At 38.7% G+C, this 44,711-nt stretch carries 47 protein-coding genes, 1 tRNA gene and 1 other RNA gene (1 of these 49 only partly in view); 26 read left to right on the top strand and 23 right to left on the bottom strand.

Going from position 1 to position 44,711, the window contains the following annotated elements; all coding sequences use genetic code 11:
* Positions 1-258: 258 nt before the first annotated feature.
* The gene (gene hemL / locus DNJ75_RS04770; RefSeq protein WP_373282844.1) at positions 259-1,584 is read left to right on the top strand and encodes a glutamate-1-semialdehyde 2,1-aminomutase; all 1,326 of its coding nucleotides are present in this window, start codon (positions 259-261) and stop codon (positions 1,582-1,584) included.
* 88 nt (positions 1,585-1,672) lie between these two features.
* Here hemL and secB read toward each other — a convergent pair whose 3' ends face one another.
* The 4 genes from secB to DNJ75_RS04750 all read right to left on the bottom strand — a co-directional run bounded on the left by secB (position 1,673) and on the right by DNJ75_RS04750 (position 3,979).
* Positions 1,673-2,122 carry a protein-export chaperone SecB gene (gene secB, locus DNJ75_RS04765; RefSeq protein WP_117002041.1) on the bottom strand — a complete coding sequence of 150 codons (450 nt, stop codon included), beginning with the start codon at positions 2,120-2,122 and terminating at the stop codon, positions 1,673-1,675.
* 29 nt (positions 2,123-2,151) lie between these two features.
* The gene (gene grxC, locus DNJ75_RS04760; protein WP_117002040.1) at positions 2,152-2,400 is read right to left on the bottom strand and encodes a glutaredoxin 3; all 249 of its coding nucleotides are present in this window, start codon (positions 2,398-2,400) and stop codon (positions 2,152-2,154) included.
* A gap of 12 nt (positions 2,401-2,412) precedes the next feature.
* Positions 2,413-2,919 carry a rhodanese-like domain-containing protein gene (locus DNJ75_RS04755; protein WP_157968205.1) on the bottom strand — a complete coding sequence of 169 codons (507 nt, stop codon included), beginning with the start codon at positions 2,917-2,919 and terminating at the stop codon, positions 2,413-2,415.
* Positions 2,920-3,016: 97 nt separating this feature from the next.
* Positions 3,017-3,979, bottom strand: coding sequence for a LysR substrate-binding domain-containing protein (locus DNJ75_RS04750; protein WP_170137190.1), 963 nt, complete (start codon positions 3,977-3,979; stop codon positions 3,017-3,019).
* Between the two features lie 23 nt (positions 3,980-4,002).
* On the opposite strand from DNJ75_RS04750, the gene parE reads away from it, so the two are divergent.
* Entirely contained in the window at positions 4,003-5,892 is a 1,890-nt protein-coding gene (parE, locus tag DNJ75_RS04745; RefSeq protein ID WP_117002037.1) for a DNA topoisomerase IV subunit B, read from the top strand.
* A 15-nt stretch (positions 5,893-5,907) separates the two neighbouring features.
* On the opposite strand, the gene DNJ75_RS04740 is transcribed toward parE, so the two are convergent.
* Positions 5,908-6,693 carry a response regulator transcription factor gene (locus DNJ75_RS04740; protein ID WP_170137189.1) on the bottom strand — a complete coding sequence of 262 codons (786 nt, stop codon included), beginning with the start codon at positions 6,691-6,693 and terminating at the stop codon, positions 5,908-5,910.
* Between the two features lie 304 nt (positions 6,694-6,997).
* Between DNJ75_RS04740 and msrA the strand changes: the two genes are divergently transcribed.
* Complete coding sequence (gene msrA / locus DNJ75_RS04735) at positions 6,998-7,576, top strand: peptide-methionine (S)-S-oxide reductase MsrA (RefSeq protein ID WP_117002035.1); 579 nt, start codon at positions 6,998-7,000, stop codon at positions 7,574-7,576.
* 2 nt (positions 7,577-7,578) lie between these two features.
* Here msrA and sthA read toward each other — a convergent pair whose 3' ends face one another.
* A complete protein-coding gene (gene sthA, locus DNJ75_RS04730) occupies positions 7,579-8,970 on the bottom strand; it encodes a Si-specific NAD(P)(+) transhydrogenase (RefSeq protein ID WP_117002034.1) in 1,392 nt (463 codons plus the stop codon).
* 150 nt (positions 8,971-9,120) lie between these two features.
* On the opposite strand from sthA, the gene DNJ75_RS04725 reads away from it, so the two are divergent.
* Entirely contained in the window at positions 9,121-9,762 is a 642-nt protein-coding gene (locus DNJ75_RS04725) for a CvpA family protein (RefSeq protein WP_117002033.1), read from the top strand.
* An 11-nt stretch (positions 9,763-9,773) separates the two neighbouring features.
* Here the strand turns inward: DNJ75_RS04725 and DNJ75_RS04720 are convergent, their stop codons facing one another.
* From DNJ75_RS04720 to ssrS, 6 genes are all read right to left on the bottom strand, one after another.
* Positions 9,774-10,370 carry an HvfX family Cu-binding RiPP maturation protein gene (locus DNJ75_RS04720; protein WP_117002032.1) on the bottom strand — a complete coding sequence of 199 codons (597 nt, stop codon included), beginning with the start codon at positions 10,368-10,370 and terminating at the stop codon, positions 9,774-9,776.
* A 3-nt stretch (positions 10,371-10,373) separates the two neighbouring features.
* Positions 10,374-11,096, bottom strand: coding sequence for an HvfC/BufC family peptide modification chaperone (locus tag DNJ75_RS04715; protein WP_117002031.1), 723 nt, complete (start codon positions 11,094-11,096; stop codon positions 10,374-10,376).
* The gene (locus tag DNJ75_RS04710; protein ID WP_117002030.1) at positions 11,089-11,916 is read right to left on the bottom strand and encodes a DUF692 domain-containing protein; all 828 of its coding nucleotides are present in this window, start codon (positions 11,914-11,916) and stop codon (positions 11,089-11,091) included. Before DNJ75_RS04710 ends, DNJ75_RS04715 begins: the two co-directional genes overlap by 8 nt.
* A complete protein-coding gene (locus tag DNJ75_RS04705; RefSeq protein WP_117002029.1) occupies positions 11,904-12,215 on the bottom strand; it encodes a hypothetical protein in 312 nt (103 codons plus the stop codon). Before DNJ75_RS04705 ends, DNJ75_RS04710 begins: the two co-directional genes overlap by 13 nt.
* A 65-nt stretch (positions 12,216-12,280) precedes the next feature.
* Positions 12,281-13,303 carry an MBL fold metallo-hydrolase gene (locus DNJ75_RS04700; protein ID WP_117002028.1) on the bottom strand — a complete coding sequence of 341 codons (1,023 nt, stop codon included), beginning with the start codon at positions 13,301-13,303 and terminating at the stop codon, positions 12,281-12,283.
* 231 nt (positions 13,304-13,534) lie between these two features.
* Positions 13,535-13,715, bottom strand: a non-coding RNA gene (gene ssrS / locus DNJ75_RS04695) — 6S RNA.
* Between the two features lie 108 nt (positions 13,716-13,823).
* On the opposite strand from ssrS, the gene DNJ75_RS04690 reads away from it, so the two are divergent.
* From DNJ75_RS04690 to tmk, 4 genes are read left to right on the top strand one after another with little or no spacing between them, the layout of a single operon-like run.
* Positions 13,824-14,390, top strand: coding sequence for a UPF0149 family protein (locus DNJ75_RS04690; RefSeq protein ID WP_117002027.1), 567 nt, complete (start codon positions 13,824-13,826; stop codon positions 14,388-14,390).
* Between the two features lie 23 nt (positions 14,391-14,413).
* A complete protein-coding gene (locus DNJ75_RS04685) occupies positions 14,414-15,682 on the top strand; it encodes a phosphopentomutase (protein WP_117002026.1) in 1,269 nt (422 codons plus the stop codon).
* Positions 15,672-16,412 carry a deoxyribose-phosphate aldolase gene (gene deoC, locus DNJ75_RS04680; protein WP_117002025.1) on the top strand — a complete coding sequence of 247 codons (741 nt, stop codon included), beginning with the start codon at positions 15,672-15,674 and terminating at the stop codon, positions 16,410-16,412. The genes DNJ75_RS04685 and deoC overlap by 11 nt, the downstream gene beginning before the upstream one ends.
* A 2-nt stretch (positions 16,413-16,414) precedes the next feature.
* Positions 16,415-17,080, top strand: a complete 666-nt coding sequence (gene tmk, locus DNJ75_RS04675) for a dTMP kinase (RefSeq protein ID WP_117002024.1) — start codon at positions 16,415-16,417, stop codon at positions 17,078-17,080.
* A 17-nt stretch (positions 17,081-17,097) separates the two neighbouring features.
* Here tmk and DNJ75_RS04670 read toward each other — a convergent pair whose 3' ends face one another.
* The 3 genes from DNJ75_RS04670 to DNJ75_RS04660 all read right to left on the bottom strand — a co-directional run bounded on the left by DNJ75_RS04670 (position 17,098) and on the right by DNJ75_RS04660 (position 19,931).
* Positions 17,098-18,249 (bottom strand): mechanosensitive ion channel family protein, encoded by a 1,152-nt coding sequence (locus DNJ75_RS04670; protein ID WP_117002023.1) that lies wholly within the window; start codon positions 18,247-18,249, stop codon positions 17,098-17,100.
* Between the two features lie 85 nt (positions 18,250-18,334).
* Positions 18,335-19,291, bottom strand: coding sequence for a beta-N-acetylhexosaminidase (gene nagZ, locus DNJ75_RS04665; RefSeq protein ID WP_157968204.1), 957 nt, complete (start codon positions 19,289-19,291; stop codon positions 18,335-18,337).
* Positions 19,284-19,931, bottom strand: coding sequence for a helix-turn-helix domain-containing protein (locus tag DNJ75_RS04660; RefSeq protein WP_117002021.1), 648 nt, complete (start codon positions 19,929-19,931; stop codon positions 19,284-19,286). Before DNJ75_RS04660 ends, nagZ begins: the two co-directional genes overlap by 8 nt.
* Positions 19,932-20,164: 233 nt before the next feature.
* Here DNJ75_RS04660 and deoD point away from each other — a divergent pair, with 233 nt between their 5' ends.
* The 12 genes from deoD (at position 20,165) to hisIE (ending at position 29,434) form a co-directional block, all read left to right on the top strand.
* Positions 20,165-20,875, top strand: a complete 711-nt coding sequence (deoD, locus tag DNJ75_RS04655) for a purine-nucleoside phosphorylase (RefSeq protein ID WP_117002020.1) — start codon at positions 20,165-20,167, stop codon at positions 20,873-20,875.
* Positions 20,876-20,975: 100 nt separating this feature from the next.
* On the top strand, positions 20,976-21,215 hold the full coding sequence (locus DNJ75_RS04650) for a hypothetical protein (RefSeq protein WP_117002019.1): 240 nt from the start codon (positions 20,976-20,978) through the stop codon (positions 21,213-21,215).
* A gap of 185 nt (positions 21,216-21,400) precedes the next feature.
* A tRNA-Thr gene (locus DNJ75_RS04645) sits at positions 21,401-21,476 on the top strand.
* 93 nt (positions 21,477-21,569) lie between these two features.
* A complete protein-coding gene (locus tag DNJ75_RS04640; protein ID WP_117002048.1) occupies positions 21,570-21,881 on the top strand; it encodes a YerC/YecD family TrpR-related protein in 312 nt (103 codons plus the stop codon).
* A gap of 291 nt (positions 21,882-22,172) precedes the next feature.
* A complete protein-coding gene (gene hisG, locus DNJ75_RS04635; RefSeq protein ID WP_117002018.1) occupies positions 22,173-23,078 on the top strand; it encodes an ATP phosphoribosyltransferase in 906 nt (301 codons plus the stop codon).
* Between the two features lie 9 nt (positions 23,079-23,087).
* On the top strand, positions 23,088-24,419 hold the full coding sequence (gene hisD / locus DNJ75_RS04630) for a histidinol dehydrogenase (RefSeq protein WP_117002017.1): 1,332 nt from the start codon (positions 23,088-23,090) through the stop codon (positions 24,417-24,419).
* A complete protein-coding gene (gene hisC, locus DNJ75_RS04625; RefSeq protein ID WP_117002016.1) occupies positions 24,404-25,489 on the top strand; it encodes a histidinol-phosphate transaminase in 1,086 nt (361 codons plus the stop codon). Before hisD ends, hisC begins: the two co-directional genes overlap by 16 nt.
* On the top strand, positions 25,476-26,546 hold the full coding sequence (gene hisB, locus DNJ75_RS04620) for a bifunctional histidinol-phosphatase/imidazoleglycerol-phosphate dehydratase HisB (protein WP_117002015.1): 1,071 nt from the start codon (positions 25,476-25,478) through the stop codon (positions 26,544-26,546). Before hisC ends, hisB begins: the two co-directional genes overlap by 14 nt.
* The gene (gene hisH, locus DNJ75_RS04615; RefSeq protein WP_117002014.1) at positions 26,543-27,319 is read left to right on the top strand and encodes an imidazole glycerol phosphate synthase subunit HisH; all 777 of its coding nucleotides are present in this window, start codon (positions 26,543-26,545) and stop codon (positions 27,317-27,319) included. The genes hisB and hisH overlap by 4 nt, the downstream gene beginning before the upstream one ends.
* On the top strand, positions 27,316-28,041 hold the full coding sequence (gene hisA, locus DNJ75_RS04610) for a 1-(5-phosphoribosyl)-5-[(5-phosphoribosylamino)methylideneamino]imidazole-4-carboxamide isomerase (RefSeq protein WP_117002013.1): 726 nt from the start codon (positions 27,316-27,318) through the stop codon (positions 28,039-28,041). The genes hisH and hisA overlap by 4 nt, the downstream gene beginning before the upstream one ends.
* The gene (hisF, locus tag DNJ75_RS04605; protein ID WP_117002012.1) at positions 28,035-28,808 is read left to right on the top strand and encodes an imidazole glycerol phosphate synthase subunit HisF; all 774 of its coding nucleotides are present in this window, start codon (positions 28,035-28,037) and stop codon (positions 28,806-28,808) included. The genes hisA and hisF overlap by 7 nt, the downstream gene beginning before the upstream one ends.
* 8 nt (positions 28,809-28,816) lie before the next feature.
* Positions 28,817-29,434 carry a bifunctional phosphoribosyl-AMP cyclohydrolase/phosphoribosyl-ATP diphosphatase HisIE gene (gene hisIE / locus DNJ75_RS04600; RefSeq protein WP_117002011.1) on the top strand — a complete coding sequence of 206 codons (618 nt, stop codon included), beginning with the start codon at positions 28,817-28,819 and terminating at the stop codon, positions 29,432-29,434.
* 206 nt (positions 29,435-29,640) lie between these two features.
* Here hisIE and DNJ75_RS04595 read toward each other — a convergent pair whose 3' ends face one another.
* Together DNJ75_RS04595 and DNJ75_RS04590 are read right to left on the bottom strand one after the other, a co-directional pair.
* A complete protein-coding gene (locus tag DNJ75_RS04595) occupies positions 29,641-30,270 on the bottom strand; it encodes a phosphatase PAP2 family protein (RefSeq protein ID WP_117002010.1) in 630 nt (209 codons plus the stop codon).
* Between the two features lie 22 nt (positions 30,271-30,292).
* On the bottom strand, positions 30,293-31,138 hold the full coding sequence (locus tag DNJ75_RS04590) for a 2OG-Fe(II) oxygenase family protein (RefSeq protein WP_117002009.1): 846 nt from the start codon (positions 31,136-31,138) through the stop codon (positions 30,293-30,295).
* Positions 31,139-31,409: 271 nt separating this feature from the next.
* Here DNJ75_RS04590 and DNJ75_RS04585 point away from each other — a divergent pair, with 271 nt between their 5' ends.
* Both DNJ75_RS04585 and DNJ75_RS04580 read left to right on the top strand, forming a co-directional pair.
* Positions 31,410-32,363, top strand: a complete 954-nt coding sequence (locus DNJ75_RS04585) for a DNA-directed RNA polymerase subunit alpha (protein ID WP_117002008.1) — start codon at positions 31,410-31,412, stop codon at positions 32,361-32,363.
* Between the two features lie 108 nt (positions 32,364-32,471).
* Positions 32,472-33,761, top strand: a complete 1,290-nt coding sequence (locus DNJ75_RS04580) for an MFS transporter (protein WP_117002007.1) — start codon at positions 32,472-32,474, stop codon at positions 33,759-33,761.
* Here DNJ75_RS04580 and DNJ75_RS04575 read toward each other — a convergent pair.
* A complete protein-coding gene (locus tag DNJ75_RS04575) occupies positions 33,718-34,968 on the bottom strand; it encodes an MFS transporter (protein WP_117002006.1) in 1,251 nt (416 codons plus the stop codon). The genes DNJ75_RS04580 and DNJ75_RS04575 overlap by 44 nt on opposite strands.
* Positions 34,969-35,073: 105 nt before the next feature.
* Positions 35,074-36,189: a hypothetical protein gene (locus DNJ75_RS04570; RefSeq protein ID WP_117002005.1), complete on the bottom strand. Its 1,116-nt coding sequence runs from the start codon at positions 36,187-36,189 to the stop codon at positions 35,074-35,076.
* Between the two features lie 182 nt (positions 36,190-36,371).
* Here DNJ75_RS04570 and DNJ75_RS04565 point away from each other — a divergent pair, with 182 nt between their 5' ends.
* Positions 36,372-37,430, top strand: coding sequence for a hypothetical protein (locus DNJ75_RS04565; protein ID WP_117002004.1), 1,059 nt, complete (start codon positions 36,372-36,374; stop codon positions 37,428-37,430).
* Between the two features lie 26 nt (positions 37,431-37,456).
* Positions 37,457-38,164 carry a phosphoribosylaminoimidazolesuccinocarboxamide synthase gene (purC, locus tag DNJ75_RS04560; RefSeq protein WP_117002003.1) on the top strand — a complete coding sequence of 236 codons (708 nt, stop codon included), beginning with the start codon at positions 37,457-37,459 and terminating at the stop codon, positions 38,162-38,164.
* Positions 38,165-38,170: 6 nt separating this feature from the next.
* Here purC and DNJ75_RS04555 read toward each other — a convergent pair whose 3' ends face one another.
* Both DNJ75_RS04555 and DNJ75_RS04550 read right to left on the bottom strand, forming a co-directional pair.
* Entirely contained in the window at positions 38,171-38,512 is a 342-nt protein-coding gene (locus tag DNJ75_RS04555; RefSeq protein ID WP_117002002.1) for a DUF2845 domain-containing protein, read from the bottom strand.
* Between the two features lie 57 nt (positions 38,513-38,569).
* A complete protein-coding gene (locus tag DNJ75_RS04550; protein ID WP_117002001.1) occupies positions 38,570-39,712 on the bottom strand; it encodes a ribonuclease D in 1,143 nt (380 codons plus the stop codon).
* A gap of 246 nt (positions 39,713-39,958) precedes the next feature.
* Between DNJ75_RS04550 and uvrY the strand changes: the two genes are divergently transcribed.
* On the top strand, positions 39,959-40,609 hold the full coding sequence (uvrY, locus tag DNJ75_RS04545; RefSeq protein ID WP_117002000.1) for a UvrY/SirA/GacA family response regulator transcription factor: 651 nt from the start codon (positions 39,959-39,961) through the stop codon (positions 40,607-40,609).
* A gap of 41 nt (positions 40,610-40,650) precedes the next feature.
* On the top strand, positions 40,651-42,492 hold the full coding sequence (gene uvrC, locus DNJ75_RS04540; protein ID WP_117001999.1) for an excinuclease ABC subunit UvrC: 1,842 nt from the start codon (positions 40,651-40,653) through the stop codon (positions 42,490-42,492).
* Here uvrC and recG read toward each other — a convergent pair whose 3' ends face one another.
* Together recG and DNJ75_RS04530 are read right to left on the bottom strand one after the other, a co-directional pair.
* Positions 42,493-44,547 (bottom strand): ATP-dependent DNA helicase RecG, encoded by a 2,055-nt coding sequence (gene recG, locus DNJ75_RS04535; protein WP_117001998.1) that lies wholly within the window; start codon positions 44,545-44,547, stop codon positions 42,493-42,495.
* 4 nt (positions 44,548-44,551) lie between these two features.
* Positions 44,552-44,711 carry the 3' portion of a hypothetical protein gene (locus tag DNJ75_RS04530; RefSeq protein WP_150468990.1) on the bottom strand. Its footprint extends 1,133 nt past the window's final position, so only the last 160 of its 1,293 coding nucleotides appear in the window; its start codon lies off the right edge, out of view; it ends in the stop codon at positions 44,552-44,554.

The following is a 44,711-nucleotide window of genomic DNA, read 5'->3' as shown; positions in this document are numbered from 1 at the left end:
AACCCTGGTGTGAAAACAATTTGGCTTGGGTTTCAACGAATGCATGACTTTGCCCTAGCCTGGTCAAGCTTTCAGACTTTACAAGGAGAAGAATTAAATGAATAGAAAAGATCCCTATAAACCTATGCTTGCAAAGAGGGGAATGGGGCGACGGTGATTTTAATTCCCCTCTTTGCAAGAGGGGTGCCGAGCTTGCGAGGCGGGGTGTTGAAATAGCAAAAGTTCGTAACTCCAGTAAATAAGAAGAAATAGATAGGAATAAGTAAAATGACAAAATCAGAAAATTTGTTTAATGAAGCAAAACAATATATTCCAGGCGGTGTTAACTCGCCCGTGCGTGCATTTAAAGGAGTTGGTGGTACACCTAAATTTATTGCTAAAGCAAAAGGCGCTTATGTTTATGATGTTGATGCGAATAAATATGTTGATTATGTTGGCTCTTGGGGACCGATGATCTTGGGACATGCTGATGATGATGTAATCAAAGCAGTGCAGGATCAAGCAACACTTGGCTTAAGCTATGGTGCGCCATGCGAGCTTGAGGTAAAACTTGCCAAGAAGATTTGTGATTTGATTGATAGTATTGATATGGTGCGCTTTGTAAGCTCGGGTACTGAAGCAACAATGAGTGCTGTGCGCTTAGCACGGGGCTACACTAAGCGCGATAAGCTGATTAAATTTGCTGGATGTTATCATGGTCATGCTGATCAGTTTTTAGTAGCGGCAGGATCAGGCGCATTAACACTTGGCGTGCCAAACTCACCAGGTGTGCCAAAAGATACGGTTAAAGATACAGTAACAGCATCATTTAATGATCTAGAGAGTGTTGCTAATTTATTTAAAACATATCCTGAACAAATTGCTTGTATTATTTTAGAGCCAATTGCGGGCAATATGAACTTGATCGAACCCACCAAAGCATTTTTGCAAGGCTTGCGTCAACTATGTGATGAGCATGGGGCTTTATTGATTTTTGATGAAGTGATGACAGGGTTTCGTGTTGGTCTTAAGGGCGCGCAAGGCTTATATCAAATTACCCCGGATTTAACAACATTTGGTAAAGTCATTGGTGGCGGCATGCCCGTGGGTGCCTTTGGTGGCAAGAGGGAAATTATGGAGCTTATCGCACCTGTAGGTGGTGTCTATCAAGCAGGTACGTTATCAGGCAATCCCGTGGCAATGATCGCGGGATTAGTTACGTTAGATAAAATCTCACAACAGGGATTCTATGAGGCGCTAACAACCAAAACACAAAAACTTGTTGATGGGCTAAATCAAGCTGCTCAAGCACAAGGCTTTCCATTTTTAGCAAAATCTTTGGGTAGCATGTTTGGGGTGTTTTTCACTGAAGCGCAAGATATTCTAAGCTTTGATGATGTTAAGGCTTGTGATTTAGCGCGTTTTAATCGTTTTTTCCATTTTATGCTTGAGCGTGGTGTTTATTTCGCACCATCCGCATTTGAAGCAGGTTTTATGTCAATTGCGCACAGTGATCAAGATATTGATAAAACGATAGCTTTGTTTGCTGATTTTTTGCAAAAAGAAGAGGTAACTGAGCAAAAGTGTATAACTTCAACTAAGTAGGTATGAGTTGTTTTGAGGATTTTTGAGTCAATCCTGAGAGTAGGTAATGATCGCCATATTCGGGCTTGACCCCAATATGGGTGATTAGCTAGTTTGCTTTTTTCTCTTGCTGCTTTTGTTGATAAATCATATCAAAGTTAACAGGCGCTAAGCATAATTGTGGGAAGCCGCCTTTAGCAACCAAATCAGAGATTGCCTCGCGTGCATATGGATATAAAATGTTAGGGCAAAATGCATATTGCGCATGATCCAGTTGTCCTTCTTCCATATTAGAAATAAGGAAGATACCAGCTTGTTGCACTTCTGCCTTGAAAGCATCATTAGTGCCGCATTTAACATCAGCTTCAACCGTTAACACAACTTCATACATATTTTCTTCAGGTAGGCCTGTCACTTTAGTATTCAAAGCGACGTTTAATTCAGGCTTCCACTCTTGTTTAAACGCATCAGCACCCTTAGGAATTTCAAATGAAATATCTTTGGTGTAGAGTTTTTGGATTTGGAATTGAATATCAGGGGTATTTGTTTCAGTTGTCATTATCTTTCCTTATGTCGTTAAGTTAAGTGTTATTTTCCAAGTAATGGGTTAAGTTTATTGGCATCTTCAAGGGCGTACAAGTCATCACAGCCACCGATGTGCTGATTATCGATGAATATTTGTGGCACCGATGTGCGACCTGCACGCTTAATCATCTCTTCGCGCAACTGAGGCTTATCACTGATGTTATATTCAGTAAAGGTCACGCCTTTTTTATTAAGCAATGCTTTGGCATTGATGCAATAAGGGCAAGTTGGTTTAGTGTAGATTTCAATCATTTAGCTGTGCCTTTATTTTTTGTCATTTTTATCGTTTTTATCTTTTCTATTTTTCACATCTTTCTTGTCAGTATTCATTTCATTATGTGCTACGGCTTTATTGTCAGTAGGTAATTTGTCTTGTAACCATTGCTTGAAACCGCCTTTTAGCGTGTAAAGCTTATCAAAACCTGCTTTTTTTAACAAATCACAAACACTAGCACTTTGCGCACCTGTCGCACAATAAACAACAATTGGATTGTTTTTATATTTATTAAGTGTTTTCGTGTTTTCTTTAAGCTCAGCAGCACTACTATTGATCGCACCAACAATATGACTTTCATTAAAAAGCTTGCTATCGCGAATATCTAAGAATATGCCCTTATCACGGTTTGTGAGGTTAATGGCATCTTGTATTGATAGTTGGAAGCGACCTGATTTAGCTTGGCGAATTTCATAACCAAGATAGATCAAAATGGCAAGTACAAAGATAATACATAGTATTAAGTTTTGAGAGATAAAATGACTCAAATTTGACATGTTTTTCCTATTTTTATATTTGTTTTCTAGTGCGAGTCCCAAGATTAGCAAGGGTAGACTCATTTATTAATATGGTGGATTATAGCGGGTTTGAAATTTAATGAGAAGCCAAACTTGGCACGCTTTTTTTCACAAGTAATTCAATCGCTTTTAGCCATTTAGTAATTGCTGAACCGCGGCGATAAACCAGACCAATCTCACGAAAAGGAGCAGGTGCCTTAAAGTCAATATAATGAATACCATTGTGTGAGGTAAGTGTGGCAATCTCAGGGATAATGGTAATGCCAAGTTTAGCGATGACCATTTGCCTTAAAGTCTCTAGACCTGTGGCATTGCACTGAATACTTTGTGCGGGATTGATGTTTAAAGAGAGCACTTGTTCGCGTAGGCAGTGCCCTTTCTCTAAGAAAAGCATGGCTTCATCATCAAGTTTCGATATATCAATCTCGGGCAGTTGACTTAAGGGATGCCCGTCATACACAGCAAGTTTAAAGGTATCTTTAAATAGTGGCAAAAACTCAAGCCCTTGTGGTAATGAGTCATGTGCTAAAAGAGCGGCATCAATTTTACCTGATTGCAGCATTTGAATGAGAATAGGGCTTTTTTCCTCAATAGGGTATATCTTAATAGGACTCTTATCCGCTAGGGTTGTGTGAATGAGTTGTGGTAACAGATAGTGAGCAAGGGTTGGAAATAAACCAATTCTAAATAGCAAATCTTCTGTTTTATTATGCGTTGCTGCCAAATCTTTGATGTCTTGAACAATGGTTAATAAGGATTGTGCCTTGTCAATAATCTGCTGCCCAATAGCGGTCACAAGCACACTTTTTTGGAAGCGTTCAAAAATGGCAACACCCAACTCATCCTCAAGCTTTTTGATTTGCATGCTCAGTGCTGGTTGACTGACAAAGCACTCTTGTGCTGCTTTATTGAAGTTCTTATGTTTGGCAACAGCAATAATATATTCTAAGTCACGGATATTCATAATTTTCCATTCAAGGCAGCATTTAGATTTAAGATTACTCGATTTTGTGCCAGAATAAACGATAAAATTAGACATAAAATAATAAGCACCCATTTGTTATGAATCAATACACAGCTCAATCCATTGAAGTTCTATCGGGTCTTGACCCTGTTAAGCGGCGCCCGGGAATGTATACCGATACACAAACCCCTAATCATGTCGCGCAAGAGGTGATTGATAATGCAGTGGATGAGGCATTAGCAGGACATGCCAATAAGCTTAATATTAGAGTCTATGATGATGGTAGTTTTGAGGTTGAGGATAATGGTCGAGGTATGCCGGTTGATATCCATCCAGAGGAAGGGATATCTGGTGTTGAGCTGATTATGACGCGCTTGCATGCCGGGGGAAAATTCTCCAAAGAAAATTATCTTTATTCAGGCGGGCTTCATGGTGTTGGTGTGTCCGTAGTTAATGCATTAAGCCAACGTGTTGAGGTGTTTATCAAACGCGATGGTAAGCGCTATTTTATTGCTTTTGAGCATGGCGATAAGGTTGAAGAGCTAAAGGTGGTATCCGACGTTGGCAAAAAGAATACAGGGACTACGGTACGCTTTTGGCCGGATCCTAAATATTTTGATACCCCAAAATATGCAACGCGTAAATTAAAGAATCTATTAAAAGCTAAAGCAGTATTGTGTCCAGGGCTGATCGTTGAATATCAAAATGATGAGCAAAACGATCGCATGACTTGGCAGTACGATGGCGGGTTATTGGCTTATTTACAAGAGAAAATCGACGGTCTTGAAATATTGCCAGCAGTTCCATTTTCAGGCTCTTTTACCGATGGACAGTATATTGTTGATTGGGCATTATGCTGGCCGCAAGAAAGCGATAATTTAATCACAGAAAGTTATGTTAATTTGATTCCAACACCATTAGGGGGCACGCATGTTAATGGCTTAAGGTCGGGATTGTTAGATGCGATACGTGAATATTGTGAGCTTCATAATATTTTGCCGCGTGGTGTCAAAATTATGCCAGATGATATCTTTGCTGGTCTTTGTTATGTGTTGTCACTTAAAATGCCTGAGCCGCAATTTTCAGGGCAAACCAAAGAGCGATTATCATCACGTGATTGTGTGAACTTCATTGCAACACATGTCAAAGATGCCTTTAGTTTGTGGTTGAATCAAAATATTGAAACGGCAAATCAAATTGCTGAAGCGATTATTTCACGTGCGCAAAAGCGCCTTAAAGCTGAGAAAAAGGTAGTGCGCAAAAAGGTAACTCAAGGTCCGCAATTGCCCGGTAAATTGACCGATTGTGTGACACAAGATACCCAATATAGCGAGCTTTTTCTAGTTGAAGGAGACTCAGCCGGTGGCTCGGCAAAACAGGCGCGAGATCGTGAGTTTCAGGCAGTGATGCCATTAAGAGGTAAGATATTAAACTCATGGGAAGTTGATTCATCAGAAGTATTATCATCGCAAGAGATTCACGATATTGCCGTGGCAGTTGGTGTGGATCCAGGCAGTGATAATCTAGAAGGGTTACGTTATGGCAAAATTTGTATTCTCGCGGATGCTGATTCGGATGGGCTACATATTGCGACATTACTATGCGCTTTATTCTTGCGTCATTTTAAACCATTGGTTGAGAAGGGGCATATCTATGTGGCAATGCCGCCATTATTTAGAATTGATGTCGGCAAAGAAGTGTATTACGCATTAGATGAGGCAGAGAAGAATGTCATTTTGCATAAAATTGCCCAAAATAAAAAATCAGCTAAGGCTAATGTGTTGCGCTTTAAAGGGTTGGGTGAGATGAACCCGATGCAATTAAGAGAGTCTACAATGGCAATGGATACCAGACGTCTTGTGCAATTAACATTATCAAGTGATGAGCGTTTTGATCTAGAGGAAATGGATGAGATGCTTGCTAAGAAACGCTCACTGGATCGCAAACATTGGTTGGAGCAGAAAGGAAATTTAGCGGATCTAGAGTGATTCAGTTAAGAGAAATTATAAAAAAGATACTTCTTTGCCATCATAAACATAGTTTAAATAGGAATCCAAGGTATAGCCTTGTGAGCGTACAGCTTTGATTGGTGAGCTTGAGTTATGCCCTTGGGTAAGCTTATTACGTAAGCGATGTACATGAATGTTGACATCACGTATCATGCTTTCTTTAACATTTAAATTAAGATATTTGGCAATTTCTTCACGCATAAAGGTTTTGCTTGGATCTGATAGTAGCATTTTAAGTAAAGCGCCTTCTTTATCCGTTAAGTAAATATCGGAATGATCAGGGTGTGTCACTAATGATTTGCGCGGATGATATACCCATTTGCCAAATTGAATCTGACTGTAGTCACTAATGTTTATATCTTCAATATTGACTGATCCAGTAATGGCATACGGTGATTGCGAGGTATTGCGATCACGTAATTTTGCTTTAATGCGAGCCATTAATACGTGTTGATTATAAGGGATTTCGACATAGTCATCAGCACCTGCTTCAAAGCATAAGACGATTTCGGTTGCATCAGTACTTTTTGAGACAAAAATAATTGCCATGCTTGGATGGCGTTCACGAATATTTTTGCACAGTTCAATGCCGTACATGTCAGGCAGTAGTAAATCAAGGAGTACTACTTTGGTGTTTTTATTGGCATCCAGTAGATCCAAGGCTTCCTGTCCTGAGTGGGCAACGTTCGTCTGATGTAGATAACGTTGAAGTAATGTTTGTAAATCTTTGGTATTTTCTTTATTGGTACTAACCAATAATATACTACTGTCGTCTTTCATAGGGTCTCTCATCATCATTTGGTTAAAAATCTCCCAGACTATTGTGAATAATAGCTTAAACTAAATAACACATAGTCATATTGTGCGTAATTATATTTAAAATATTTCGGACTTTCCATGTTGTTTACAGCATAACTGCTTAAAAAGTGATGTAATATTCATAATTATTGTATCGGGCAGATAAAAAATAGTAAAAAACAGATCGTTTATGCTTTTAGTATTTTATGTAATTTCCCCTTAATTGAGTTTGTCCTCTTTGTGATCTATACCTTAAGCATCTGAAGGATTAATTCGGAGTGATAAAATGTTGAAAAATATAAAATTTTTAAGCGTGCTAGGGTGCGTGTTTTTAGTCCAGTTGGGTTATGCCAAGATGAGTACGGCGATTGTCGCAGGAGGCTGTTTTTGGTGTGTGCAAGCTGATTTTGATAAGCTTAAAGGTGTAGTGAAAACTGAAGTTGGCTATGATGGTGGTACGACTTTGTATCCAAACTATAAGCAGGTATCCCAAGGAAAAACAGACCATCTGGAAGTCGTTAAAGTCTGGTATGAGGATGATGTTTTGGGATATGCGCAGTTTTTAAATTATTTCTTTAAGCATATTGATCCCACCGTTAAAAATGGACAATTTTGTGATTTGGGAGAACAATATCAAAGCGCTATTTTATACGAAAATGATGGACAAAAGGCAGCGGCTCAAGCAGTGGTTGATAACATGAAAAATTATTTAAATAAACCGATATATACGCAGTTGCGTCCAAGTACTATGTTTACTCCTGCAGAAGAATATCACCAAAAATACTATTTAAAAAATCCCATTAGTTATGGATTTTATCGTTGGCAATGTGGTCGTGATGCGCGCTTAAAGGAAGTTTGGCAATAAGTTTACAACCTGTTTAATCCATTTAGAGCGGCGACACGATAAGCTTCCGCCATGGTCGGGTAGTTAAATGTTGTATTGATAAAATACATTAATGTATTGGCTTTGCCTTTTTGTGACATGATCGCCTGTCCGATGTGAATAATCTCAGAAGCTTGACTACCAAAGCAGTGAATCCCTAATAACTGTAGTGTCTCACGATGAAAAATCAGCTTAAGCATGCCCGCAGTTTTACCTGAGATTTGCGCGCGCGCAAGATCCTTAAAAAACGCGTGTCCCACCTCGTAAGGAATTTTTTCTTCGGTGAGTTCTTGCTCAGTTTTACCAACGGAGCTGATCTCAGGCAAGGTATAAATTCCCGTTGGAATATCCTTGATTAAATGATTGGTGCACTTGCCTTCGGCAATATGCGTTGCAGCAAAGCGCCCTTGGTCAAAGGCAGCAGAAGCAAGTGATGGGTAACCAACGACATCGCCAACGGCATAAATATGAGGATGCTTAAGGGTTTGATAGTTTTGATTAACCTCGATAGAACCGCGAATATTCGCCTCAATATCAATCGCATTTAGCTCTAGTTGATCGGTGTTTCCTGTGCGTCCTTGAGCAAATAATAGGTAATCTGATTTGATGATTTTATTTGACTTTAATTTTAGAATTACCTCGTTATCATTGGCATCAATGCTGTCATAATGCTCGTTGTGATGGGTGCGAATACCTTGCTCGCGAAAGTGGTAACTTAAGGCATCAATAATTTCATTATCAAGAAAAGATAATAGTCGTTCGCGGTTATTAATCAAATTGACACGGATTTTTAACGTGCGAAAAATAGAGGCATATTCGCAGCCAATAACACCTGCACCATAAATAGAGATAGTTTTGGGGTTGTCATTAAGGTGTAAAATGCTATCGCTGTCCAAAATACGCGGATGATTAAAATCAATATCTTTGGGGTGATAAGGTCTTGAACCAGTGGCAATGACAAAATATTTTGCTTTGAACTGCTCTTTGGTCTGTTCTTCTTCGTCTGTTGAGCAAATACAAATGGTATGCGGGTCTATAAATCGTGCAAAACCATGCAACATATCCACATTATTACGTTTGTAAAACCCTGTTTTTAGTTCAGTTTGGGCATTGATGACACGTGATGCATTTTCCAGCATCTGAGGGTAGCTATAGTCATGGTATTTTGCATGAAAAGAAAAGTGAGATACCGCATGTCGTAGTGCTTTGCTTGGGATTGTGCCTTGATGTGTACAGTTGCCGCCGATAAGTTCGGATTCAACAATCGCCACTTTAAGACCTGATTTTGCTGCTTTAATCGCTGCACCCTCACCACCAGGTCCACTGCCGATGACAATGACATCGTAGTCAAAAGAGTCAAAAGAATCAAATTGCATGGTATTTACGCCTTTCTGGAAATTTGCTGCAAATTGTAGCATATGGAATATCGCCGTGTGGAACTTTTTAAGCATTGTTTCAGCGCAATGATTGCCAAGTATCAAAAGCACGCTACAATAAAAGCTGTTTTAGGCTTATAAGGAAAAATAATGTCACTGCTAAATTGGCTTGATTGGATTTTTATTATTATCGTGTTTGGCTTTGCGATTATTGGTTTTTCGCAAGGTTTTGTGCGTGGGTTAATCTCATTGCTTACTTGGTTGATTGCTGCGGTGTCGGCGTATTTCTTTGCAGACTCTCTTGATATGAATTTTGCTGCAAAATGGTTTAACTCACCTGAAGTGGCATTTTGGATGTCGTTTTTTGCCATTGTCGTGATCGTTTGGATCTTAGGTGGTATTGTGCATATTATTTTTGGTGTTTTTCGCAAAGATAATCAGACGGTTACGGATCGCTTATTGGGCTTTTTATTTGGCATTGTTAAATCAACGCTTGTGGTTAGCTTAATTGTTGGTGTGCTTAGTTATAATAAGGCGCTCACTGAGCAGAAAGCTTGGCAGGACTCATTGCTGGTACCATGGCTGGTTAAAGGCGCGGTTTGGGTTGATCATAAATTACCAGAGGATGTCCATCAAAAAATACATAACAATAGCATCTACAAATATAATCCAAATGATAAAAATAGTGATGATAGAAAAGGAAAAAATAATAATTCTGATCAGAATAACTCAAATGATTATCAAGAGCAGGAGTTCCATAAATCAAAAGCTGAGTTAGATGCTATTGGTTAATATGATGAATGTTATTTTGTCTTTTTACGATTAAAAGCTTTACTTAACCAGTAGTCAGCACTCACATAGCGCCCTCCGCCATAGCAAAGGAGCACTAGAAGCATAATAAAGTAAGTAGCGGCAAACTCGATACCATTGTTAAGGATAACAGGGTCACCAAGCTCAGTAATGTAGTTATATCTACCAGGGAAATTTATAGATAACCAGCTTAGGAAATCACCAAGTCGCATTGCTGACTCCATATTGTTGCTAGCAATGGCTAACCAGCCCTGAGGTAAATGCACCATAAGGCTCGCAACGCACATGAGTATGGTTAAGGGAATGGTGATAAAACGTGTAAATAACCCAAGTGCTATACAAATTAAACCAAAGACTTCTGTTGAGGTTGCAAGAAATGCCAATAGATCTGGAAATGGTAAGTTTAAGCCGCCTTCAGCTGTAGGTGCGCCAAACCAAGCAACTGTTTTACTAAAGTTCGTGACTTTTGAGTGAGCACCCTCATAAATGACAGGTAGTAGGAAAAGCCTGATGGCAAGAAGTGCAATAAAGTCAAAAGATTTTGCTTTATATAGTGTCGAATTTATCCATGTTATTGTGTTGCGTATCATAATTTACTCCTCGTGTTTAATATGAACTAGATGAATTTCTATTAATGATGTTAGGGCGTTTGAGTTAATTGCCCCGTTGTTTATTTTAAATAAGTCTGTAAATGATGGATTGTTAATAGCATCAATGGTTTTGAGTAAATTTGCTTCATCATGAGATAAGTGTTTGGTAATGACATGACCATTGAGGTTGCGAAAAACACCATAAATAAATTGTCCTGAGTCAATTGGGCAATAATCGTGATAGTCCTTAAGCTCAAAGGGCATGCAAATATATTGAAGCGTGGGATTGATGCTTATTTTGCTATTTTTTTTAGTGACAGTAATTTGGCTTTGATTATGCAGAATGAGAGGATTGCTTTCGGTTGAAAACAGTAACCACTCATACTCAAGCAATGACAGTAGTATTTTGGGCAGATCGCGGTGTAATTGCGCAAAGCGTAAAAACTCAGTGGCAATATGATGGAATTGTGGCTCGGTTGCATGGTGATGCATTAGAAAATCGTCAACAAGCAAGCTAAGTTGCTCAGAACAAATAATTTTATGAAATAAAGGAAAAGAAACTGCGATGACAGAGTTGATATTCCCTAAAATAAAGCTGCGGTAAAGAGTGTGACTGTTGCTTGTTATGTCATTTTGCTTGACCCGAATCTTGGCGCATAGTTTATCAATAACCATCACAAAATTTGATGGTGCAGGTTTAAGTGGGTGCTGAATATAGTTAGGCATAGTGATGAACCTCTTGTTTTATCTTTAACAGCTCATCACAGAGTTGGTTTAATGGAGGTACATTATTATCACGCTCTAGTAGTATTGGCTTATTTCCATGGAGTTTAATTGTTTCTTGTGTGAGGGCTAATACTTCTGACGTAACTTCTGTACCATGTGTGTCAAGTAGAAAATCACCATGCTCTTGTAAATGACCAGCAAGGTGATAATAACTGATCGCTTTGCTTGGCATGTGTTTGATAAAATCAAGCGCATTGTAGTTATGATTAACGCTATTGACATAAACATTGTTGATATCAAGTAGTAGTTGGCAGCCACTTAATTTAATGAGCTCTTGAATAAATTCATGCTCAGGCATTTGATCAGGATAGCTATGATAGTATGAAACATTCTCAAGCACTAAAGGACGCTTAATAATTGTTTGAACTTGATCAATCCTGTTGGCTAAGTAGCTTAACGCTTCTTTGTAACGAGGGATTGGCAAGAGCTCATAAAGATAGCCCGTATTATCCTGTGAGAAACTCAAGTGTTCGCTATATACAGTAATATTATATTGATCTAAAAACGATTTAATTTCTTTAAGAAATGACGTATTAAGCTTTACTGCACTACCAATGGATAAACTAAGACCATGTGCTACAAGAGGATATTTATCGGCAATTTTTTCTAACAAATGGTGATATGATCCACCCATGTTAATCCAGTTCTCAGGGGCGAGCTCAAGAAAGTCAATCAGCTCATGCACAGGTTCATCAGCAAGCGTTTGTAGATGCTCATGGCGTAGACCAATGCCGTAATCGCTCTGTGCTATTGACCGCATCGTCCACCTACTGATCTAGTCTGTGCTTTCACTACTTCATCATCAGGGTTTAATCCATAGCCGGTGACTCCACATTTGCCATCACGTGCATAGACGAGCTTTTCTTGTGGGTTTTGTGTGATTTCAGCCTCTGCATATCGCTTTACAGTGCCGCATTTGCCTGCTGCGCATTTACCACCTGTATCAGCGGTAACAGCGCTTGTCTGAGTCGTTGTTGAAGTGCTTGCATTTACGGTATTACTTATGGATAAGCCAAGCAATGATGTTATTGCGATAGATAAAGTAATTGTGTTGTTCATGTTGTTTTTCCTTATAAATAGTTTCTTATGGTGAGTATCTTTTCTGTGTAGATTAACGCATGGTTCTAGTTTTTGAGTAGCGGTATAGAGCTTAGATCGCGTGCGATAACGGTTGGACCTGTATAGTATTTTTTAACGATCTCAATCGATTCATTTTTGTAGAGTAAACCTTTACCCATAAAATGATTAAGTACCAGCATTTTAGGGTTAACTTTGTTAGCAATTTGCCCGACAACAGATGGTTTGGCATGGACAAAACTTGAAATTTTATCTGCATTTTCATCTATTGCTAAAGGCATAACAAGAACATCGGCACCTTTGGCAAAATCGATAAATGCATCGTTACTACCATTTTGATCGGCTGAGATGACAATGTTGCCATAGTTTGATTCAACGCGATAAGCAAGTGCAGGAACATTGCCATGTGGGATGCCTAACGCCCATATGGTATATTCTGCATTAGAAAACACCTTGGTTTTTTGAGGACTTTGATAGTCGACATTTATTATTGGTGAGAGCGTTAAAACACCATCTTTGTTATTTGGTGTCAGCAGGTTAGAAAGATAAGCATAAGCACCATCTTTAGCATTAAATAAATTATTCAGATAATGCGTTAGACTTGGAAAGCGGGCGTTTCCTTTGGGTCCTGCAATTGCAATTGGGCGTTCACGCTTAAAAAACTCAGCGCCTTTTAAAATTGCTGGAAGATCAGCAACATGATCAGTGTGAAAATGCGTAATGCCAATAAAGTCTAGATCTTCGAGTTTGGCGCCAGATTGACCAAAACGTAAATAAGTTCCGCCACCTGCATCAATTAATATCCGAGATTTGCCATTGATCCAGATAATTTCACCGGATGAAGCGCGTTTGTCATCACTTATCGGACCGCCTGAGCCCAAAAGCTGTAGGCTCAATCGGTTGTTAGTACATGTTGCTGTAGAGTTTGTACCGTAGCTCAAAGAGCAAAAAGATAAGCTAAAGAGTACAGATAATCCGATTGATTTAGTGATGAGGCGATGTGCTTTTATCGAGTTTTGATTGTTTGACTGGCGAAATTTTTTAGAAAAGAACCAAGGTTTATAGCGCATATGAAAGTCTCCAACTTATATTTATTGGTTTTTACACTCATCATAAAGTTGTAGTGTGATGAGTGTGTGCCTTTGTTACAGAATGAAATCATATATCGGCTTTTCAATTACTAAAATTAATCTTTTGTGATTGAATGAATAAAAATAATTAATGTATTTGACAGTAAGTGAAGATCATTGCTAATGATTCAGCATTGGGGAAAAATGGAAAAAGAGAAAGGAAACTTTATAGTGCCGCCCATATCTGCCGCTGCTTACATGGCTCTTGAACCCTCAAGAACCAAGTGGGTGCGTTTGCTGTTCGTTGGGCTTCTCAGTCAGGCTGAGCATGCACGCTAAAACAAGTATCTACGCTCCCGATATAAATACATCGGCTCAAGAATGTAAGGACTGGCTAACAGCACAGGCAACACTAAACTTACACTTGAAATCATAGAAGCATATGTTACTAAGTGCAAGTGATTTGTTGTAAAAAAAATGATACGATAGAGGCATCTTGATTATAATGATATAAACACTTATGCAAATAACGGAAAAACAAGTTTTACCTGATTATCAGGAGGTGACTGCAGCACTTCGTAAAATCAATGCTTTATCTGAAGCTTCTGAGGCACATGCCTTGTTGTGTGCGCTTTTTACAGGGGGTGCTGAAGTGCGTATTGAAGCGTGGATGGACTCGCTGATGGCTGAACCCATCGAGGCAGGTGATGTCGTCGCACAAGGCGCATTAAAAGTATTAGCTGAAATGTATCAGGTCACAAAAGCCCAGTTTTTGGCGCAGGATATGCATTTTGATTTGTTGCTGCCTGATGATGAAGAGAAATTTTATATGCGGATTGACGCGCTAGCAATGTGGTGCCAAGGCTTTTTATCAGGATTGGGCTTGATGGAGATCGATTACACCAAAGGCTCTGTGGAGGTTCAAGAGGCGATCGCTGATTTAATCGATATGTCGCGCTTGCAATATGATGATGAAGTCACAGGTCAGGAAGATGAAGAAAGAGCCTATATGGAGTTAGTTGAATATACGAAGGTCGCGGTACTTCTGATCCATAGCGAGTTTGGGCTTAAACGCTTGTATTCATAAATATATCTTGAGGAAAAACACTCGTGTTAAATAATAAGAAAGTAATTATATTATTAATGGATTCTTTTGGTATTGGCGAAGCTAAAGATGCCAAACTATTTGGTGATCAAGGTGCTGATACCTTGGGGCATATTGTTGATTATCGTGCGCAGTATAAAAGATCGTTAGATTTACCAAATCTTGCCAAACGTGGTTTACAAAAAGCCGCAGAGTTAAGTCGTGCGCGTAAGCTTACGGTTGACTTATCTGAAGAAGAGCCTGTTGTTGAAGCCAAATATGGTTATTGTGTTGAAAATAGCAAAGGCAAAGATACACCCAGTGGGCACTGGGAGATTGCAGGCGTGCCCGTGATGTTTGATTGGCATTATTTTACACAAAGTCACCATGAGGGTGATGAAGATGCATCGGTATTTCCTAAAGCATTTATTGATGAATGGCTAAAGCGCAGTGAGTTAATTCAAGGTGTGATTGATGCCGGTCATGCGTCAGGTACTGAAGTGCTTAAGACTCATGGTGTTGAGCATTGTTTGACGGAAAAGCCAATTATTTATACCTCAGCAGATAGCGTGTTTCAGGTTGCAGCGCATGAGGAGTATTTTGGTTTAGAGCGCCTACTTAAGATATGTAAGATTGCACGTGAGCTTCTGGATGAAATGGGATTAGTGGTGGGTCGCGTGATCGCACGTCCCTTTATTGGTGAATCAGCAAATGAGTATGCGCGCACTGGAAATCGCAAAGATTATTCGGTGTTGCCGCCTGAGGCTACCTTGCTTGATAAATTAAAAGAAGCCGGTAGTGAAGTAATTTCAATTGGTAAGATTGCCGATATTTATGCTAATCAAGGAATCACACAAAGTATTAAAGCCACAGGGCTGACAGAATTGTTCGATGTAACACTATCAACTTATCAAAGTGCTGAGCCTAATTCGCTTATTTTTACAAACTTTGTCGATTTTGACTCAAGTTTTGGTCATCGCCGTGATATTGAGGGCTATGCCAAAGCATTGGAGTATTTTGACTCACGCCTGCCCGAGCTTGATCAACTACTAGATGATGACACGATAGTTATTATTGCTGCTGATCATGGTTGTGACCCAAGCTGGCAGGGAACAGATCACACGCGTGAGCATATTCCTTTTTTGGTGTGGAGCAACAATATCACGACTGAATGCATCGGCGAGCGCATGAGTTTTGCTGATATTGGTCAGAGTATTGCCGATTATATGGGAGTAGCACCCTTAAGCTTTGGGCAGTCGATTTTTAAATCAACGGATATGGCACATGTCGATTGATCACAACCAATTAGCAGAAATGGTTTCTCTTATTGATCTGACATCACTGAATAAATCAGACACTCAGGCGAGTATGGATCAATTATTACAAAAGAGTGTTAATCATCTAGGTACAGTCGCTGCAGTTTGTGTTTATCCAGAGTTTATTTCATATATTAAATCTAAAGTGCATTCAGATATTGCGATTGCAACGGTGGTTAATTTCCCTGAAGGTAAGGCATCTCTTGATTCTGTCGTCATGGAAGTTAAAAATGCGATTAAACTCGGTGCTGATGAAATTGATCTAGTCATTCCCTATACGGAGTATCTTGAAAATGGTTCATCGCTAGATGCGATAAATATGGTAAAAGCGGCAAAAGAGCTATGCCATGATCGTAGGTTAAAGGTGATTATAGAGTCTGGTGAATTATCACCTGAGCTTATCCAGATCATCAGTCGCGATATGATTAATGCCCAAGCAGACTTTATTAAAACCTCAACAGGTAAAACAGCCATTGGTGCAACGCTAGAAGCGGCTAAGATTATTCTGCAGGAAATTGCCTTATCAGATCGTGCAGTTGGCTTTAAAGCATCAGGTGGTATTAGAAGTTATACTGAAGCGCTTGAGTATATTCAATTGGCGCGTTCAATATGTGGTGACCATTATATCAATAAACAGCATTTTCGCTTTGGTGTTAGCGGTTTATTAGATAAATTATTAAACCTTGAGCCAAGCACAAGCAGTTATTAGAGATGAAAGAAAATAGACAGAATAATCAAAATAAACAAAGTAATGAAAGAGCACAGTTTATTGTCATTGAAGGCTTAGAAGGAGCGGGTAAAAGTACTGCTATTGAGTTTATTCGTGAAATATTAGCACAAAAAAAAATTGAGTCCGTTTTTACGCGTGAGCCAGGTGGTACTTTTCTAGCTGAAAAGATACGTAAGCTTCTGATTACGCCATATGAGGAAGAAGCGCTGTGTCCTGAAGCTGAGCTGCTTCTTATGTACGCAACACGTATGCAGCATGTTGAAAGGTTGATAAAACCGACACTTAATAGTGGTAAATGGGTAGTGAGTGATCGCTTTAACTGGTCAAGCTTGGCTTATCAAGGAGGTGGTAGAGAGATTGGGTTTGATAAGGTAAAACAGTTAAATGATTTGTTGCTATCATCTTTTCGCCCAGATTTAACGATTTACTTGGATATTGACCCTGAGCTTGGACTTCAGCGTGCGAGATCAAGAAATGCGCTTGATCGTATTGAACGGGAAAAAATCGAGTTTTTTAATCGTGCGCGTGAGATATTTTTAAAGCTTGTTAAAGAAAATCCGCAAACAAGTGTTTTGATTAATGCTAATAATACCATTGAACAAGTTCAAGCACAGTTAACCGAAGTATTTTTAAAATTCATTAAGTAGCTTCAAACAATTAATGGCTATGCTTTACTGCTAGCAGCAGTAACTTGATGTAATGCGCCTTCAGGAATATCCAAAGTGGTTGTTGGGAAAGCAATTTGTGCGCCATTTTTTTCAATGATCTCGCCAATTTTTAGCATGATTTCATCTTGAAGCGCTTGGAACTTAACCCAATTGGTGGTTTTGGTAAAGGTATAAATCATAAAATTAATCGAGTATGAACCAAAAACACCCTCAATATTTGTGCCCATATTGGTGTTACCATTGACGATGCAAACCAAGTTTGTACACTTTTGATCGATGGCAGGGTGTTTTTTTAGCATGTCGCGAGCGTCTTGCAAGATCTGATGTACCTTGGTGAAGTCCTGATAACGCACACCAATATATTGCAAAATCCGGCGATTTGTCATGCGTGACGCATTGACAACAGCCGTGGTTAGAAAAGTTGCATTGGGTACGTAAATAGGGCGCTTATCAAAGCCACGAATAATCGTAAGGCGAAAGCTTATCTTCTCAACGGTTCCTTCTATCCCGCCGCCAACTGTGTAAATCCAATCGCCTACGGCAAAAGGTCGATCAAGATAAAGAACGGTACCACCAAAGAGATTCTTAATAAGTTCTTGTTGCGTAATTGCAAAAAAACCTGTGACCACAGTAGCCATACCGGCTAAGGCGACAATCGGGATATCAAGCGCACCGAGAATGCTGAAAAACAGTAAAATGATAATGATTGCTTGAGAAGCCTTATAAACCGTTTCAATCATGCTAAAGTCATTGTAGCCACCATCAGTACGTGTGTTTTTTTCAATAAACAATTTACGCATGCCGCGGGCAAAGCGCATTAAAATCCAGGCAACGCAAAGGACAACTAAAACCTTGACTGCCATGTTGGCAATATTTAGCATGGCTTGAACTTGTTTGCCTTGCCAGTCAATCAGTTGCGTTAAAATAATCCATAATCCTATGATCCATGTGATATAACGAATGGGACGATTAACCGCTTGATAAAATATACGTAAATACGGCGACTTTTTGGCAAGACTCTTATCAAAGATGGCAAGTACAATGCGAATAACTACATTGATTAGTAAAATAGCGACAATCACAATCGCAGCATGAACATATTCAGCATAATTTTTACTAAGATCTAAATATTGTGTAATAGGATCCATAAGTTGTTAATAATATTTTGCAATGATCATTATTCTAGGGAAAATCATAAGAAGTTCAAGGTAGCGAGTGCTTTAATAATAAATGTTAAAAAGCCTGCTGAAAGTGCTGCCAGCGGTTATTGAAGCTGTTGTCATCGCAATAACTATCATTATTAAAAACATCGAGTATTTCATCCATAACAGTAAACTCATTGCATAACAAAGCGATATCTCCTCCAGCATCAAAGAACCTCTGACAATTCTCTAGTGGATGCTTAGCAGTCTGTGTTGCTGCAGCCATGCCAAAGTCATCGCTAAAGATGATACCCTTGAAGCCAGTCTTTTGGCGAAGATAAGTCGTAAGCCAAAACTTCGATTGTGAAGCAATCTCAGTGTCTATTTGTGGATAAGATAGATGAGCAACCATAATGCTATCGGCTTTATGTTCATTAATAAGCGTGATAAATGGCAGTAAATCGGTTTGTTCAATGTCACTTAAGATTCGATGATCAATAACGCTTTCAGTATGAGAGTCAGCAGCTAAACTGCCATGCCCTGGGAAGTGTTTTAAAACGCTCGGTAAGCTATATTGATGCATAGTGTCAATATACTGTCTGGTATAATGTATGACTTCATCTGCATTCTCAGCAAAAGCGCGTGTGTTAATCACGCGACTGTCTTTTGAATATAAGTCAACCACGGGGGTGAAGCTAAAGTCAATACCATGATGTTTCAACTCATTGGCAAGTGTGGCAACATGTTGTTTAAGTTGTGTTTTATCATTTGCTTGTGCAATTTCATAGAGTGAGGGTAGTGGTGTGAACTGATCGCTTTTAAAGCGCTGAACGCGTCCACCTTCTTGATCAACACAAATAACAAGATCATGGCGGCATGATTTAATGGCTGCGGTTAATTGCTTTAGCTGCTTAGAATTTATGAAATTGCGACTAAATAAAATCACGCCAATCACATGTTTGTTTTGTAAACGGTTGATGTCGTGAGTGCTTAATTCAGTCGACTCAACACCAATAATAAAACGAGCCGTGATTGAGTTACTATGCATTTTGTTGCTCAGCAGATTGCTGTTGTGTAACGTCATTTTGTTGCAATGTCGTCGGTGCTACAGTATTAGCTGTGTCAGTATTTACGGCTGCTGACGCGCCTGTAGTATTAGATGTCATTACACTATTAGTAGTTGTGTTAGATGTTGCTGCGTTTGGTGTTGCAGTAGCATTACTTGTTTGATCGTTCATCGAAGATGAGATTGCTTGTCTTTCTTGTTCAGTCGATTGAGAGACAACTGGCGCACTTAAAGTAACGACACTTTGCTTTAGCGCATTGGCTTTTTGCTGCTGATAAAGTGTGTAAACCGTATGAGCCAGTAGAGCAATCAAAATCAAAATGACTAAGCGATTAAGATAATCAAAGGGTTTCATTTTGCCTTTGCGTGAGCGTTTATAATCCAAATAATCAATTTTATTTAACATGCTCACAATTTTGCGCTCAGGCATACCAAGGCACTCGCCATATTTACGATAATAGTTTTTAAGCGATTGCGTCGGTAACTCTAGTGAGAATAGATCATCTGTATCTTCTAGCATTTGAATGGTTTGTGCGGTGAAGCTCATTTTGCTTGCGACACCATCGACGGTTAATTGTTGTTGTTCACGTAAATGCTTAAGTTGCTGCTGGAAACTATTCATTGGTAATTAATGCTAGATTTATTGCGACTGCGCTAAAGTATATACGCACAGCAATGCATTTTACAGTATTTATTGCACCGCTTTGTATCTGAGGTAGCGTTACTTGAGTGACTTTTCATTTGATTTATGACTTAATTTGTATGCTCTTATCATTTGTTCATTTGTAATAAAAACAGTACACTGGCGACTTGAAAAATTTGATCAATTGAAAACAAAAATAAAAAGGGTAAGAAATGATTCCAACACCTCATATTGAAGCAAAAAACAAAGGTGACTTTGCTAAGACCGTCATTATGCCAGGAGACCCATTGCGCGCTAAGCTGATTGCTGAGACGTATCTTAAGGATATTAAGCAAGTCAATAGTGTGCGTAATATGCTTGGCTTTACGGGAACTTATAAGGGCAAAAAATTAACGATTATGGCGCATGGCATGGGCATTCCAAGTGCAGGAATATATACGGCAGAATTATTTAATAATTATGATGTTGATCAGATTATTCGTATTGGTTCGTGTGGCTCTTATGTGCCTGAGATCAAGGTATATGATGTGCTATTAGTTACCGAAAGCTATTGCGAGTCGGATTATATCGAGATTGTGACCGGTGAAAAAACAAGAGTAGCAACCCCTGATGCGAATTTAACGGCACATATTGCAAAAACGGCAGATAGTTTGAGCTTGCCTGTGACACAGGCAAAAGTGCACTGTACCGATGTGTTTTACCGCAAAAACTTTGATGATTATATCAAGATTCATAGTGAACATGGTTGTAAAGCCGTGGAAATGGAAACTGTCGCAATTTTTGCTAATGCCAAAGCTTATGGTAAAAAAGCAGCTTGTCTTTTGACGGTTTCTGATTCATTAGTGACAAAGGAAGTAACAAGTAGTCAAGAGCGCCAAAATTCATTTACCAAAATGATTGAAATTGCTTTGGCAAGTGCCTAATTTCAGTTATTTACACATAAATTTTCTTTCTCGCATTTTCTAAAAAACCAACTATTCTTACTCGTGCAGGTTCGCATATATGAAAACAAGGAGAATAGTGATGAAATGTTGCAAACAGTCAGGTTCCATTGTTGGCTGTCTAGTCATCGGAATTATATTAGTTATCTTAAGCATTGTGCTGATTATTGGTGCGTTTAGTTGGTTTCCTCCGGCGCATAGTCTTTACGATTTAAGTGAATCCGTTATAACTGGCATGTTGGGTTGTGCAAGTTTAATTATTGGTGCAATCTTCATAGTGGTCGGGATTGTACTTAATAAAGTTGAGAAAAATAACCAGTAATTTTTATTCATTGTTTATTATTCAAGCTAAGGCTGAGTGTTCACTTACAAGTACTCACCGTACCCTGAGCGTAAGTCGAAGGGTAAGCTTGGGAAATCACATTTCATAAAGGCTTCGACTCACGCTCAGCCAACGTTTGGACAATCAAAGTGGGATGGAATATGGTTATAGCCATTATTCATTATGCCGACATAGCTCAGTTGGTAGAGCAATTGATTCGTAACCAATAGGTCAGCAGTTCGATTCTGCTTGTCGGCACCATTTTGATTTTTCTGCAAAAACTTCTTGAGCATCTTACTGTTAAGGATTATGTTATAACGTATTAATACATTATGAAGTGTGAATGGTATTTTTATGGTGAATATTAAACAAGCCGAGCAATCTGATATTGATGCACTTTTTCATGCATTATCATTGCTAGAAAGTAGTGAGGAGGTTGCGAAACTTTTCGAGGATTTATGCACGCCTGCGGAGATTTCAGCGATGGCAGATCGTTGGCGCGCGGTTCAGGAGATCAAAAATGATAAATCTTATCGACAGATTTATGCTGAAACCGGTGTAAGTGTGACCACAGTGGCAAGAATTGCGCGTTGTATCACACATGGCGCTGGTGGGTATAATTTGATGTATGACAAAGTAGAGAGTGCAAAAGAGAAAAGTAAGTAAAAGAGGTAGACCATATGCGTGTCAGTGTTGGCTGAGCGTCAGTCGAAGCCTTATGTGTGTTCATGTTGGCTGAGCGTTAGTCGAAGCCTTTATATATGGGTTGTTTCTGTTCCTACCCACTTCGGTATATGCTCAGGGTACGTGAGCATATGTACCCTTCGACTTACGCTCAGGGTACGTGAGTATATAAACCCTTTGATTGATGCTCAGGGTACGTGAGCACTTTTTTAGGTAGAAACTGGTCATTATGACTATTGAAAAAGAGAAAAATTAAAATAAAAGGTAAATTAAATGAGTAGTGGGCAAAATAAGCGATTACGCATTGCAGTACAGAAAAAAGGGCGACTAAACACAGAGTCAATGGCGCTGTTTGAGAAAATCGGCATTAAAGTGCAATTGTCAAAAAGTGGACTTTATTGTCATGCAATTGATGTGCCGGTTGATTTTTTATTTGTGCGTGATGACGATATCCCTACTTTAGTTAATGATGGCTTTTGCGATGTTGGTATTATTGGGCAGAATGTGTTGGATGAGTTTTGTTTGACATTAAATGAGAAAAAGCAAAGCAATAATATCACGATAGATAAAGCGCTTGGCTTTGGGGCTTGTCGTTTATCAATTGCTATTGCCAATAGCAAAGCATATAACGATATCAATAGCTTAAAAGCAATGAAAGTTGCGACCTCATATCCTGAGCTATTAATGGAATTTTCACGTCAAAATAATTTGGATTTATCGATTTTAAATATTTCAGGTTCAGTGGAGATCGCACCAAACCTTGGTATGGCTGATGCGATATGTGATTTGGTGTCAACGGGGCGCACATTGGAGGAGAATAATCTCAAAGAAGTCGTTGAAATAATGCAGTCACAGGCATTATTGATTCGTAATAGCCATACACTTGCACCAGAGCTTGAAGTATTCTATCAGCGTTTGATCGATCGAATGAATGGGGTGATGCAAGCCAAAGAAAGTAAATATGTGATGTTTCATGCGCCTAAGTCATCACTTAATGCCATCAATGATATTCTGCCAGGTCACGAAGGGCAGACGATTATCCCTATCGCAGGGGTTGAGGATAAGGTGGCCGTGCATATTGTGACGACGGAAGGTGTATTTTGGAATACGTTGGAACGTTTAAAGCAGGCAGGTGCCAGTGCGATTTTAGTGTTGCCAATTGAAAAAATGTTAGCGTGAGAATGAAAGATGATTAGAACCTATCAAGTCAATATCGATGATAAACCTGCTTGGCAATCTCTTCTTAAGCGTGCGCCACAAGTTAATAGTAATGACTTAAATAAACAAGTTGAAGCGATTATTAATGAAGTAAAATGTAACAAAGACCAAGCACTATTTGACTACACTGCGCGCTTTGATCGCTGTGTGCTTGATGATTTATCTGTAACAGAAGCTGAAATAAAAGAAGCGTATAAGCTAGTTAGCAATAAAGATATTGATTTAATTAAAAGTATTATTGCTAGAGTGCAAAATTACCATGAAATCAATAAACCTAAAAATACCATAGTTGATAGTAATGACGGTGTTTGTTGTCATAAAGTTTTTAGCGCGATTGAGAGCGTTGGTTTATATGTGCCAGGGGGAAGTGCACCATTGATCTCAACCCTTATTATGCTAGCAATTCCAGCAAAAGTAGCTGGATGCAAGAAGGTTAATGTTTGCACACCAGTCAATGTGGCAGGCAAAATTCATCCACTATTATTAGTCGCCGCTGATTTATGTGGTGTTGATGTAATTTATAAAATAGGTGGTGCTCAAGCGATTGCAGCGATGGCGTATGGCACGGAATCAGTCACTAAAGTCAATAAGATCTATGGTCCAGGTAATAGTTGGGTAACCAAAGCTAAAATGCTTGTTGCTGATGATATTGATGGAGCTGCAATTGATATGCCAGCGGGTCCCTCTGAAGTCTTGGTGATTGCTGAGAAGCAAGCAAATGCTCAATTTGTCGCAGCAGATTTACTGGCACAAGCTGAGCATGGTGCTGATTCTCAAGCAATACTTATAACAACCAGTAATGTATTAGCCAATGAGGTAATAGCCGTTATTAACCAACAATTATATACATTAACACGTCACGACATCATCAAAGAAGCATTAGTGCATAGTCGTATTTTGGTGGTTAAGACCTTAGAAGATGCTTTTGTACTTGCTAATAACTACGCGCCTGAGCATTTGATTTTGCAGGTGGGAGATCCTGAAAAGTATATTGATCAAATCCATAATACCGGTGCGGTATTTATGGGGAAATGGGCAGCTGAAGCATTAGGTGATTATGTCACCGGATCAAATCATGTATTGCCAACGTATGGTTATGCTAAGTCATTTAGCGGTTTATCAACGATTGATTTTATGAAAGCAATGAGTGTGCAATATGTCGATGAGAAAGGATTATTAGCTATTGGTGACTTAGCAGCACAATTAGCTGATATTGAGGGCTTAACAGCACATAAACTAGCAGTTGATCTGCGTCTTAAAGCGCTTGAAAATAAAGCGGAGGCGACATGTTTGAGAAGTTGATTCGTCAAGATTTAGCTGAATTTAATGCCTATTCTTCGGCGCGATCTTTAAATCTTAAAGGTAATATTTGGCTTAATGCCAATGAGCTAGCTTATGATTTATCTAATGAAGGCTTTAATCGCTATCCTGAACCGCAACCACAAGAGTTGGTGCATGCTTTGGCGACACTTTACCAAGTTAGTCAAGACGAAATATTGGTAACACGCGGCAGTGATGAGGGCATTGACTTATTGGTTCGATTATTTTGCACCTATCAACAAGATGCGATTATGGCGTTTAAACCAACCTTTGGTATGTATCAGGTGAGTGCGCGGTTACAAGGGGTGGAGTATTTTGAATATGCACTTGATCTTACAAATGAATTTACGCTAGATATTGATGATTTATTAAAAGAGATAAATAAAAAGCCAAATATTAAGCTTGTGTTTATCTGCTCACCGAATAATCCAACCGGAAACTTAATCTCGCTAGAGGGTATTGAAAGGCTATGTCTTACATTAGCAGATAAAAGCATGATTGTTGTTGATGAGGCCTATATTGAATTTAGTGGCGAGCAAAGTGCAGCAAGCTTAATTAAGCAATATGATAATTTAGTCGTTCTTAGAACCTTATCCAAAGCGTATGGTTTGGCGGCAGAACGTGTTGGCTCCGTTATCACTAATGCTCGTTTGGTGAGTTTGATCAAAAAGGTGATTGCACCTTATCCCATCGCACTGTCAGTAGCGCAAAATGCAGTAGCTGCATTGCAAACTGCGCGTTTAGCATTAGTTAAAAGTAAAATGTTTGAAGCAGTTAGAGAACGGACACGTTTATTTCAATATCTGCAAGCATCAAGCTTGGTTAATAAAGTGTATCCCTCACAAGCCAACTTTTTATTAGTACAGTTTAAAGTGGATATATTTAACCAACTATGTCAGTCAGGCATTATCGTCAGATCAATGGCAAAGGTATTTAATGATGAAACGATGTTGCGTATTAGCATAGGGACTGTTGAGGAAGTAAATAAGCTTATTAAGGTATTAGAAAATATAAACACAGGAACTATCGGTGCTAATAATGAAACAGCATAAATATTTATTTATAGATCGCGATGGCACAATTATTATCGAGCCAGAAGATAAACAAATTGATCATATTGATAAGCTTGATTTTTTGCCGGGTGTATTTGATGCGCTCATTACTTTACAACAGGCGGGATTTAAGCTGGTTATGGTTAGTAATCAAGATGGTTTAGGGACTTCTTCTTTTCCAGAGAATGATTTTAATGCACCACATGAGTTGATGTTGAGAGTCCTTAAATCACAAGGGATTATTTTTGAAGACATTCTAATTTGTCCGCATTTTGATAACGATTATTGCGACTGTCGCAAGCCAAAAGTGGGGTTACTCATGTCCTATTTGCGTGATCAGCGTATCAATCGGGATCACAGTTATGTCATAGGCGACAGGTTAACCGATCTTCAATTGGCGGATAATCTAGGGATTAAGGGCATTCAAATTGCAAATGAGAAATATCCTGATTGGTTAACGATTAAAAACCATATTCTTTATACGCCAAGAGTGGCAACGATTACGCGTAAAACACAAGAAACCGACATCACCGTGTCAGTCAACTTGGATCAAGCAGGCAAAATAAATATCCATAGTGGTATTGATTTTCTAGATCATATGCTTGAGCAAGTGGCAAAACATTCAGGCATTAGTATGGATATTCAAGCGCAAGGCGATTTGCATATTGATGATCATCATACGGTTGAGGATATTGCCATTACTTTGGGGCAAGCATTATCTCAAGCCTTGGCTGATAAATTAGGCATACAGCGCTACGGTTTCTTGCTACCCATGGATGAAGCAAGTGCTGAGATCGCTTTAGATTTAAGTGGACGGTTTTATTGTTCATTTGACGCGGATTTTAAGCGTGATAAAGTCGGCGATCTATCGGTTGAGCTCGTTAGTCATTTCTTTTACTCACTGGCAGAGAGCTTAAAGGCAACCTTGCATATTAAACTTAAAGGGCACAACACACATCATATGATTGAGGCAGCCTTTAAAGCCTTAGGTAAAGTCTTAAAGCAAGCAGTGGCAAAGACCTCATTAGATATGCCAAGTACCAAGGGGGTGCTATGATTGCAATTATTGATTGTTGTGGCAGTAACTTTGCCTCAATCCAATATGCGTTAGAGCGCTTGGGACAAAGTGTCGTATTAACGCATGATCATAAAGTTATTCAAGCAGCGGATTATGTGATCTTGCCAGGTGTTGGACATGCTAAAACGGCTATGGAAGCATTAAAGTCACATCAATTAGATCAACTGATTCCAACGCTTACACAGCCGATATTAGGCATTTGTTTAGGAATGCAGTTGCTGCATGAGTTCTCAGAAGAAGGCATGGTTGAGTGTTTAAAAATCATCCCCGGTAGCGTTAAAAGGTTTCAATCAAGTGATGCCTTGATTCCACATATGGGCTGGAATCGTTTATTGATTGATGATATAGCACATAATACCAATGCCTTGTTTTCTGGGATTAATCCTGATGATTATGTCTATTATGTGCACAGCTTTTATGCTGAGCCTACAGCGTTTACTGTAGCATATAACGACTATATTAATCATTTTAGTGCGGTGGTTAATAAAGATAACTTTTATGGTATGCAGTTTCATCCAGAGAAATCAGGTAAAGTGGGTGAGCAACTGTTGAAAAATTTTATTAACTTATCAATGGATAGAAAAAATCTGAAAAATTTAATGATACAAGAGGCTTTAAAATCAATGAAAGATTTTAATGATACAGGATTGGGAATTACAGGAGAAGAAGCAATTCGTTGGTTAAACACTTGGGGAACAGATGCTGAAACTTCTGCCCCAAAGGTAAGAAAAATAGACAAGGGGAGCAAATGAACATTATCCCCGCAATAGACTTAATCAATGGACAGTGTGTGCGTTTACAAAAAGGTGATTTTAATGCCATTACCCAATATACGGTTACACCTGAAGATATGGCAATGAATTATCAACAAAGTGGTGCTAGCTATTTGCATGTTGTTGATTTGGATGGTGCGAAACAAGGTAAACTCAAGCAGCTTGATGTGATCAACCGTATTCGCAATAGTACGACATCAATCATGCAGGTTGGCGGCGGCATTAAGGATGAGGAAACGATCGATAACCTATTGTCAATTGGTGTTGATCGTGTGGTATTAGGCAGTATTGCTGTAAAAGATTATGACCAAACGGTGCGCTTTATTGAGCGCTTTGGTGCAGATAAAATTGTATTAGCACTTGATGTTAATATCGTTAATGGCACACCGATGGTTGCAACACATGGCTGGGTTAATACCAGTGATCAAAGTCTATATAATGTTATTGACTATTATCTAGTATATGGTTTAGAGCATGTGCTATGTACCGACATTAGCAAAGATGGCATGTTACAAGGCGCTAACACACAACTTTATCAAGACTTGGTAGCTAAATATCCAAACATTTCCTTTCAAGCATCTGGTGGTATTGGTGCTTTGGCTGATTTGCACAATCTCAAAAAGACCAAGGTGCAGAATGTAATCGTCGGACGCGCGCTTTATGAAAATAAATTTAGCTTAAATGAGGCTCTAGCATGCTAACAAAACGCATTATTCCATGCTTGGATGTATTAAATGATCAAGTAGTAAAGGGCGTGAAATTTCAGAATCATCGCATTGTCGGTGATATTGTTACACTAGCCAAGCACTATAGTGAGCAAGGAGCCGATGAATTGGTTTTTTACGATATTGCTGCAAGCACGCGTAAGCAGGGTGTGTCACCTAAATGGGTAACAGATATTGCCAAAGCGATTAATATTCCATTTTGTGTCGCAGGTGGCATTCGTAGTGTTGACCAAGCGCGCATTATTTTGAATGCTGGAGCGGATAAAATATCGATTAATTCGCCTGCGTTAGAGCGTCCAGAGCTTATTGATGAATTAGTCGATGCCTTTGGTCAGCAATGTGTTGTTGTGGGTGTTGATAGCAATGAGATGGATGGTGAGTATGTTGTCTGTCAATATACAGGTGATGTTGAAAAAACGCTAAAAACCACACGTAGCACCAAAGATTGGGTAAAGGAAGTTGCCAAGCGAGGTGCCGGTGAGATTGTCGTGAACTGCATGCAACAAGATGGGGTTAAAAATGGCTATGATATTGCGCATTTGGCAGCAATTTCACACATGGTTAATATCCCTGTAATCGCATCAGGGGGTGCCGGGGAAATGAAGCATTTCAATGAAGTATTTCAAAAAACACGGGTATCAGGCGCACTTGCAGCAAGCGTTTTTCATAGTGGTAGTATTGAAATTCGTGAGCTTAAAGCCTATCTCAAAACACATGGTCAAACCATTAGAATGTCGAATTAAGGATAAATGTGGATAATCTTATTTTAAACAAAATTGACTGGCAGAAAATGAATCACTTGGTGCCTGTTGTTGTGCAATGTCGCACCTCTGGCAAGGTGCTGATGTTAGGATTCATGAATGAAGAGGCCTTATCACAGACGATGATTACTGGCTTTGTAACCTTTTACAGTCGCAGTAAACAAAGGCTGTGGCAAAAAGGTGAAACAAGTGGCAATGTTTTGAAGCTTATTGATATCGCTGTAGATTGTGATGGAGATAGTCTTGTTGCGCTAGTTGATGCTGTGGGGCCGACATGTCACAAGGGTAGCGAGAGCTGCTTTGATAAAACCTATGATCATCCATATGGCGTATTGACTCGTCTAGAAAACACCATCAAACAGCGTAAAAAGGATAAACCACAAAATAGTTATGTCACGAGTCTTTTTAAGAGTGGTGTGTCGCGTATTGCGCAAAAGGTCGGTGAAGAAGGTGTTGAAACCGTAATTGCCGCAATGAAGAATGATCTAGATGAGCTTAAAAATGAAAGTGCTGATTTGATCTTTCATTTGCTCGTATTGCTAAGAGAAAAAGAGTTATCTCTGCAGGATGTGATTAATGTTTTACACGCAAGAGAAAGCAACTCGTAATGGTGTATTGTATACGCCCATCATAAAAAATCAAAAAAACAAAACCATTAAGTTTGAGTTAAGTTTAAAAGCTTACACTACAAAACAGCTGGTCGAAGATGTTTTTCCTCTCCTCAACTGTTTTCATATTTCGATCAGCAATATTTACCCCATTTCTAAAGCATTCCCTGATTATTCGTTTATCCATATATTTTGTATTTTTGTGGCTATGATGATTTCCTATAGCAAAGTGCTTTTGCCCAAAGATAGCTAAAGACCCCGATATAAACGCCAGCCAACACATCACTTAGATAATGCTCTGAGCTTAAAATTCGGCTAATGGTGATAATAAGTGCGATGATGATGCATAGCACCGTAAATTTCTTATTTTGTACTAAATAAGCCAAGCCTAGTAATCCTGCAAATCCAAGCGTGGCATGCCCTGATGGGAAGCTATTGAATAAGCGCTTGTGTGACAACCAGTGAAAGCCATATAAACCCTCTTGTAAGAATAGCTCAGGACGATAGCGTGCCAGCGTTAGTTTTAGTACTGTTGCAGCAGCAATAGAGATAAACAAACTCATGGTCCATGCCAATAAACGTGGATTGAGTTTGTCGCGTGTTTTTTGCCATATACAGATAATCACAAGAATGATGAAAAGAACAAACCAGTTATTAGGGTCAAAAATAAAAGAGAGAATATTTGAGAGTTTAATTAAGATATTATGCTGCAGCTGTTCACTAATTGATGTCACGAGTAAACGATCAAAATAGATATAACTTATTGCACATATGATCAACGTAACAATGCCATAGATTAGGGTGATTTTTATAAGTTTTTTGAAGTTATTGGTCATGTTGAGTTAATTCCTTATGAAGCTATTTAACCCCAAGTTCAATCAAGCGCTCATCCAAGAAGACATCAGCTGTTGGGTATTTGTCTGATAAATAAACATCAGCTTTAGCATGCATAAAACAAGGTGTTGACATGCGATCAACGCCTTGTGCTTCACCTTCAGGTTTGACCACGCGATGCTTGGTAGCAATGTATTCAAAGTTGGTCATTTCTTGCAGCATATCACCAATGTTGATGATGATAGATTGCGGTTTACAAGGCACTTCATACCATTTATCTTCTTTATGTGAGTACACTTCTAAGCCAGGTGAAGAGGCAACGGGTAAAAGGGTGATTAAATTAATATCCTCATGCGCTGCAGCACGTATGGCGCCTGGTTCCTCATCACCTTTGATCGCAGGGTAATGCAATACGCGAAACAACGTGCGATCAAATGATAAGGCTTCGACTAATGGCATATGCAGTTTCTTAGAAGTCTCTGGATCCATATGATCATCGATCCATTGCAGTAATGTTTTACCTAGTTCAAAAAGTTTGTCAAAAAGCTCACGTGCTTTATTAGAGACTTCTTTAGGATAGCGACCATTTGGAAAATATAAATGGAAATAGTGTTTGATATCACGTGCGGTCTCACCCTTGGCTGTTTCTGAGATATCCATTGGGAAGTAACCATCTTGGGTTCTCTTATCGTAATAGTAATTATGTGCGGCTTTTGAGTTAATAAACTCACGCCACTCACTATAAACATCTTCGATAAGTTGCCAGTCGATAGGATGTATTTCCAGTACCCCAAAGCCTGTTTGTTTCAACGAGTCGGTAAAGCGCTTTGGTGCATTATCTGCGTAGTAATCAACACTTAAAATTTCCATTAAAAATACCTGCTTTATTGATTTAATATGACGTTGGCATGCTAGATTGCAATGCGAACTCTGTCAAGGAGAGAAGCCGTTATACTTGGCAGGTGGCAATAAGTTTTGATCAAATGTCAATTTCTTTTAGGTTTTTTAGAAAAAATTTGATAGAATGCTGCAAAATTTCGACATCTGTATTTATCAAATCGTGCTGATTGATGCTTGAACTTGTCAGGTAATCAAAAGGTATTGAGATGTAAGATATATAAACAAAAGGGTATATAAAACGATGGCATTAGAACATTTGCTGCATCCGACAACAGTGAATAATCTCGAGAAAAATGATAAAGAAGCAAAGATTATTTTAGAACCTTTAGAGCGTGGTTTTGGCTACACGCTTGGATTCTCATTAAAGCAGATTTTAGCTAATGCATTGGCAGGGGCTGCGTTAACACGTGTTAAGTTCAATGATGGTGATGATCTATCTGCTCAATTGCCAACGGCTGAAACAATTGAAGAGATTTTACTTAATTTGCAAGCAATTGAGTTTAAGCTTTCACCTGAACATAAAACAGCTGAGATTGCGATTAAACTCTCAGGTAAGGCAAAAGATATTTATGCGGCAGATTTAACGGTTTCTGAAGGCTTAGAGATCTTAAATCCTGATGTTTATATTTGCCAATATGAAGGTAAAGAAAAACTATCAATCGACGGGCAAATTAATTTAGGTGTCGGTTATGTTGCTGCAGAGCAAGCATTTGCTGATGGCTGGTTTATGTTAGATGCGTCTTATTCACCGATTGTAAGTTGCACATACAATGTTGAAAATGCGCGTGTTGCCCAAAAAACTGACTTAGATAAATTAATCCTTGAGATCAAAACAGATGGTAGTTTAACACCGTCTGAGGCATTGAGTTTGGCAGCACAAAAAATTCAAACACAAATGTCAAATATCGTTGATGAAGCAGAGTTGGCAGAGCGTCTATATGTTGAGGAAGAACCACAAATCGATCCATTCTTATTGAAAACAGTCGAAGAGTTGGATTTAACAGTGCGTTCAGCAAATTGCTTAAAATCAGAGAACATTCGTTATATTGGTGAATTAGTGCAGCGCACTGAGTCTGAACTGATGAAAACACCTAACTTTGGACGCAAATCGTTAAATGAAATCAAAGAAAAGCTTTCTTCTTATGGTTACTCATTAGGTACTATCGTTGATGATTGGCCAAAAGAGTTGATCTAAAACAAACATTGGCTGAGCGTTAGTCGAAGCCTAAATTCATTTAATTTTATTTTTTTATATCGTTAGCTGTGGTAATTTAAAGACACCTTAAATCTAAAAAATCACCACATGTCGTCATTAGTTCAACCCAATCTTTTCTCACGTAAGCTTTTTAAGGGCTGGTTCTTTTTCTCATTAGCGGGTATTTTCTTTTTGTATGAGTTTTTTTGTCGTGCTTCATTTGGCTCGATGAATACTGTTTTTGCCCATGACCTTCATTTAGATGCATTAACCGTCAGCAGTATTTCATCGGCGTATTTTTTGGCATATTCTTTAATGCAACTGCCGGTAGGAATACTCATTGATCATTTTGGCGTGCGCAAGGTTGGTACTTTTGCCATTATTGTTACCGCGCTTGGTGCTTTGCTATTTAGCTTTGCAACCACAGCAGCTGTCGCTTGGATTGGGCGTTTTGCCATAGGCTTGGGATCTGCATTTGCTTTTGCGATGATGTTTAAGATCATTCTCGATTGGTTTCCGCATCAGCATTTAGGTGTTATGGGTGGTATGACGCAAATACTTGGAATGATTGGTCCTATTCTAGCGGGTGCCCCTTTTGTACTAATGCTTGTTGTGACCGATAATGACTGGCGATTAATCTTCCATGGTGTATTTATTGCCGGATGTGTTTTGGCGTTGTTTTTCTTTTTATTTGTTAGAGATAAATCTAAACGTCAAGTAGATAAGATAGAATTAAATACCAAGAGTACATTAACAGTTAAGCAAAAACTTGTGATGTTAATTAAAATTAAACAGGTGTGGTTAATCGCGATCTTTGCTTTTTTTGTTTATCCGGCGGTTGAAGTCATTGGTTCAATGAGTGGTGTTGGTTATTTGGAGCATTATTTTAGCCAAACGATATCCGCAAGTACAGTATCATTCGTCTGGCTTGGGCTAGGTCTAGGTAGTCCACTCGTTGGACTACTATCAGATAGATTAGGTAGGCGCAAACACGTGCTTTTAGGCTGCGCTGTATTTGGTGTCGTTATTAGTTTGCTACTTAATTGGCTAGCGATTGATAGCTATGTGATATTTTCAATTTTAATGTTTTTGCTTGGGGTTGCAGCAGGTGCGCAAACCTTATCTTTTGCCATTATGATTGAGAATGTTCCCGCCTCATTAACGGCAACTGCTGTGGGGTTTAATAATATGTTTGTGCTATTAGGGGCTTGGGCTGCGCAAAACGTCACAGGCATCGTGCTTAATCAGTTTGCTATGAGTGGCGAGAATATCAGTGTTCATGGTTATCAGGTCGCACTTACTATTGGTTGCACTGTGTTTTTTGCCATTGCGTTTGTTATTGGGTTATTAACAATTAAAGAGACGTATTGCAAACGTTTGCCGACTTTGCAGGAATAAAGCTTAAGATCACGGCAATAATTAGCCCAATTAAGATAGGCAATAGTGCCGTTTGAAATCCACCTAAGGTGTTAGCGTTACACTGATAAGCTGATTGATACCAGCTTAAAATCCAACCGATTAAAGGTTGCAGTATCGGACCACCTAGTCCAATAATGACCATGTTGGTAAAGCCCATTGCCATACCTTGAGCATCAGGATGAGATAGTTTCTCAATCGAGGCAAAGGGTAGAATATAAGCACCAGAACCAAAGCCAAGTAGAAAAAGCAAAATATTGCCAAGATAAAAAGGAATTGCGATATATAAAATGATAATAAAGCTAATCAGTGCGAGCACGCTAAATAGTTGCATAACATGAATACAGCGAATTTTATTAGCAAGCCAACCACTAGATGCCGCCCCAAATGCCGCACCAATAAAAATCAGTGCGGTAGCATGTGATGCATGACTGCTTTGCTCAGGGTAAAGCACTTGGATAAAGCCAATACTCCAAAGAGAGGCAAAGGCGCTGATAATGGTGAAAATCAAGCCGCCAAATAAGCTATAACGCCATACGTCACTATTCTTCAATAATGTCACAAAATGCTTTAAGGTATGTGTTTGACAGTTGTCTTGTTTTTGTGATTCACAGCATTCATGCGTATTTCCCTTGACGAAAATTAAAATCAAGGCAGCAAGCACTAAACCAATAACAGCGCAGATAATCATCGCGGTTCGCCAACCATAACCATTTATCGCATGTTCTAGAAAGTAATCGCCAGCAGCACCGCCTAGCATGCCCATCATTTCAATCAGACCTGCGACAATAGTGAATCTCTTGGGAAACCAGCGTGCAGCAAGATACATCGCACATGCAACGCCTGGTGCGCTTGCAATACCCATGATAATCCGCGAGATATTCGCAGTGGCAAAGCCTTCAGAAAAAGCAAAACCTAATGTGCTTAGACCTAAGATAAGTGCGCCAATAAATAAGGTTTTCTTAGGTCCAATTTTATCAATGATAAAGCCAGAGGGAATTTGCAAAAGAATATAAGGGTAAAAAAAAGCAGAAGATAAAAAGCCGATTTCAGTGAGGTTAATGCATAAATCACGCATTAATGTTGGCACCATTAAACTGGTTGAGCCTTGCAGCAGGAATTGATAGAGCACAAAAAAGCCGCCAAGAAAGCAAATCCAAGCGGCAAGTATATTTCGTTGTCTGATCATAAGTTTATCGCTAGCGCATTTTTTTCATTTTTTTAATGTGCCTTTTATACTGAAAAACAGATCAAATGTCGAAGAGTGTTTTAAGTTTTCATTAAATGTTGTTGCTTACACGAGATTCTTATTAACTAGTTCGGCAAGTTGATAGGTGATTACATAATAAGCTTGCTCGTCGGTGATATGGAACTGGGGATCTTGCATATTGTTATTTATGTTTTGTGAAAGCATCGTTGATAAGGTAACCATTAAGCGTGCAAACACGTTATTGTCCTGAGTGTCTTTAATGTTATTGTAATCTGATGCTAATGGAATATTTTTTTGACCTTCGGCTGTTGAGATTAAAAGAAAGTTCAGCGCATTTTTAGTGTCATTAAAGCCAGATTTCTGCAGGGCATTGTGTACCATATCTTTTACTTGATCAGGAATTAATTTAATCTCAATGGTCTTGCCCAAAAACTTAAAGCTGTAGCTTAAATTTAGGAAATCATTAATAGCAATATCAATATCGTTAGTTGCTTCAGATAGCTTTTGAACTTTTGCGTTACTTTGTACGTTCTGCAAAGCAGAAACAACCATGTTTTTATTGATAGAATAAACTGCTTCAACTGCCATATCACGAGCTTGATAATAGCTATTAAAGGCATCTGTTGGAATGCTATAAGCTAGAGTGTTTAGCTTGACATAAAAGTCTTTGGTTTCATCAATGCTTTTGCCTTTTTGCAAAACATTAACGCCGTTAACAGTCAGGTAATTTAATAAGTAATTAAACTCATAGGCTTTGTGCTCCCCTGATTCACCATTTAGGAAGGTAACACGATGGTCCCAAGCTGCCTGTAGCTCAGTGTATGCTTGTGTTAGCGCCTGATCCATCTTGTCAAGCATCGGATAATTATTAACAACTGCTTTTAACGCGTTGGAAAAAGCAGCAAGATTATCTGACATGTTATGTAGATCTTGAGATGTGTTAAAAGCATTATATTGTGGTGCTGTTATTGAAACTAAATTGGCAGTATTGACAACGGCAGCAATATAGTTGTTTGCTTTGGCATTTTGCACTAATTTTTTAAGTTGTTGAATGTTTTCAGTACCTTCTTGATCTGAAAAGCTTACATCGTTGACGTGTGTAACTGCTTTCGCAACATCATTAGGTATGACATTTTTTGTTGCAAAAGCTGTTGTTGATAACATAAAGCTGCTAGCAATTATTAAACTTAATTTTTTCATTTTCTTCTCCGTGTGTTTGTGTTGCAGGGAGAAATTTACTGTTTTTTGATCAGCTATGGAAATTAGTATTCCTAATAGGGGTATTAGTTTTTTAAATAACTAGGACTTTTGCGCTAAAATCCTGTGCGTATTTAGGCTTTGCTTGTGTATAATGCATTTACCTTTTTCCAAGTAAAGTAGTCATGAAATTTAATAAAATCACTGCATGTACACTTGCAATTTTAAGTATTAGTACCTTGGCAGGGTGCGCATCAACCAGTAATTTCTTCCGTAACCGTGATTTTGATTATGCGCGTCAACCCGTTGAACAAAACAAGCCGCTTGAAGTACCAAAATCAGTTTCAACGGATCCTAACATTCATCTAGCACTTGTGATTCCTGAAGGGCAAACAAGCTTTACTAAGAATCAATTATCTCAGGCGCAAAATGCGATGTTACCACCTAATTTCGCATCGAATTATGATGTGAGTGCAGTTGAGCAAAAGCAGCTTTATGTTGTCACAACGAAATTAAACTATGATAAAGATAACCAAGCTAAATTAGTCATTTACGAACCACACGCGGTGACATGGATGATTGTGGAATCGGCATTAAAAGATAAACTGCCTAATGTGACACTTGAAAAAACAGACAAAGATAATAATCGCTTTGTGGTTAAAGACAAAGCTTCTGGCGAGTCTTACTATGTGTTTATCGCACAGGTTAAAAATGAATTTAGACGCGCTGAGTTATCTTTGTTTAATATGGATGAAAAACCTGCGGTCACGAAGGAAGCAAGTAGCATCGTTGAGCAAATCCAAAAATCAATAGAAGGTCAAAAAGTCACTGAGGAAACTTTAGTCAATGCGCAGTTTGGTTTTATCAATAGCGAGAATGGCTTAAAGTTCCAGCTTTATACCAAGGATAAAGTTGTCTCTGTTGTCTTTGTTGGTGATGAAGCGCTAGCAAGAAAGACCTTGGAGAGTGCATTAAAAGCAGCAGGCTATAAATACGTTGCCTATGATGCTAAAGAGCAGACGATTCTATTTGAAGATAACAAAGATCAAAGCTACTTGTTGTATTTGTATCCATATACACAAAATGGCTCGATTTTTAGTGATATGAGTAATTGGCGTAACTTCTTTAGAGAAGAGCAAAAACAATTAAGAGTTTCATTGTTTGATACCAAACAAGTATTAATTCCAGTGGATAAGGCAAAGCCGATTTTATCTGCGATTGCATCACATATCCCACTTAAATAACTAGAAAGTAATAAAAGGATAATGAAATGGTTAAAGAGTTGATTTACCAAGGAAAAGCCAAGTCCGTTTACCAGAGTGATAATGCCGATCATGTTATTATTGAGTATCGTGATGATGCCACAGCATTTAATGGTGTTAAAAAAGAAGCGCTGAAAGATAAAGGACGTGTTAATAATCTTTTTAATGCTTATATTATGCAAAAGCTTGAACAAAAGGGTGTGAAAACACATTTTATCAAAACGCTAAATGATAATAAAAGTTTGATGAAACGCCTTGAAATGATCCCTGTTGAGTGTGTGGTGCGCAATTATGCAGCTGGTGGAATTTGTAAACGCTTAGGTCTTGAAAAAGGCATGAAATTTGATAAACCGGTGTTTGAATTCTTTTTAAAGGATGATGCGTTGGGTGATCCAATGATTAATACATCGCATATTTTAAGCTTTAACTGGGCAACCGCATCAGAAATTAAGTTTATGCGCGAAGCCACTTTCAAAGTCAATGATATTTTATCGAGCGTTTTTGATGAAGCTGGATTGTTATTAGTTGACTATAAGCTAGAGTTTGGACGTTTTAAAAATGAGATCCTATTAGGGGATGAGTTTAGTCCAGATGGCTGTAGATTGTGGGATAAAGAAACAAAAGAAGTGTTTGATAAAGATCGTTTTCGCCAAGATCTCGGTGATGTGATTGGTCACTATAAAACGGTTGCTAAACGTATTGGCTTGGTTTTATAAGCTTTTTCAATCATCAAATTTTTTATTTTCACGCTCATAAGAAATTTCAACTAACTTATCATTAACAAATTTAAGTTTGGTTTTATTCTCGATGGAAGCCGTGGCTTCAGGTGTTTTATAATATAGCGATGTGCTGTTATGTTTCTTAGAGCTTCTGGTAGAACTAGCCTCACCACAGGCTTTAGTGACTTCAGCTTGAGTCTGTCCTAAGTTCAATACGTTCCCATTACAGTTTAATTGAATGGTTGGCGTGGATGTGGGTGCTTTGCTGTCTGTGGCAGCGTAAGTGCTGGTGCCAATAAAGAGCAAGCTCGCTGGGATAAGTAACAAAAAAGACGATTTCTTCATAAGTATTCTCCTTAGTTGATAAATTATGCGAGGCACTCTTAAGCGTAGAATATCATTTTAATTCGTCAAGATTTTATTGTAAGGAAGTCCCAATATTGAGCATTGTTGATATGCATAATCAGTAATCAGCTGACCAAAAAATTGCAAGCGCCAACCACTATTTAGTTTATTGCTACCCATGTGTTGAGGGTTAATAAGCTTTTGATAGAGAAAGTGCTTGAGCTCCTGCTTTGATGAAACTAATGCTATTGGCAATTGCTGTTTCTCAGCGATTTCAGCAAGGTATTCAAAGCACAACCGTAAGAGCTCTTTGTTGATTTTAATTCGTGTGCGCTCAATCAAACTCATATCATATTGAGTATTTGCTACATGTAATAGCTGGATAAGCTCAGCGCCAAAACGCTGTACTTTCTTATGTGATAGAATATGTTTTTCGGCAATAGTTTGCAAATCTATAGGATTTAACTTAGCTAGGTTGACGAGCTCTTGATCTGAAAGTACATAACGCGTTACCCAATTCCTACTTTGTGCATACGCTTCGCGCCAAATTGATAATTGGATTAAATGTGTGCGACCAGATACACTTAGACGAGCAAGATGATGCTTGAATTTTAAGGGAGCATCTTGTGTGTTATTAAAATGCATCTTTTGGATAAATTGCATTTCTTCTTCAAAAGCCTTCAACCATGATGTTTGTTTAAGCTTATCTGTTAGTAGTTTTTGACATTGAATTAAAGAGATAACATCAGACGTGGCATAGGCTATTTGCGCGCTAGATAAAGGGCGCTTACGCCAGTCAGACATCTTCTCATCTTTATTTAAATCATCAAACCCTAAATGATTTAGCGTGTTACTAAGTGACAATTGATGATCATGTCCTAGAAATGCCATGGCAATTTGCGTATCGAATATACTATTAAACTCACAATCTAAGTAATGTCTCAAGATTTTGATATCATTCTCGGCTGCATGCATGATTTTAAGTGTGTGCTTACTTGTAAAGAGTGGGTTAAGTAGTTGTAAGTTAATTTCAGCTGATAAAGCATCAATCAGATAGATATGATCGGTTGTTGCGATTTGGATAAGGCATAACTCAGGATAATAGGTATTACGCCAATAAAATTCAGTATCTAGTGCGATCATTGATTCTGCCATCAATAGCGGCATAATGCGTTGTAAATCATTGCTATTTGTAATCATTGAGGGTGACTGTCATCTTACAAATGCTTTATCTTACAAACAAAAGTTAGAAATACAAGTAAAATAAGCTCAAATTGCTACAGCAACATTGGAAGTTTTACGCTATACTATGGTCAAAATCTCACAAGTGAGTATGCGTATTGATCAGTGTGGTCTTTGAGCTTTTGACGCAAAACGTTTAAGCTAAAGCATAAAGTAGATAGGCGTATTTCCTTAAGAGGTGACCTAAAACATGGGAGCAAGGTAATGATAAGAGTGCTTTTGGTTGATGATCATGATTTGGTAAGATTAGGGATTAAGAAGCTGTTAAGTGATGTCAATAATATTGAGATTGTTGGTGAAGCAGCCAGTGGTGAGGAAGCGATTACGCTAACTTCTAAACTGTTACCTGATGTCATTTTGATGGATGTTAAAATGCCTGGTATGGGCGGCTTGGAGGCGACCAAACGCATTGCCAAGACTTATCCGCAGATTAAAATTTTGGTTGTGACTGTTTATGGTGAGGAGCCTTATCCAACACGTGTATTACAAGCAGGCGCTTCTGGCTATATGACTAAAGGGGTTAGCATTGATGAGATGATTCAAGCGATCAAAACAGTGTATGCCGGAAGACGTTATTTGTCACCTGAGGTTGCCCAGCAACTTGCTTTAAAGCACTTAACGCATGATGATGAGTCACCGTTTGATGTATTATCAGAGCGGGAAATGCAAGTGTTAATCATGATCACAAGCGGTCAGAAGGTCAATGAAGTGGCAGATCAGCTGTGTTTAAGTCCAAAGACGGTTAATAGTTATCGCTATCGTTTGTTTGAGAAACTAGGTATTGATAGTGACGTTGAATTAACGCATATGGCGATTAGACATAAACTGATTGATCTTGAGAGCAACAAAGAATAATACTTTTTAATTTATTCCTATCTATAAAAAAATAAAAAACTATGTTCCACTCAGATAGTTCTGAAAATGCCAAGCAGGCATTTGATCTAGATTCTTTTTTAAAGCATTTAACAACGCATCCAGGCGTTTATCGTATGTATGATAATGCGCATACGATTTTATATATTGGCAAAGCCAAAAATCTCTATAAACGTGTCAATAGTTACTTTAAAAAGGGCGCTAAAGATATCAAAACACAGACGTTAGTTGAACAAGTCGTTTTTATTGATGTCACGGTGACACCTAGTGATTATGATGCTTTCTTGTTAGAGAGTGCGTTGATTAAGAAACATAAGCCTAAATATAATATTCTATTCAAAGATGATAAAAGTTATCCTTATTTGCATTTAAGTGACCATCTGTTTCCAAGGTTGTCTGGTTTTCGCGGTAAGCCGCGCAAGGCAGGACAGTTTTTTGGTCCCTTTGTCTCATTATCATCAATGAAAGAAACATTGATTTTACTGCAAAAACTTTTTCCCATTAGGCAATGTGAGGATAGTTATTTTAACCATCGCTCACGTCCTTGTTTGCAATACCAGATTAAGCGTTGCAGTGGTCCTTGTGTGAATAAAATCAGTATTGAAGACTATAAAATGCAAGTTGATCTTCTGGCAAAATTTATGAATGGCAAGCTCACCTCTGTATTGGAAGAAATTTCACAGAAAATGCAAGATGCTGCCAATGAAGAAAACTTTGAGCTTGCTGCACAGTTACGTGATCAATTAGCGCTACTGACCAAGCTGCAACAACAGCAATTTTTGGATAAATTGAATAATAAACGTTTGCATGTGTTGGGTGTTTTACAGGAGGCCGATAAGGTTTGTATAACATTGGTCAGTATTGAACAGGGTAAAGTGGCCGATGATAAACATTGGTTTATTAGTCAACATGGCAGTACGTTGACGGATATTTTAGAGGCTTTTTTATCACATTACTATTTGGCAGAACCGCGAACAATTTGGCCTGAAGAAGTTATTTTGCCGAAGGAAGTTAAGGTGTCAGAATCGCTGCTTATAAGTATTGCACAAAAGGCTGAGCGACAGATTAAATGGATTACAGAGGCGATTGCTGATAATGCCAAATGGCAGAAGCTTGCCTTAATCAACGCGCGTCAAAAATTACAGATGAATTTGCAATCTAAACAACATTTTGTCAAACGGTTTGAGGCTTTAGCAAAGTGGCTTGATATCCCTGAGATTAAACGTATTGAATGCTTTGATATTAGTCATCACCAAGGTGAAGCAACGGTGGCTTCATGTGTCGTCTTTGACCAAAGTGGCGCATTAAAATCTGCACACCGACGTTATAATATTGAGGGTGTTACGCCAGGGGATGATTATGCAGCCATTGCGCAAGCGGTCACAAGACGCGTTGAATCAGGGATAGAGGCAAATAATCTGCCAGATGTTATGATTATCGATGGCGGTAAGGGACAGATCAAAAAGGCTGAAGATGTACTGAGGCAATATAATCAGCAGCATAATATTAAACTCTTGAGTCTTGGCAAGGGGATTGAGCGAATCAGTGGTAAAGAGGATATTTTTCAAGGTTTTAATGATGAAGTGTATCATTTGCCAGAGCATGATTTAGCCTTTTTGTTATTAAGACAAATTCGTGATGCAGCACATGACTTTGCCATCAAAGCGCAGCGTAAAAAACTAGCAAAACGCCAAACTGAATCCGTACTTGAGTCAATTGAAGGGGTGGGGAGCAAACGCCGACAAGCGCTTTTAAGGCACTTTGGTGGTTGGCAAGAGTTATCACGTGCTTCAATTGATGAGATTGCAAAGGTCAAAGGCATTAGTCCTAAGCTTGCTGATCATATATGGCATGCGTTTCGTTAATTACGCTTTGATATATTCATCAGCCTTCGTTAGCCAGCGTCCTATAATTGGCTCAATGGTTTGAGGATGATGCTGTATAAGCGTATCCGCGATAGAGGTAACTTCATCAAATAGATTTTGATGTTGGCTTAAATCTGCAACTTTAAATTGGATATCACCGGTTTGGTTTTTACCAAAGATATCTCCGGGACCGCGGAGCTTAAGGTCTTCCTCCGCAATAATAAAACCATCTTGGGTTTGGCGCATAAGCTCTAAACGCTTTCTGGCAGTGAGTGATAAGGGGGATTGATAAAGCAAAATACAGTTACTTTCCTTGTGTCCACGTCCAACGCGACCACGTAATTGATGCAGTTGCGACAAACCCAGACGCTCAGCATTATCGATAATCATAATATTGGCATTAGGCACATCAACACCAACCTCAATCACGGTGGTTGCGACCAATATATCTAATTCATGCGATTTGAACTGCTGCATGATGAGTGTTTTTTCCTGAGCCTTCATCTTGCCGTGAATAAGACCAATGCGTGCGCTTGGCAACATTTCTTTGATGGTTTCAAAAAGTGATTCAGCATCTTGCAGTGTCACTAACACTTCGGATGATTCAATGAGTGGACAAACCCAATAGGCTTGCCCATTGGCATTAATATGTGCTTCAAGTTTATTGATTAGTGTTTGTTTTTTATTTTGATTTAAGACGCTAGTGGTGATTGGTTTGCGATTAGGTGGGAGCTCATCAATGATCGATAGATCAAGATCACCATATACGGTCATTGCCAATGTGCGTGGAATAGGGGTTGCTGTCATCACAATTTGATGGGGCTGCCAATTGTTACTTCTTGATTTATCGATTAATGCCAAACGTTGTTCAACACCAAAACGATGTTGCTCATCAATAATCACTAATCCAAGATTAGGATAATCAATGCTTTGCTGAAACACTGCATGCGTGCCAACAATAACGCAATTATGCTGTGTCTGTATTATCTTAAGTGCGTTCTTACGCTCTTTTGCAGTTAATTTTTGAGCGATAAAGACAACAGGAATATCAAAAGGACTAAGCCAGTTACTTAGATTATGATAATGTTGCTCTGCCAAAATCTCTGTGGGTGCCATCATCACTGATTGTAGGTGATTAGCAGCAGATTGAATCAAACAAGCGCTGGCAACAATGGTTTTACCTGAACCGACATCACCTTGCACAAGGCGTGAGCATGGTTTGGCTTTGGTCAAATCAGCAAAAATCTCAGCAATAACACGCTCTTGGGCTTTGGTTGGAGCAAAAGGCAACTGACTGATAAACTTATCAAGTAATTTAGGTTTAATTTTTATCTTTGCAAACGGTGTTGATTGATTGGTTAGGCGCACTTTTTTCGCATTAAGGTTATGTGCCAGCATTTCCTCAATCGCTAAGCGATAACGAGCGTGCGTGACGCGCTTAATGGACTGCTCAAAGTCACTGTTTTGTGGGAAATGAATATCCATTAAAGCGCTATTAATATCCATAAATCCATGAACTTGCAAGATTGCAGTAGGCAGCAGTTCTTTAAAAGATATCGATGATTTAATCTGCTTTATTAGTTTATGGATAACTGTCGAGCTTATACCTTCAATTGTTGGATAAATCGCAGTAATTTCCCCGCTTAAAGTTTCATTTTGATCATTGATAATTTGCCACTCAGGGTGAATGACTTCAATGCCGTGATGGGTATGGTTAATCTCACCAAAGCAGCGAATAATTTTACCCTTTTGCAGTAGCTTAGTTTGATTGGGGTAAAACTTAAATAAATGCATTTTACACATGCCGGTGTCATCAGAGAAATAGCAATTAAGATGCTTTTTGCCAAAGTTGTTGATATTCACTTGGCGAATAAAACCTGATATTTGCTGCTTTTGCCCTGAGACAGTCTGTCCAATCGGTGTAATGGTGCGTCGATCTTGATAGTCTTTGGGTAAATGAAGTAACAAATCCCACAGCGTGTGAATGTTGGCTTTATTAAGCTTTGCTAATGTCGATTTACCAATGCCTTTTAAGCTTGAGAGATCTTCGGACATGCATTTACCTAAAGAACGAACCGAGTTTATTGTTTAAGGCATTTGTAAGTGCCTTTTCAATAATGGGCTGTAGGTTTTTTTGCAGTTGAGCTTGATTAATCGCGGCAGTAAACTGCTTGTCTTGATAGTTTAGACTATATGGGATAGTCAGGCTTGGGGTGCCT

Origin of the sequence: Cysteiniphilum litorale (genome assembly GCF_003428165.1) — a bacterium.
Taxonomy (GTDB): Bacteria; Pseudomonadota; Gammaproteobacteria; order Francisellales; family Francisellaceae; genus Caedibacter; species Caedibacter litoralis.
This window is presented reverse-complemented; position numbering and strand designations above follow the sequence as displayed.

Bases quoted from the DNA above. Each gene is read 5' to 3' on its own strand.
- DNJ75_RS04700 (WP_117002028.1), bottom strand. From the start codon at position 13,303: ATGCGCTATAAACCTTGGTTCTTTTCTAAAAAATTTCGCCAGTCAAAC.
- tmk (WP_117002024.1), top strand. From the start codon at position 16,415: ATGAAAGAAAATAGACAGAATAATCAAAATAAACAAAGTAATGAAAGA.
- hisD (WP_117002017.1), top strand. From the start codon at position 23,088: ATGATTAGAACCTATCAAGTCAATATCGATGATAAACCTGCTTGGCAA.
- DNJ75_RS04640 (WP_117002048.1), top strand. From the start codon at position 21,570: ATGGTGAATATTAAACAAGCCGAGCAATCTGATATTGATGCACTTTTT.
- parE (WP_117002037.1), top strand. From the start codon at position 4,003: ATGAATCAATACACAGCTCAATCCATTGAAGTTCTATCGGGTCTTGAC.
- sthA (WP_117002034.1), bottom strand. From the start codon at position 8,970: ATGCAATTTGATTCTTTTGACTCTTTTGACTACGATGTCATTGTCATC.
- DNJ75_RS04715 (WP_117002031.1), bottom strand. From the start codon at position 11,096: ATGCCTAACTATATTCAGCACCCACTTAAACCTGCACCATCAAATTTT.
- hisB (WP_117002015.1), top strand. From the start codon at position 25,476: ATGAAACAGCATAAATATTTATTTATAGATCGCGATGGCACAATTATT.
- hisC (WP_117002016.1), top strand. From the start codon at position 24,404: ATGTTTGAGAAGTTGATTCGTCAAGATTTAGCTGAATTTAATGCCTAT.
- DNJ75_RS04650 (WP_117002019.1), top strand. From the start codon at position 20,976: ATGAAATGTTGCAAACAGTCAGGTTCCATTGTTGGCTGTCTAGTCATC.
- uvrC (WP_117001999.1), top strand. From the start codon at position 40,651: ATGTTCCACTCAGATAGTTCTGAAAATGCCAAGCAGGCATTTGATCTA.
- hisG (WP_117002018.1), top strand. From the start codon at position 22,173: ATGAGTAGTGGGCAAAATAAGCGATTACGCATTGCAGTACAGAAAAAA.
- DNJ75_RS04580 (WP_117002007.1), top strand. From the start codon at position 32,472: ATGTCGTCATTAGTTCAACCCAATCTTTTCTCACGTAAGCTTTTTAAG.
- DNJ75_RS04670 (WP_117002023.1), bottom strand. From the start codon at position 18,249: ATGGATCCTATTACACAATATTTAGATCTTAGTAAAAATTATGCTGAA.
- hisA (WP_117002013.1), top strand. From the start codon at position 27,316: ATGAACATTATCCCCGCAATAGACTTAATCAATGGACAGTGTGTGCGT.
- msrA (WP_117002035.1), top strand. From the start codon at position 6,998: ATGTTGAAAAATATAAAATTTTTAAGCGTGCTAGGGTGCGTGTTTTTA.
- nagZ (WP_157968204.1), bottom strand. From the start codon at position 19,291: ATGCATAGTAACTCAATCACGGCTCGTTTTATTATTGGTGTTGAGTCG.
- DNJ75_RS04740 (WP_170137189.1), bottom strand. From the start codon at position 6,693: ATGAAAGACGACAGTAGTATATTATTGGTTAGTACCAATAAAGAAAAT.
- DNJ75_RS04755 (WP_157968205.1), bottom strand. From the start codon at position 2,919: ATGTCAAATTTGAGTCATTTTATCTCTCAAAACTTAATACTATGTATT.
- DNJ75_RS04660 (WP_117002021.1), bottom strand. From the start codon at position 19,931: ATGAATAGTTTCCAGCAGCAACTTAAGCATTTACGTGAACAACAACAA.
- DNJ75_RS04690 (WP_117002027.1), top strand. From the start codon at position 13,824: ATGCAAATAACGGAAAAACAAGTTTTACCTGATTATCAGGAGGTGACT.
- DNJ75_RS04575 (WP_117002006.1), bottom strand. From the start codon at position 34,968: ATGATCAGACAACGAAATATACTTGCCGCTTGGATTTGCTTTCTTGGC.
- deoC (WP_117002025.1), top strand. From the start codon at position 15,672: ATGTCGATTGATCACAACCAATTAGCAGAAATGGTTTCTCTTATTGAT.
- DNJ75_RS04565 (WP_117002004.1), top strand. From the start codon at position 36,372: ATGAAATTTAATAAAATCACTGCATGTACACTTGCAATTTTAAGTATT.
- grxC (WP_117002040.1), bottom strand. From the start codon at position 2,400: ATGATTGAAATCTACACTAAACCAACTTGCCCTTATTGCATCAATGCC.
- DNJ75_RS04585 (WP_117002008.1), top strand. From the start codon at position 31,410: ATGGCATTAGAACATTTGCTGCATCCGACAACAGTGAATAATCTCGAG.
- DNJ75_RS04570 (WP_117002005.1), bottom strand. From the start codon at position 36,189: ATGAAAAAATTAAGTTTAATAATTGCTAGCAGCTTTATGTTATCAACA.
- DNJ75_RS04550 (WP_117002001.1), bottom strand. From the start codon at position 39,712: ATGATTACAAATAGCAATGATTTACAACGCATTATGCCGCTATTGATG.
- secB (WP_117002041.1), bottom strand. From the start codon at position 2,122: ATGACAACTGAAACAAATACCCCTGATATTCAATTCCAAATCCAAAAA.
- DNJ75_RS04590 (WP_117002009.1), bottom strand. From the start codon at position 31,138: ATGGAAATTTTAAGTGTTGATTACTACGCAGATAATGCACCAAAGCGC.
- DNJ75_RS04710 (WP_117002030.1), bottom strand. From the start codon at position 11,916: ATGCGGTCAATAGCACAGAGCGATTACGGCATTGGTCTACGCCATGAG.
- deoD (WP_117002020.1), top strand. From the start codon at position 20,165: ATGATTCCAACACCTCATATTGAAGCAAAAAACAAAGGTGACTTTGCT.
- hisF (WP_117002012.1), top strand. From the start codon at position 28,035: ATGCTAACAAAACGCATTATTCCATGCTTGGATGTATTAAATGATCAA.
- DNJ75_RS04705 (WP_117002029.1), bottom strand. From the start codon at position 12,215: ATGAACAACACAATTACTTTATCTATCGCAATAACATCATTGCTTGGC.
- DNJ75_RS04595 (WP_117002010.1), bottom strand. From the start codon at position 30,270: ATGACCAATAACTTCAAAAAACTTATAAAAATCACCCTAATCTATGGC.
- DNJ75_RS04555 (WP_117002002.1), bottom strand. From the start codon at position 38,512: ATGAAGAAATCGTCTTTTTTGTTACTTATCCCAGCGAGCTTGCTCTTT.
- recG (WP_117001998.1), bottom strand. From the start codon at position 44,547: ATGTCCGAAGATCTCTCAAGCTTAAAAGGCATTGGTAAATCGACATTA.
- DNJ75_RS04720 (WP_117002032.1), bottom strand. From the start codon at position 10,370: ATGATACGCAACACAATAACATGGATAAATTCGACACTATATAAAGCA.
- hisH (WP_117002014.1), top strand. From the start codon at position 26,543: ATGATTGCAATTATTGATTGTTGTGGCAGTAACTTTGCCTCAATCCAA.
- DNJ75_RS04750 (WP_170137190.1), bottom strand. From the start codon at position 3,979: ATGTCTAATTTTATCGTTTATTCTGGCACAAAATCGAGTAATCTTAAA.
- purC (WP_117002003.1), top strand. From the start codon at position 37,457: ATGGTTAAAGAGTTGATTTACCAAGGAAAAGCCAAGTCCGTTTACCAG.
- uvrY (WP_117002000.1), top strand. From the start codon at position 39,959: ATGATAAGAGTGCTTTTGGTTGATGATCATGATTTGGTAAGATTAGGG.
- DNJ75_RS04725 (WP_117002033.1), top strand. From the start codon at position 9,121: ATGTCACTGCTAAATTGGCTTGATTGGATTTTTATTATTATCGTGTTT.